The sequence below is a fragment of the Actinophytocola xanthii genome (assembly GCF_001921205.1).
Classification (GTDB): Bacteria; Actinomycetota; Actinomycetes; order Mycobacteriales; family Pseudonocardiaceae; genus Actinophytocola; species Actinophytocola xanthii.
In genome coordinates, this window is the sequence record NZ_MSIE01000056.1 from 1 (window position 1) to 54,984 (window position 54,984).

Here is a 54,984-nt window from a genome sequence, read left to right on the forward strand (position 1 = left end):
CGGCGCCGTGCGCGTCCCGGCTGGCCACGACGCGGCCCGCGGCCGCCAGTGCGGCGTCGGCGGCACCGCGCAGGGTCACGTGCGCCGCCAGCAGCGCGCGGTCGTCGGGGTGGTCGTCGATGTGCCGCTCCCACGCCGCGGCCAGCTCCCGGGCGGTGGCCAGCGCCGCGTCGGCGAGGTCGCGCTCGCCGGTCAACCGGTCCACCTCGGCCACCAGCTCGCCGATGCGCCGGTGCCGGGCCGCCTCCCGGGCGCCCGCGCCGACGAACTCGGCGGCCGGCTTGGCCGAGGCACCGGCGAGCACCCCGGCCCGCCACCGGCCCCCGGTCGACACGGTGAGCCCGCTTCCGTCGGTGCGCTCGTCCAGGCCGACGCGGGCCAGGAGCCGGGCGACCACCTCGGGCGGGACCGGTGAGTCCGGCGGCACGGCCGGCACCAGCACGTCGGCGAGGCTCGGGCCGGCGACCGGTTCCCCGGCGACGACCGCCGCCAGGTCGGCGCCGTCCCGCTCGGCGAGCGAGCCGTCCGCGCTCACCCACGCGGCCAGCAGACCGCAGGACTCCAGGGCCGCCTCACAGCCGGCCCGCGCCGCGTAGTCCATGCCGGGGGCGAAGTCGACCAGGCGGTAGAACGCGGCGCCGGTCGCCGGGTCCCGCTCGGCGGTGGCGAAGGCGGGGCGGGCCGGGTGGGTGTCCACCCCGGACCGCAGCGCGGTCAGCTCGGCGCTGGCCGCGGCCAGCTTCTGGTCGATCTCGTCGACGAGGTGCTTGGTACGGCCCACCTCGGAGTGCAGCCCGGGCAGCCGCCCGCGCAGCCACGCATGGGCCCGCTCGGTCGCCCGCCGGGCGGAGTCCTGGTCGGCGGCGAGCTCGGCCGGGGACGGCGGTGCCAGCTCGGGCGCCGGCTCCGGGATGCCCCGCGCCCACTCGGTGACCGCGTCGAACCAGGTCCGTGCGACCTCGTCGAGCCGCTCGGCCGCCTCCTCGCGCCGGCCCGCGGCCTCGGCCGCGGCGAGCTGGGCCGTGTGCGCCTCCTGCTCGCGGCGGCCGACCTCACCCTGCTCCGCGGCGAGCTCCCTGGCCCGCTCGAGCAGTGACAGCGTCACCGCGCACCGCTCGCCGAGCGCGCTCGCGGCCCGGGAGGCCTGCTCGGTCGCGGCGGCGAGCGCGTCGCGCAGGGCCTCGGTGTCGACCGGTGGCGGCTCCCGCCGGACGATCTCGACCGGTGCGGCCTCCGGGTCCAGCGTCGCCCGGCCCGTCTCGTGCGCCTCGCGCGGCTCGCCGACGGGCACCGTGGGCACGGCCGGCGCCAGCCGGGGGTCCAGCCCGGCCGCTCGCATCCGCTCGGCGATCGTGGCGGCCAGGTCGGCCGCCTGCGTGGTGTCGTCGGCGAACCGGGCCAGCTCGGCGAGGACGCTGTCGACCAGCTGCTCGGTGTGCTCGCGCTGGGAACGGAGCTGGCGCAGCGAGCTGACCGCGGCCTGGCGGGCGGCCTGCACGACCCGCTTGCGGTCGGTCAGGTCGCGCACGCTGTCGTAGAGCGGGGAGCTCTTGAGGTCGTCGACCCGGCCCTCGAGCGTGGTCTCCCGCTCCTCCAGCTGGGAGACCTCGGCCTCCGACTTCTCCGCCGCCGCCTCCTCGTCGCGCAGCCGGGTCACCAGCTTCGCCACCTCCGCCCGTGCGGAGGTCAGCTCGCGCGTCGCGTCCGCGGCCCGGCGGCCGGCCGTGCGCAGGCAGCCGTAGGCGTAGCCGGCATAGCCGGTGAGGAAGCGGCCAAGCGCCGCGTGCGCCGCGGCCAGCCCGCGAATGTTGTCCCGGATGGACTCGAGGTCCTCGAAGGACCGGGCGAGCTGCTCCACGACCGCCGGGTCCAGCGGCGGCAGCGAGTCGGAGAGGATCTGCTCCAGCTGCCCCTCGAGGACCTTGAGACCCACGTCCGGGTTGCGCAGGGTCCGTTGCAGGTGCAGCAGGTCCGCGTAGCGCGCGGCCGGGATGCCGTAGACCAGCTCGGAGATCCTGGCGCGGAACGGCTCCTCGTCGTGCAGGCAGTCGGCGCCGATGATGTCGCGCAGCTGGGTCGCGCTGACCGGCGTCCCGTCGGCGACCAGGCCGAAGTCGTGCCCGACCCGGCGCTCGGTGACGAACCGCCAGGAGTCGTTGATCTGCTGGGAGGTGGCCGACGCCTTGACCCCGATCCCCGAGGTCAGGTACTCGGCCACGCCGTCGACCTCGCGGCGCAGCTCGATCCACGCGTAGCCGATCCGGTTCGGCCCGCCGGCGTAGTCGTCGAGCATGAGCCGGCGCATGCTGACGGTGTCGTAGCCCTTGGAGCCGATCTGGTGCAGGTCACCGTCCAGGCACAGCGGCAGCAGCAGCTCCAGCGTGCGGGACTTGCCCGACCCGTTGGTGCCCTGGAAGATCGCCCGCCCACCGGACAGGTCGAACTCCTCCACCGAGTACTGCCAGACGTTGACGATGCCGCCCCGGTGCAGCTGCCATCTCACGGCATGTCCCCCTCGTCGAACAGCGACCACCCGGCCACCGGCTCCGGTTCCTCCTCCGGCTCGCCGGCCTGGCGCGGGGTGGCGTCGGGTTCGGGCTGCCAGCGGTGTCCCGCCGGGCTCAGCAGCCACCCGTCCTCGTCCCGGCGGGCCAGCCGCAGCGCCGCGAGCAGCCGCAGCACGTCCTCCACCAGCCGGGCCGGGTTGGTCTGCCGCGACCAGGCCGCCGGGTAGGCCTCGAGCAGCCCGCCGCACACCTCCGCCACCCGCTCTGCGGTGACCGGCACCCAGCCACCCTCGACGGCCGGCGCGTCGAGCAGCTCCGGCAGGGCGAGCAGCGCGATCCTGGCCACCGTCGACTGGCCGGGGAAGGTGATGTCGGTGAGGTAGTCCTCGGGGTCGGTGACCGCCACCCCCTCCAGCCGGGTCTCGGTCACCAGCCCGAAGCAGCGCTCGAGCAGCCGTGCCTCCGACCGCGCCCGGCGCCGCAGCCAGGCGGCCTCCTCCTCGGACAGGTCGGTGTAGTGGGTCACCGGGTGCTCGACGAGCCGCCGGCGCACGGTGTGCTCGACGCCGCGGGGACCGGGCCGCGCGGCCAGCCGGACCAGCTCGCTCGCCGAGCCCGCGGCCCCGACCGGCCCGGTGACCAGCTGGCCGAGCAGGGAGGTGTCCACGGTCAACAGCGCCTCGGCGGGGGAGTCGGACAGCGCGGTCACGGTGCCCTCGGTCTCGGTGAGCACGCCGAGCGCGACCAGGTGCCGCAGGGCGGCGGCGATCGCCCGGAGGTCGCCGAGGTCGTCGCTGACGCTGATCCCCGCATGCGCTGCAGCCGTCCGCATGTCGGTGACCAGGCGCGAGAGCAGCGTCTGCTGGCCGACGGTGGTGAGCGCGGCGATGGCGAGCGCGAGGTAGGCGTAGCCGCGTGGACCCAGCGAGGGTTCACCGCGCGTGGGGTCCTCACCAGGACCGCTCTTGTAGAGCCGGGCGAAGCGGCGCTCGACGACGAGCCGGTACCCGAGCAGCCCGGCGAACAGCTCGGTCAGCGCCGCGCGGTGCCGGTGGACCAGCGGCAGCAGCTCGGCCTCCGGCCCACCCGCCCGCAGCAGGGGCCGGCGCAGCAGCACCCGTGCGCACCGCACCACGTCGGCCTGGTCGATCTCGCCGAGTCGGTCGAGACTGTCGACGGTCACGCGCCGGCCTCGAGGGGGGTTACGACGACGGCGGTGTCCTGGAGCTGGAGGACGCCGGCGTGGGTGCGGATGGTCTGGGTGTGGCCGGGCTCGGGGCGGACGACCAGGCGCAGGCCGCCCAGCGGGTCGCCGGACTCGCCGGGGTCGGTGGTGCGCTCGCGTTGGGCCATGGCGTCGGTGAGCAGGCCGCACAGCGTGTCGAGCGCGTCGGGGGAGAGCGTGACCCGGTCCAGCCGCCCGCGGGCGTCGGCCAGCTCGGCGAGGGCGTCGGCGTGCCGGGCGTCGTTGCGGCGGGCCTCGGCGAGGAGCTGCTCGCGGCCCAGCGGGTCGTCGAGGATGCGCGAGGTGCGCCCGCGCGCGCCGCGGTCGCCCCGGCCGCGGACGCTGACCGTCACGTCGAGCACCGGGCCGTCCGCCCACGGGGTGCGCTCGTCGTCGGCGTCGTGCTCGGGGGCGGGTAGCAGGTTGCGAGCGGAGTAGAGCCCGAAGGCCGCCGCGGCCAGGACGTGTGCCTGGTCGGGGGTGGCCTGGTCGAACCAGGTGGCGAGCGTGAGCAGCTCGGCGCGGCGGCCCGGCTCCGGCCCGCCGCCCGAGGTGGCCCGCTTGACGGTGGCGAGCAGCGTGCCGATGGCCCGCGCCGTTGCCTCGCGCAGGGCGGTGACCTGGCTCGGCCGACCCGGCCGGTCGACGAACCAGTCGGTCAGCTCGGTCCAGTCCTCCAGCCGGCGGCCGCGGGCCCGCTCGATGTCCGCGCCGAGGGAGCCGGCGGGGGTGAGCAGCCTCAGCAGCTCCCGCACCGCGCTCGCGAACTCGACCCGGGTGAGCACCTCGGCGATCGTCGGCGTGTGCCGCAGGACGTCCTCGACGACCATCTGGATGTACTCGACGAGCAGGTTGCGGAACCCGGAGATCTCCTCGGTGACCAGGTGGTAGCGGGTGACCACCTGGCCCAGGTAGGCGTAGAAGTCGCGCACGGTCGCGGCGAGCTCGCCGTGCTGCAGGAACAGCGTGGTGACCTGCTCGGCCAGCCGCTCGATGGCGCGCTGGGCGGCCGGTGAGCGGGGGTCGCGCGCGTGCTCGAGGCTGGCCCTCGCCAGCCGGACGAGCACCTCGTCGAGGCCGGCGACGATGGCCGGCAGCAGCTCCCGGGAGACCTCCCGCGCCCCCTCGGCGGTGCGCAGCAGCTCGTCGGCGGCGCGCTGGACGCGCACCCCGAGCTTGCTCACCTGGTAGCGGACGCTGCCGTGCTGGAACTCGGCGATGCTCGACGCCACGACCTCGCGGCGTCCCGCGACCAGGTTCCCCCAGTCGACCAGCTGCTTGAGCCGCACGATCACGGTCTCCACCCGTGCCTCCCCGGGCGGGACCTCCCCGCGTCGCTCGGCCCGGGCCAGCGCCGCCGACACCTCTCCCGCGGACAGGTCGGCGAGCAGCGTCGAGGCGAACAGTCGCATGATCGCCAGGTAGGTCCGCCGGTGCTCCCGCGCGTCGAGGTAGGCGTACAGCTTGAGCCGGCGCGCCTCGTCCCCGGAGTGGTCGCGCACGGAGCGGTCCCCCTCGGGCACATCCGTGGACATGGGACGCCACCCTACCCGCGCCCGCGGAGCCCGGCCGACCCTCAGGTCGGCTCCCGGCGCGGCCCCTCGTCGACCTCCGCCAGGACCGCCTCGAGCGCGCCGAGCGCCCCACCGAAGGCGTTGCCCGGGGAGGCGCCGTAGCCGATGACCAGCCCACCCCGGTCCGCCACCTCGCCCATCCACATCGGGCTCAGCCGGCCGAGCCGCAGCGAGTGCCGCCCGGCCGCGGCCACCGCCCGCTGTTCGTGGTCCAGGGGCATGCGCAGGACCAGGTGCAGGCCGGCGGCGATGCCCTCCGGCGTCCAGCCGGCCGGGAGAGCGGCGACCAGCCGGTCGCGGCGGGCCCGGTACTCGAGCCGGCGCCGCCTGATGTGCCGGTCGTAGGCACCGGAGGCGATCAGGCCGGCGAGCACGAGCTGGGGCAGCATCGGGGGGTGGGCACCGCTCGCGGTCACCGCCGCGAGGACCGGGTCGACCAGGAAGCGGGGCAGCACCAGCCAGGCCAGGCGCAGCGACGGGGCGAGGGTCTTGCTCACCGTGCCGGCGTGCACGACCCGCTCCGGCGCGAGGGCCTGGAGGGCACCGACCGGGTTGCGGTCGTAGCGGAACTCGCCGTCGTAGTCGTCCTCGACCACCAGCGCGCCCGAGGCCGCCAGGGCCGCCCGCCGCTCCGGGGCCATCGTGACCCCGAGCGGGAACTGGTGGGCCGGGGTCACCACGACCGCCGGGCTCGCCAGCTCGGCGACCCGCAGGCCGGCGCCGTCCACCGGCACCCCGACGACGCGCTGCCCGGCGGCGGCCATGATGTCGCGGAAGCGGTCGACCGAGGGGTCCTCGAACGCGGTCTCGGTCCGGCCGACCTCGCGCAGCGCCCGCCCCAGCAGGCTGATCCCGTGGTTGAACCCGGCGCAGACCACGATCCGCGCCGGGTCGGCGAGCACGCCCCTGGCGCGGCCGAGGTAGGCGCTCAGCGCGGCCCGCAGTTCCGGCGACCCCCGCGGGTCGGCGTAGTCGAACACCTCGTTCGGCGCCTGCTGGAGCACCCGCCGCGTGGCAGCGAGCCAGGCCGCGCGGGGGAAGGTCCCCGGGTCGGGCCGGCCGGGCTGGAGTGTCCAGCGCGACAAGGGTGGGCGCGGCGGCGTCGGCCACGCCGCGAGCGGCGCGGCCCCGGCGGTGGCGACCCTGGTCGGCGCGCCCTGGCTGGTCGACAGGTAGCCCTCGGCGGTGAGGTCGGCGTAGACCCTGGTGACGGTGCCGCGGGCGAGGCCAAGGTCGTGGGCGAGGGCCCGCGTCGACGGCACGACCGACCCCGGCGGCCAGCGGCCGTCGCGGATCGCCGCGCGCATGGCGGCGGCCAGCCCGGCGCGGCCGGAGCCCGGCGTCCAGTCCAGGTGCGCGTCCACCGAACTGGACCATGATCTCGCCACGGAACTGGACCATACGCGTGGTCAGGTCGGCACTAGCGTCGACGGTATGACCCAGCGAACCCAGATCGGCAAGGCCGTCCCGAGCGCTTACCGCGCGATGCTCGCGCTGTCCAACGAGGTCGAGAAGGCCGCGGCCGACGCCGGGCTGGACCGGCTCCTGGTCGAGCTGGTGAAGATCAGGGCATCGCAGCTCAACGGCTGCGCCTTCTGCCTGGACATGCACACCGCCGACGCGGTCAAGGCCGGCGAGGACGCCCGGCGCCTGTTCGTGCTGGACGCCTGGCGGGAGACCGAGCTGTACAGCGAGCAGGAACGCGCCGCGCTCGAGTTCACCGAGGTGGTGACCCGGCTCGCCCAGACCCAGGACGTGCCGGACGAGGTCTACGCCAGGGCCCGGGAGGCGTTCACCGAGGACCAGTACGCGGTGGTGCTGTGGATGATCATCGTGATCAACTCCTGGAACCGGGTGGCCGTGCCCGGTCGTCAGCCGCTGCCCCGGCGCTCGGCGTGAGCGCCGCCCGGCTGCGTGCCCTGCACGTTCCCGGTGAGCCCGTGCTGCTGCCCAACGCCTGGGACGCCGCGTCGGCACGGGCGGTCGTCTCGGCCGGCTTCCCCGTGGTGGCCACGGCGTCGGCCGCCGTGGCGGCTGCGCTCGGTTACCCGGACGGGCAGGGGACGCCGCCGGCGGAGATGTTCGCCGCCGTCCGCCGGATCGCCGCGGCGGTGGACGTCCCGGTGACCGCGGACGTCGAGGCAGGCTACGACCTGCCACCCGCCGAGCTCGCGGAGCGCCTCGCCGAGGCGGGGGCGGTGGGCTGCAACCTGGAGGACACCCGGCATCCCGGCGGAGGGCTGGTGGACGCCGGCTGGCAGGCCGAGCGGATCGCGGCCCTGTGCGCGGCGGGGGACCTGGTCGTGAACGCCCGGGTGGACGTGGCGGTGAGCGGGCCGGAGGACACCGCCGCGCTCGCCGAGACCGTCGACCGCGCCCGCCGGTACCTCGCCGCCGGTGCGCACTGCGTGTACCCGATCAAGCTGCGCGACGCGGCGGTGCTCGGGGCGTTCGTCGAGGCCGTCCGCCCGGCGCCGGTGAACGCCCTGTACCTGCCGGGCTCCTCGACCCTGGTCGCGCTGGCGGAGCTGGGGGTGGCCCGGATCTCCTTCGGTCCGGGCCTCTTCCGCAGCGCGATGTCCCATGTGGACGGTTTGCTGCGCGGCCTGGCCGAGGGCGTCGCCCCCTACTGAGGCGGTCGGTGGTGGTCAGGGCACCAGGATGAGCCGGATCGGATCGCCCTGCTTGCCCTGCAGCCGCGCGACTGCCTCGCCGGCCTCGGCGAGCGGTATCGTGGCGGAGATCGAGCGGGCGAGGTCGAGCCGGCCGAACCTGGTCAGCGCGACCAGTTGCTCGACCGCGTCCTGGCTGGACCCGTAGTGGCCGAGGACCTGCTGTTCCCGGAAGCTCAGGGCGATGCTGTTCTGGATGGTGAGCGGCTGCGGGGTGAGCCCGACCAGCACCAGTCGCCCGCCCGGCGCCAGACACCCCAGGGCCTGCTCGCGCACCGCCGCCACGCCGGCCATGTCGTAGGCGACGTCCAGCCCGCCGCCGCAGAGCGCCGTCACCTCGGCCCGCAGCGAGGGGTCGGCCGGGTCGAACGCGGCGTCCGCGCCGAACTCCAGCGCGCGTTCCCGTGCCGCCGGCAGCGGGTCGACGGCGATGACCGGCGCCGCGCCGACCAGGCGCAGCAGCTGCACCGCGTGGGCGCCGAGCCCGCCGACACCCCAGACGCCGGCCGGGCGACCCGGTGTCGCGCGTCCGGTGTCGGTCACCGCGCCCCAGGGCGTGGACACCGCGTCGGGCACGATCGCCGCCTGCTCGAACGACAGCGTGTCCGGTATGGCGACCAAGGTGTGCTGGCTGGCCAGCGCGTACTCCGCCCAGCCGCCGTCGTAGTCGACACCGCGGGTGCGCACGGCGAGGCAGGGGTCGCGAAACCGCCGGCAGTTCGGGCAGGCCTCGCACCGCTGCCCGGCCTGCAGCACCACCCGGTCCCCGACCGACCACTGGGTGACGTCGGGTCCGAGCGCGTCGATCTCTCCCGCCACCTCGTGGCCGAGCGTCACCTCGGGTGCGCCGAGGAACATGGGCGTGAGGCTGCCGTCGATCAGGTGCACGTCCGACAGGCAGACCCCCGCGGCCCGGACCCGGACCCGCACCTCGCCCGGTCCCGGCTCCGGTTCGGGCACCTCGCGCACCGAGAACGTGCGGCTCGCGATCTCCAACCGTCCGGCCAGCATCTGGGGTCCTCCCGGGGTCGCGGACAAGGCTCCACCCACCCTGTCACGCTCGCCGTGCGGTTTCTGTCGGTCCCCCCTGCTTGGCTGTGAGCCATGACTGTCGAGCTGCTCAACCCGCCGGACCTCCCCGTACCGACGGCCTTCTACCAGGTGGGTGTCGCCACCGGCACCACCACCGTGTACGTGTCGGGCCAGGTGGCCAGGACGGCGGACGGCACCCCCGTCGGCGCGGGCGACCTGGCCGCCCAGACCGAACAGGTCTACCGCAACCTCGACGCGGCGTTACGCGGCGCCGGGGCGAGCTTCGCGGATGTGGTCAAGCTGACCGCGTACGTCGTCGACTGGACCCCGGAGAAGATGGCCGAGCTCGGTGCCGGCGCGGCCAGGGCCGCGGAGGCGCTCGGCATCGACATCGTCAAGCCGATCACGCTGCTGGGGGTGGCCGCGCTCGCCGAGCCGGACCTGCTCATCGAGGTGGAGGCGATCGCCGTGCGGTGAGCGTGAGGGCGGTCAGCCCGGGGGAAGGTGCCGGTGGACCAGCTCGTAGTGCTGGGAGTGTTCGTCGTGGCGGGCAAGCAGCGCCCGGGCCGCCGGCGGCACGACCGAAGCACCCGGGTCACGGCCGGCGAACGCGGTGACGGCGGACCAGTCGTCGAAGGTCATCAGCGTGAGGTGCTCGGCCGGGCCCTCGGCCGGGATCCGCCGGAGCACGGCCAGCTCCTGTAGCCCGGCGATGCCACGCGCCATGATGCCCGGCGCGATCGTGCCGTTCAGCAGCCGCTCGTAGGCGGCTGTCGCGTCCGGTTCGGCGGTCCACCCACGCCAGGCGCGAACGATCATTGGTCCTCCTTTGACAGTGTGCTGTTACTTTAACAGTATGCTGTCGTTATGTCCGAGAGCCTGGAGGCCTACCGCCTGCTGATCGCCGACGTGTACGAGCTGGCGGGGCTGTCCCGCCGGACGAGCGAGGACCTGGCCAGGGCGTCCGGCCAGACCGCCGCCCGGTGGCACGTGCTGAGCGTGCTGTCCGACGGCGCGCGGACCGTGCCGTCGGCCGCCCGTCGTCTGGGGCTGGCGCCGCAGAGCGTGCAACGCGTGGTCAACGACCTGCTGGCCGACGGCCAGGTCGAAACCCGCTCCAACCCCGACCACGCCCGCTCCCCGCTGATCGCCCTGACCGATCAGGGCCGCCACACCCTCGACGAGCTGTTCGCCCGCTCGGACCGCGACCGCACCGAGCTCCTGCACCACGCGGCGGTCGACGCCCCGAGCCTGCGCCAGGCGGGGGAGGTGATCCGAGCCCTCCTCCACGCCCTGCGTGACCGGGACTACTGATCCTCGCCGGTACTCCGCGGGCCGACGACAGCTCCGCAACTCGTCTCGACCGCCGTCACCGGTGGTGGTCAGCGTGCTCGCGGCGACCTTCGAGCTTCGCCCGGACGGTCGAGCCCTCGGGATGCTGTAAGGCCTCGAAGGCGGCCGCCGCTTCCTGCCAGGTCGCCAGTGCCTCGTCGTGCCTTCCGCAGAGGTGGTGCAGGTCGCCCAGCTGGTCCAGCGTATGTGCTTCCCAGTAGCGAGACTGGATCTCGCGGTCTATGCCGAGCGACCGTTCGAAGCAGTCGACAGCGTGTTGGTACTGGCCGAGACAGCGGTGCGCGTATCCCTGGCTCTCCAGGGCGAAGGCCTCACCCTCGCGATGTCCGATCCGGCGGTACAGCGCAAGAGCTCGCTCGGTCAGCGCCAGCGCCTCCTCCGGCGAGCCGAGCCAGGTGCGCTGCCGAGCGATCGCGGTCAGGGCGTCGGCCTTCGGCTGCAGGCTCGGTTGGGCCCGCGCCAGCTCCCAGGCTTGCTCGGCGTAGTGCAGGGCGTCCAGATGGCGGTCCTGCAGTTCGAAGACCATTGTGTGGGTCAGTTGGATACAGATGGCTCGGTTGGTCTCAGCGCACTGGTTCGCCAACTCGTTGGCTTCGTCGAGCAGTTGCGTGGTTTGGTCGAACCGCCCCAGTCGCGCCAGCGCGCGGGCGAGTTCGGGGAGCGCGACCAGGCGCGAGTCGCTGTCCCGAGCCGCTGCCAGCGTGGTGCGCCACAGTGCGGCGCGTTCGTGGCGCAGCCCGATGCGGGTGATGAAGGTGCTGAACGGCCGGGCGAGGCGGCCCAGCTGATCGCCGAGCCCGTTCTGAGCAGCGAAGTCCACGACCGCGAGGAGCGTCGCGTTCTCGCGGTCGAACCACGCCACGGCGTCCTGGTAGCCGGACAGGTGTGGTGGCACCGCGGACGACGGCGGTGTCCGGACCTGGCCGTTCCAGCAGGGTTGGATGTGGTGGTGCGCCACCGTCGCGGCGTCGATGTAGAAGTCGACGATCCGTGTCTTCGCTGCGGCGAGGTCGGGCTCGTCGCGTTCGGCACATTCCTCCGCGTAGGTGCGGAGTAGGTCGTGGAAGCGGTAGCGCCCCGGCTCGTGCTCCTCGAGGAGATGTGCGGCGGTGAGCTCGGTCAGCAGCGGCCCCACCCTGCCGGGGCCGAGCAGCGCCCGGCACGCGAGCGCGTCGATGTCGGGACCAGGGTGGACTCCGATCAGTCGGAACAGGTGCGCTGCGGGGGCGGACAGTACCTGGTACGACCAGGAGAGGACCGCTCGGACATCGAGGTCTCGTTCACCCAGGTCGAGGACATCGAGGCGATGGCGTTCGTCGCGTAGCTGGTCGGCCAGCCGGCTCAGGGACAGGTTCGGCTGGTTCACCGCGCGCGCCGCCGCGATGCTGAGCGCGAGTGGGAGGCGAGCGCACCGCTCGATCAACTGCGCAACGGCTTGTGGCTCTGCCGACAGCCGGGCGGGACCGATACGAGCGGCGAGGACGCCCACGGCGTCCTCGTGTGGCAGGACGTCCAGTTCGATCCGAAGCACGCCTTCGCGGACGACGAGGCCGTCCATGCGATTGCGACTGGTGACCACGACCAGGCAGGTGGATGAGTTGGGCAGCAGCGGCCTGACCTGGTCGGCGGACCGCGCGTTGTCGAGCACGACCAACATTCGCCGCTCGGCGACCAGACTCCGGTACAACGCCGACCGTCCGTGCACGTCGTCGGGAATGGCCGACGACGCGATCCCGAGTGCTTCGAGAAAGCCGCGCAACGCGTGAGCCGGGTCGAGCTGCACCCGTTGGTCGAACCCACGCAGGTCGACGTGCAGTTGCCCGTCGGGGAACAGGTGCTGCACGAGGTGCGCCCACCGGATGGCGAGCGCGGTTTTCCCGATGCCCGCCGTGCCCGTCAACGCGGTGATCAACACCATCGGGGCGTCCTCGGGATGGAGGAAGCTGGCGAGGCGGTCCAACTCGTCTTCGCGACCGACGAAACTCCGACTGGCAGGCGGAAGCTGGCGAGGAACCGAGGGGTCGACCACCAGGCCCGCCCCCGAACGGTCGGGAACACGCATCCATGCCGTCGCCGTGGTCTCCTTCGAGACGACGTCGACACGCTGGTACTCCGCGGCGATTCCCCCGTCCACGTGCCGCACCACCTCGTCGAAGAACCACGTCGAGACGATCATGCCCAGCTGTGCGCCCGAGTGGGCGAATGCCGTCCTGAACGCCGCCGCGTCCAGCAACCGGAACGCGTGGTTCACCGACGTGCCGACCACACCGTGCTCGTCGTAGTGCACCTCGCCGGCGTGCACTGCCACCCGCAGCCGGATCTGTTGCCTGATGTCGTGTGTGTCGTTGTGAACGCGCAGCTCGGCGATCATCCGATCCGGTAGGAACCGCACGAGCACGCTCTTCGGAATCGTGGGCGGAATGATGACCAGCACACCGTCGCCACGATCCTCGTGATCGCAGTCCGCCCACGGCACCGAGGCGGCCGCGAACGCGTTCTCGAGGGCACCGTAGAGCCCAGAGCGCACTGCGACCCGGTCGCCGTCGGTCCGGACCGGCGAGCCGAACCGCTCGACGTCCACGACGAGAATCGAGCGGTGCACCGCGAATGGCGGATCGACCATGACAACCTCTGCCCGGGCCAGGCGCCTCCGACCCAACCAGGATGCGCACCCTGTACCGGTACCGCAAGGCCGCGCCGCCTTCGGCCCTACCTCCGGCCGTAACGGACGTCGAGCCGGCCGTCGTGGCTGGTAATCCTCAGCGACCGGACGGCCGCGGCGATCATCAGCAGCACGCCGAGGTTCTCGCCGAGTTCCTCGGTGTGCAGGACCAGCACGTACAGCGGGCCGCTCTCGCCCTCGGCGACCAGCAGCCCCTGCACCAGCTCCATCCCCATGGCCGAGCCGAGGAGCAGGCCAAGGCCGCCGATCATGCACCAGCGGGTCACGCCGCTGAGCCGCCAGGCGAGCAGTCCGAGCGCCACCGCGACGACCAGCCCGGCGATCATCCCGGGTACGAGCCAGTATCCGGGGAAGCGGTCGAACGTGATCCAGTCCCGGCCGATCCGCTCGAGCCGTTCGTGCAGTGAGGTGTGGTCGTCCAGCGACAGCCCGGCCAGCACCGCGGCGCTGACGAACCAGGCCCATGCCCCACGGATCCCTGCCGCGCTAGCCAGGGCGCCGGTCACCGCGTGGCTCACCGCGGCGAGCACGAGCAGTGCCACGCTCCACCAGGTCGGTAGGTTGCCCTCGGAGAAGACGTCGAAGTAGACCCGGATCTCGCCGCGCTCGGTCGTGAGCGGGTGGTCGATCACCGCGGGGATCGCCATGCTGAGCACGTTCAGCGTGACGGTGACCCCCAGCACCCACCACGCCAGCGTGTGCAGGCGCACCACCCGGGTTACAGATTCGACCTGTTCGTCTTCCACACCCGTCGTCATTCCGCCCCCATTCACCCTGTGGTGGCGGACACATTAGGGCATGGTGAACGGAAGGTGACCGGGGAGTGGATTGGCTCAGTGAACCCGGGTGAGCCCCTCAGATCAGCTGCAGGTCGGGGGCCGGGGCGTACTGGTTGAGCCGTTCGAGCAGGTCGTCGTCGGCCTCCGCGCTGCGGAAGGCGGGCGGCTCGGCCTGGCCCGGTCCCATTCCGGCGATCAGCTCCTCGGCGAACTTCGCCACGACGCGCGGCGGCGGGACGACGTCCACGCCCAGGTAGGAGAGCACGATGAGGTCCTCACCGGACGCGGTCTCGATCGCACCGCACCAGCCGTGCCGTTCGTCCCACAGCAGGGCGAGGTCGCGGTCGGGGAAGGCGGGGGCGCGACCGTCCAGCGGAACGTAGCCCGTCGCTGGTGAGTCGACATGCACCCAGAACGCGTCCCCGGACTGTCCGAGCGCTTCGCTGACGAGGCGGACGTAGCGGCGAAGTCCACGCGCCGTGCGGCTCCGAGGCTCGAGCTCCATGGGTGTTCTCCTCCATGTGCAGTTGTGCCGCGGGTGAGCGGCACGTCCGGGATACCCCCCTTTGACACTTCGACACCCGGCCCGGGTACATACCCCGGCCGGGTGTCGAAGATCACGGGCTCAGGCGTCGATCTGCTTGCGGTCGCTGGTTCCGGAGATCGAGATCTTGCGCGGCTTGGCGGCCTCCAGGACGGGGATCCGCAGCGTCAGCACGCCGCCCTCGTACGCGGCGTCGATGCGGCTGCTGTCGAGGGTCTCGCCGAGGAACAGCTGGCGGGAGAACACACCGAGGGGCCGCTCGGAGACCTGCATCTCGACGTGCTGGTCGGTGCTCGGCCGACGCTCCGCCTTGACGGTGAGCACGTTGCGCTCCACGGTCAGCTCGACGGCGTCCAGGTCGACGCCCGGCAGGTCGAACACGACGACGAACTCGTCGCCCGTGCGGTAGGCGTCCATCGGCATCGCGGTCGGGCGCGACCAGGTGCCGGTGGTGCCGAAGACCTGCTGGGCGAACCGGTCCAGCTCCCGGAAGGGGTCGGTGCGCATCAACATCTGGCTCTACCTCCTCGTGGTCTTGGTTATGTCAACGCGCTTGACTCCGTTGTAGCATGTCATCCAGATGACGACAAGTACACAGTCATCGGAAGGATGACGTGATGAGTGACACAGCCGACGACCTGTCGGCCGCACGGGCGTTCGCCCTGGTCGAGGCGGTTCTGGACGAGGTGCGTGGCAGCGGCGCAGGCTCGGGGGAGGAGGTGCTGACCGGTCTGGAGGTCCTCCGGCGCCTGCGCGAGGAGCTGGCGGCCTGGGAACCCGAGCTGATCACCGCGGCGCGGGAGCAGGGGGTGAGCTGGGCTCGGATCGCCCCCGCCCTCGGGGTCACCAGCCGTCAGGCCGCGGAGCGCCGCTACCTTCGCCTGCGCCCGTCGTCAACGGGTGAGGCCACCGGCGAGGAGCGGGTGCGAGCCGAGCGCGACAAACGGGCCGGCGACCGGGCAGTCGCCGTGTGGGCGCGCGAGAACTCGGCGTCGTTGCGCAGCCTGGCCGGCCAGGTGACCGCGGTGGAGGGGCTGGGTGCCGCCGCCCAGGCCCATGTCGAGCGCGTCCAGCAGGCCCTGGGCGAGGACGACGCGGCCGCGCTGCTCGCCCCGCTGGCCGGTGCGCATGCTCACCTGCGCGAGGACCACGCCGCCCTTGCCGACCAGATCAGCTCCCTGACCAGGGAGACCGACCAGCTCCGCCGGCGCCCCCGCGACCGCCACGTCTCACCGGCCGAGGGCGCCTGAGGCTCGGCGGGGAGGCGTCAGCGGGAAGCGTCGAGCAGGGTGGCGGCGGCGGCCCGGGCGCGCAGGGCAGGCGCCTCGGAGCCAGTGATCGCGGCCATCGTGATCGCGCCCTCGACCAGCAGGAGCAGCTGGTCGGCCAGCTCGGTCGGGCGCCCCGCCGCGGCCGCCAGCTCGCGCAGGTACCCGAGCATCGCGTCCTTGTGCAGCCGCGCCTCCTCGGCCACGGCGGGCGAGGTCGCGCCCAGTTCCCCGAACAGGTTCACCCACGCGCACCCGCGGTAGGACGGCTCGGCGAACCACTTCCGCAGCCAGTCGAAGACCGCGAGGATCCGCTGGTCCGGGTCCTGTCGGCGGTCCACGTGAGCGGCCAGGCTGGCGCGCAGTGAGCCGTCGCGGCGGCGGAGGAACGCGGTGACGAGCTGCTCCTTGCTGGGGAACAGCTGGTAGAGGCGCTTGAGCGACACCCCGGCGGCATCACGGATGTCCGCCATGCCCACCGCGTGGACCCCGCGCCGGTAGAACAGGTCTTCGGCGGCGTCCAGCGCCCGGGTCTCGGCCGTCCCGACGTCCATGCCCACCTCCTGTCGACACGGAGAACCAGCGTTCTCTAGGCTAGTGGAGAACCGTGATTCTCTCCAGGAGGACCCGTATGGACCGCCCACCGCTGCCCCCGTTCGACCGCGCGAGCGCCCTGACCAAGGTGCAGGCCGCCGAGGACGCCTGGAACACCCGTGACCCCGGCCGCGTCGCCCTCGCGTACACAGAGGACACCGTCTGGCGCAACCGGGACGTGTTCCTCACCGGCCGGGCGGAGGTGGTCGCCTTCCTCACCGCGAAGTGGGAACGAGAGCTGGACTACGCGCTCCGCAAGAACCTCTGGGCCTTCGACGGCAACCGCATCGCGGTCCGCTTCCAGTACGAGTCCCGCGACGCCGGCGGCCAGTGGTACCGCAGCTACGGAAACGAGCTGTGGGAGTTCGACGAGCACGGGCTGATGGCCCGGCGCGAGGCCAGCATCAACGACGTCCCCATCACCGAGGCGGAGCGGCGGATCCTCGGTCCCCGGCCGGAGCACGAGCGCGGCCTGGACCTACCCCTCCGTTAGGGCGCGGCCGCACAGCCCAGCGACCGGGACTGTGCGGCCGCGCCTCTCAGTGCGACTCACGGGCGACCGCGTGCCCGCTCGAGCCGACCAGGAAGTCCAGGTCGGCTCCGGTGTCGGCGCCGTTGACCGTGGTGACGTAGAGCTGCTCCCACCCGCGTCGCGGTCGCGCGAGGGCCTCGGCCATCGCGGGGGACGGGTCGCGGGCGGCGAGCTCGTCGGCGGGGACGTCGACATCCAGCCGGCGGGCGGCGACGTCCAGCGTCACCACGTCACCGGTGCGGATCCGCCCGAGCGGCCCGCCGGCTGCCGCCTCCGGCGCGACGTGCAGCACGACCGTGCCGTACGCGGTGCCGCTCATCCGCCCGTCGCAGATCCGCACCATGTCCCGCACCCCGGCGCGGAGCAGCTTCGCCGGCAGCGGCAGGTTCGCGACCTCGGGCATGCCCGGGTAGCCCTTGGGGCCGCAACCGCGCAGCACCAGCACCGAGTCGGCGTCGACGTCGAGGTCCTCGTCGTCGATGCGGGCGTGCAGGTCCTCGACCGAGTCGAACACCACGGCGCGGCCGCGGTGGGTGAGCAGGTGCGCCGACGCGGCCGCGGGCTTGATGATCGCCCCGTTCGGAGCGAGGTTCCCGCGCAGCACGGCGATCCCGGCCGCGGGCAGCAGTGGCTCACCGCGGGTGCGGATCACCTCCGGGTCCCAGATCGGCGCGTTGTCGAGCCCCGCGACGAGTGGTTGTCCGGTGACCGTGCTGGCGTCGGGGTCGAGCAGGTCGACGATCTGGCCGAGCACGGCACGCAGCCCGCCGGCCCGGTACAGGTCCTCCATCAGGAAGCGCCCGGCCGGCTGCAGGTCAACCAGCAGCGGCACGTCCCCGCCGATCCGGTCGAAGTCCTCCAGGGTCAGCGGGATCCCCAAGCGGCCGGCGATGGCGAGCAGGTGGACGACGGCGTTGGTCGATCCGCCGAGCGCGGCGAGGGCGACGATCGCGTTGCGGAACGAGCCGCGAGTGATCACCTGGCTCGGCCGCCGGTCCTCGGCGACCATCTCGACGACCAGCCGGCCGGTCTCGTGCGCCTGGGCGAGCAGCCGGCTGTCGGCCGCGGGGATGCCGGCGGTGCCGGGCAGTGTCGTGCCGAGCGCCTCCGCGAGCAGGCCCATCGTCGACGCGGTGCCCATCGTGTTGCAGTGGCCCCGGCTGCGGATCATGGAGGACTCCGACTCGAGGAACGCCTCCCTGGACAGGGTGCCGGCCCGGACCTCCTCGGACAGGCGCCAGACGTCGGTTCCGCAGCCCAGGGGGGTGCCGCGGAAGGTGCCGGTGAGCATGGGGCCGCCGGGGACGACCACGGCCGGCAGGTCCACCGACGCCGCGGCCATCAGCAGCGACGGGATTGTCTTGTCGCAGCCGCCGAGCAGGACGACCCCGTCGATGGGGTTGGCCCGCAGCATCTCCTCCGTGGCCATCGCGGCCATGTTGCGCCACAGCATGGCGGTGGGGCGGACGTTGGTCTCACCGAGGGAGACGACCGGGAGGTTCAGCGGCACACCGCCGGCCTCCCAGATGCCGTGCCGCACGCTCTCCGCGACCTCGTCGAGGTGGGCGTTGCACGGGGTGAGGTCGGAGGCCGTGTTGGCTATGGCGATCTGCGGCCGTCCGGAGAAGCTGTCGTTGGGTACGCCGCGGCGCATCCAGGCGCGGTGCATGTATGCGTTGCGATCCTCGCCCGAGTACCAGGCCGAACTGCGCATCGGAGGTCCTTCCGCCCTAGGATTCGGAAGATCATGGACAACGCTACCCCCGCGGGTGCGATGCGCGCCTTCGTCGTGACTGCGCCGGGCCGGGCCTCGGTGCGGACGGTGCCGGTCCCCGTCCCCGGGCCCGGCGAGGTCCTGGTCGAGGTCGAGCGGGCCGGCGTCTGCGGGACCGACGCGGAGTTCTTCTCGGGCGAGATGTCCTACCTGCACACCGGGCAGGCCGAGTACCCGATGCGGCTGGGCCACGAGTGGGCCGGCGTGGTCGCGACCCTGGGCCCCGACGTGGACCCGTCGTGGTTGGGTCGCCACGTCACCGGCGACACGATGCTCGGTTGCGGCCGCTGCGCCCGGTGCGTCGACGGCAGGCAGCACCTGTGCGCCGACCGGTACGAGATCGGCATCCGTCGGGGTTGGCCGGGTGCACTGGCCGAGTACCTCCCGGTTCCGGTCCGCTTCCTGCACCCGCTGCCGTCCACAGTGGATGCGATAGCTGGCGCGCTCGTCGAGCCCGGCGGCAACGCCCTGCGCGCGGTCCAGGCGGCGCAGGTCCGGCCGGGCGAACGCCTGCTGGTGCTGGGTCCGGGGACGATAGGCCTGCTGTGTGCCCTGCTGGCCGCGGCGGAGGGTGTCGAGGTGCACGTGCTCGGCCGGGAGGAGCCGTCGCTGGCGTTCGCGCGGCGGTTGGGTTTCGCGTCGTCGTGGACCGCCGAGACGCTTCCGCCGGTGCCGTTCGACGGCGTGATCGACGCGTCCGGGGCGCCGGGGTTGCCGGCCAGGGCGGTGGAGCTGGTGGAGCCGGGCCGCCGGGTCGTGTTCATCGGGATCGCCGGCGAGCCCAGCCCGGTGGACACCCGCGAGCTGGTCTTCAAGGACGTGACGGCGGTAGGGGTGCTCAGCGGTTCCGCGGGCCTGGCCGGCGTGATCGACCGGTTCGCCGCCGGAGTGGTGGACCCCCGCCCCCTGGTGGCGGCGACCGTCGGCCTCGCTGAGGTCGCCCCCGTCCTGGCCGGCACCCGGCGACCCGAGTGGGGCGCGGCACCCAAGCTCCACGTAGATCCGAAGCGCTAGCGCCGACCTCCGGGCTGGTCCGGACGGAAGCGGCGGCCAGGTCCGGAAGCTCTCGCCGGTTGGCCTCCGGCCCCCGGTCACCAGCCTACGAGCGGGTACCGACAGTCCTTGCCAAAGCGGCGGCCATGTCCGGAAAAGCACGTGCCGGTTGGCCTCCGGCCCCCGGTCACCAGCCTACGAGCAGGCACCGACAGTCCCGGGCCTCAGCGCCGGCGGTGCCGGACCACCTCAGCCCACGATCACGCCGCGACCGGCGCCACCGCCATCCCGCCGGGGTCGATCACGGCGGCGGTGGCGTTGTCGGTGGCGCCAGCCGCCTTCGCCGCGGCTGTCAGTGCGGCGGCGGGGTTCACCGACCGCGCCAGGATGTCCGCCATCTCGCCGCTCGTCAGGACGCGGTGTACGCCGTCGCTGGTCAGCAGGAGTCCGGTGGGAGTCCGCAGGGTGGTGTGGCCGAAGCGGGGTGGGTCGGCGGTGCGCATGCTGGTCAGCACCGTGTGCTCCATCCGCCTGGTCACCGGCTCCCCTCGCGCCCGGAAGTACTCCGCCACGGTGTGGTCGGTGGTGAGCTGGTGCAGAACCCCGCCGCTCCAGGCGTAGGCGCGGACGTCGCCCACCCACGCGATGGCGTAGCCGACCGGGAGCGGCTGGGCGACCACGACGACGCAGTCTCCCGCCTCGGGGTCGGCCAGCACCGCCCGGCGGGCCCTGGCCAGCGCGGCCACCGGCCCCTCGACGACCGGAGCGGCTGCCGCCTCGCTCGCCGCGCGCAGGGCGGCCCTGGCCGCGGCGGGGGTGTCGCCCACCCCATCGGCGAGGGCTACCGCCAGTCGGCCGGTCGTCCAGTCGGTGCTCGCGGCGACGGCGTCGGCGTTGGTCTCCCTCGCCCCCAGGAAGCTGGCGGTGTGCCACCCCGGCCGGATCGGCTGGGTCTTCATCTGGCCCTCCTCGGCTCGTCGCTGACCCCAGCGTGCGCCCGCTGCCTGAGCTTTTCCTGTGCGCCGTGTGAACGGAGGCTGTGGGTCGCCGTCACTCGAAGGGGCGCCTTACACCAAGATCGCGTTTGGTGGTCCAATGTGGAGGTACCTCGCGGCTACCGAACGCTTCAAAGGAGAGGCTTGGGTCATGGCTATACAGGACGCGGTGCCGAACATTCGGCCACGAGCCGGGCACGACCTACTGACGGGTATCGACAGCGTCCTGTCGAGACTCGACACCCCCGAGCCCGACGGCGACGGCGCCGCCGAGTTTCTGCTGATCGCTCTGGTCCGCTGCGCCGCCTGCGGGGACATCCCCCAGGTTCGCGCGCAGGCCGACGCCGTCCGGTTCGCCGCCGCACTGCTGCGGGACGGCATGACCGAACGCGCGGTCCTGATGCTCAAGCAGGCCCGGATGGACCTGCTGCCGTAGGAAACGGGTGGGGCCCGCCCGACGCAGGCCCCACCCGGCTCACTCGTCCACCAGCGGCTCGGCCCGCACCCGCCGCAGCGCCGGCGCGCACACCGCCGCCGCGAGCAGCGCCACCAGCGCGCCGAGGACCACCGGAGCCGCGATCCACGGGCTGAACACCGGCGCGCTCTGCGACACCAACCCGAACAGCCCGACCGCGACCGCGGTCCCCAGCGCACCGGCACCGAGCGTCGCCACCAGCGCTGGCAGCGCCGCCTCGGCCCGCAATGCCCGGGCGAGCGTGCGCACCGGCGTCCCCGCCGCCATCAGCGCGCCGAAGGTCCTCCGGCGGTCCATCACCGAGCCGGCCGTGGAGATCGCGGCGCTCACCCCGGCCAGCAGCGACGCCGTCACCAGGCCGATCACGGTCACCCGGCGCAGGTCCGCCAGCTGCGTGTCCTGCTGGCCCAGCATCATCTCCTTGCTGATCACCTGCTCACCCCCGGACGCCCCGAGCAGCGCGGTCCGGACGATCTCCCGGCTCTTCTCGGTGGCCGGCACCGCGACGCTCACCCCCTGCGCGGGCGCCCCGGACGGCCAGAGCACGGGGTCGACGACCACGACGTCGGCTGCGGCCGGCATGGGCGCGACGGGTGCGTCCGCCGGCAGCGGCACCGTGGAACCCGTCGACGGGTCGTGCACGCCGGCCTTGGCCAGGTCCAGCGGCTGGCTCGCGTAGATCGCGGGGGCGTCGCGGCAGGTGAGCCCCTCGGTGCCGGGCAGCAGCCGCTTGGCTTCGGCGCACGTGGCCACGACCGCCATGTGCAGCTCCTGGCCGCTGGTGATGTCCGCGTGGTCCACCCTGGCGGCCCGGACGTCCAGCCCGTAGCCGGCGAGCGCCTCGTCGGCGTCGGCCACGATCGCGGCCGCGCGGTCCTCGCTGGTGGTCAGGTAGAGCACCTCCTCGCGGAACTGGCTGTAGTACCCGGACTCCGCCTCGAGGCTCGGCATCAGCGTCAACGCCATCGACCCCGCGAACGCGGCGAGCACCACGCCCGCCGACGCGCGGTAGGCGGCCTTGGGATCGTCGCGCAGTCGCCGCCCGGCCAGCAGCGCCGCCGGGCGCCGCCACCTCCGGACGAAGACGCCGCCCAGCGCCGAGGTGATCCACGGACCGACGAGGCTCGGCGACCACATCAGCACGCCCAGCGCCACCAGCATCGGCAGCATGGTGCCGTCCTGCCTGCTGGCCTGGGTGAGCGTCCAGAAGAACACCGCGACCGCCGCGGGCACCAGGAGCAGCCGCCACCAGGACAGCGGCTTGCGGGCGTACCCGGTGCCGGTCGCCATCAGCGGGGTGTTCACCACCCGCCGCAGGCCGGCCACCGCCGCCCCCACCACCAGCACGACCACCACCAGCGCGATCGGCACGACCAGCCACACCGGGAGCACGAAGTCGCCGGCGAACCAGGTCCCGCCGGCCCAGGGGACGAAGGCCGCCAGCCGGTGCAGCAGCGGGGACGCCGCCACCCCGAGCACGGCGCCAGCGACCGCGGCGAGCCCGGTCTCCGCGGCGACCATCGCGGTCACCTGCGCCGGCGTCGCGCCCGCCAGCCGCAGTGCGGCCAGCCGCCGCTCCCGCCGGGCGGCGATCAGCCGGGACGCCGAGGCGACCAGCACCAGGCTGGGCACGAGCAGCACCACCACGCCCACCCCGGCCAGCAGCGAGAGCAGCTCGTCGGGTTCGGCGTCGCCGAAGCCGAACGAGGACAGCTCCATCGCGCTGTCCGGCATGGTGTCCCGGCTGTGCCCGACGAGCACGACCAGCTGCTCGGGGAAGCGCAGGGCGTCGTCGCCGAGCAGGCCGACCGGCTCGGCGCCGAAGCGGTCGGCGAGCTCGGCGGGTGGCCGTTCCCTGGCCAGGGTGGCGAGGTCCGGCGACTGGAGCATCTCGCCGGGTCCGGGCAGCCGTTCGATGCCCGGCGGAAGCGTCACGTCGGCCGGGTCGACCAGCGGGGCGACGTCGACACGGGTGATGAGCTCCCCGTCGATCTCGTCCGTGCTCGAGCTCCAGCTGATCGTCGCGCCACCGCCGGTGGACAGCTCGTACTGCGGCTGCTGCCACAGCGCGCGCTCGGCACGGGCCTCGGCGGCCATCGGCAGGCTCGCGAGCAGCAGGACCAGCGCGGTCGCGACGGCGACGCCGACGGCGGTGAGCAGGGTGGCGACGCGGGTGCGGCGGTCGGCGCGCAGCACCCGCAGGGCCAGCTGGACCGGGTTCATGCGGTCGGCACCGCCTGCTCGATCCGGCCGTCCCGGATCGCCACCGTCCGCGGCAGCGACGCGGCGAGCTCGCGGTCGTGGGTCACGATGATCACCGCGGTGTTCGTGGTGCGGGCGGACTCGACCAGCGCCTGGACCGTGTCGTGTCCGGTGCGCGTGTCCAGCGCCCCGGTCGGCTCGTCGGCGAAGATCACCTTCGGCCGGTGGGCGATCGCGCGCGCGATCGCCACCCGCTGCGCCTCGCCGCCGGAGAGCTCGCCCGGGCGCCGGTGCTCCTTGCCCTGCAGGCCGAGCCGGCCGATCCACTCGCGGGCCGCGCCCAGCGCCGTGGTCCGGTCGCGGCCGCCGAGCAGCAGCGGCAGCGCCACGTTCTCCTCGGCGGTGAGCTCGGCGACGAGCATGCCGGACTGGAACACGAACCCGAACTCGGTGCGCCGCAGCTCGCTGCGCCTGGTCTCGTTCAGCTGGTCGATCCGTTGGCCGCCAAGGGTGATCTGTCCCTCGTCGGTGCGCAGGATGCCGGCGAGGACGTGCAGCAGCGAGGTCTTGCCCGAGCCGGACGGCCCGACGATCGCCAGAACCTCGCCGGCGTGGATGTCGATGTCGACGCCGGCCAGCGCGTACTGCTGGCCGTACCGCTTGACCAGCCCGCGGCCGGTCAGCAGTGGTGTCGCCTGGGTGTGCACAACGTCTCCCGTGTACGTGGTGGGTGAACCGTTCGTCGCGCACAGCCTGCGGGAGCGGGCCCCCGCGCCGCCTCGGGCAGACGGCCATGGCCCGGCCGAGGCGGGTCGGCCGATCGGCCGATGGGTCCCGGCCGATCGGCACCCCGCGCTTTCGGTGGTTTCCCTTGTTGCGGGGGCGATTTCTCACCGCGGCGGGGGAACTGGTCTCACGGGGGACCGATATCCGCGGCCATACTTTGGGGCATCGCCGGGAGGTCGACATGGACGTGGACACGCGGGTGCTGCGGTACTTCGTCGCGGTGGCCGAGCAGCTGAGCTTCACCCGGGCCGCCAGGGCGTTGTTCGTCTCCCAGCCCTCGCTCAGCCGCCAGATCCGACAGCTGGAGGACCGGCTCGGCACGGAGCTGTTCGTGCGGACCAAGAGCGAGGTGCGGCTCACCCGCACGGGGGAGGTGCTGCTGGCCGCCGCGCGCCGGCAGCTACTGGAGTGGGAGCAGGCGACCCGGATCGTGCGCACCACCGCCGCCGCGGAGGCCAACATCCTGCGGGTGGGGCTCGTCGCCGGGGCCGGCAACCACCTCGTCCGCCGGGCCCGGCCCACCTTCCAGCTGCGCCATCCCCAGGCAACGGTCGAACCGAGGCGTTTCGAACCCGGCGCCGAAGCCGACGCCCTCCGCCAGGGCACCCTGGACGTGGCACTCCTGTGGCTGCCGCCGCACCCCGAGCCGCCCCCGCACACGGCGGTCGTGGCCGCCGAGCCCCGGCTGGTCGCCCTGTCCACCACCCACCGGTTGGCGACGCGTCCGTCCCTGACACTGGCCGACCTGCGTGACGAACCGGTGCTGTGGACCCGTGCGGCCCCACCCGCCTGGGTCGACGAGTGGCCCACCCGGTCCCAGCCGGAAACCGACACCTTCGAGGACCTGCTCGACCGTGCGGCGGCGACGGCCGCGGTCTGCGTCGCCCCCGCCTCGATCGCCACCACCACCAGCCACCCCGACCTCACCTGGCGCGCGGTCGCCGACCTCGCCCCGCTCCAACTGGCGGTCACCTGGCCCACGAGCACGGCCAACCCGCTCGTACCCCCCTTCGTCCACGCCCTGCGCACCCTCGCCGACTGAGGTGGCGCGGCCTCGGGGGGTGGTGGCGGCCTTCTCCTTGCCAGCAGGCCTTCCTCGCGGCAAGCCACTCCCGCGCGCGGCTGGGCACCCGTCGCTCGAGTGACACTGTCCCCGGCTCGTCGCACCCTTGCCCGATGATGATCTACCGGGCGTGCGCCGCCGCGGTCCTCATCCTGGTCTGCGCCGCGTGCGGCTCCTCGGCGGGACAGACCGCGTCGTCGGTCGCCGGCCGGTTCCTCGCCGCTGCGGAGGATGCGGACGCGGGCGCCGCGTGTGAGCTCCTCGCCCCCAAGACACGCGAGGAGCTGGAGTTCGGCGAGGACGGCCCGTGCACCGCTACACTCGCCTCGCTCGGGCTGCCGGGCGGCACCGTGGACGAGGTCGAGGTCTGGGGGGACCGTGCGCGGGCCACCGGACGGACCGACACGGTGTTCCTCGTCGAGCTCGGCAGTGGGTGGCGGGTGGCCGCCGCCGGTTGTACGCCCCCCGAGGACGAGACCTTCGACTGTCTGCTGGGCTCGTGAGGGAAACAATGCGGCGCACGATCTTCGTGCTCTACCTGGGATCACGCTGGTCGGGCTGCTGTACTTCGTCGTCATCGGCCTGCTGAGGCTCTAGGAACCCATGAAAAGACTTCTCCGTGACAACGGGCTCAGCGTCGCGTTCGGACTGCTGTTCCTCGCGGCTCTTGTGGGGCAGGCGCCGACTTCAACGACCCCCAGGTGATCGAGGGCGGTCAGCAGATCTCGTTCTGGGCCTTCCTGGCCGCCTCGGAGTTCGCGGTCGACGTCGCGGAGAACTGGCAGTCTGAGTACCTGCAGTTCTTCCTGTTCATCGTGGCAACGGTCTGGTTGGTCCAGCGCGGTCGCCGGAGTCCAAACCGGCGCACAAGGTCGGTCGGCGGTCCGATGAGGAACAGCAGGTAGGGCGGTACGCCACCGAGGACTCACCGAAGTGGGCCCGGGTCGGTGGATGGCGTACCGCCCTGTTCTCCCGCTCGCTCGCACACTGCAGAACTGGCAGTCCGAGTTCCTCGCCATCGGCTCGATGGCCGTACTGACTGTCTACTTGCGACATCGCGGCTCGCCGGAGTCCAAACCGGTCGGTGCCGCGCACGGCGTCACCGAGGAGTCTGGTTAGCCGGTCAGGCCAGCCCGCCCGGCGGGATGCTGGCGCCGGAAGTGCCGCCGACGTCGCCGGTCGTGCCCTGCTCACCCTGCTGCGGAGGGCGCTGCACGTCGCCGCGCCACTCGCCGGTCTCCTGACCGCGGTGCTCGATGAACTCCTTGAACCGCTTCAGGTCGCCCTGGATGCGGTTGCCCACGACGCCCAGCGCGGAGCCGGCCTTCTCGACGAGTCCCTCGGGCTCGTAGTCCATCTGCAGGTTGACCCGGGTCGTGCGCTCGTCGATGCGGTGGAAGGTCACTACGCCCGACTGCTGCGGCCCGTCGACCGAGTGCCACGCGATGCGCTCGTCGGGGTGCTGCTCGGTGATCTCGGCGTCAAACTCGCGCCGCACGCCACCGATGCTGGTCTCCCAGTGGGTGCGGGTGGGCGTCTGTTGGACGATTCGTTCGACGCCCTCCATGAACTGGGGGAACGACTCGAACTGCGTCCACTGGTTGTACGCGGTACGCACAGGTGCCTCGACATCGATGTGCTTTTCGATGGTGGTCAAGAAAGACCCCTCCTCGTGTCATTCGGTTACCCCATCCGGCTACCCGGCACGAGTGGATCTGAACCTCCCCAACCAGGTGATTCATTCGACAGGGCGCGGGGACGCTGCCGTCCGGTCCGGACCCGGAGAAGTACCAGGAGACCGTTCAGTCCTATGTAGACATCGGATGTGACCACTGAGGGGGGACCGGCTCAGCGGTGCTGGGCCGAGCGCTCCCGACGCATCCGCTTGCCGGTCCCTGGTTCGAATCCCTGCTTCACCAGGCGCGCCTCGGTCAGCTCGTCGGCGCTGCTCACCGTGAAGTACAGGGTCGTCGCGAGCCCGATCGCCAGCGCGCCGAGCACCAGCCCGGACGGCAGCGGGGTGAGCAGGGTGAGCACGACGAAGCCGACGACCAGCCAAGGCGCGGTCTGCACGAGCACCCGCGCCACGAACCGCCACAGCCAGGTGCGCGAGGTGGCGTCCTGAAGCACCCAGTCGCGGTAGCGGTCCGGAAGCCGGCCGCCGAAGCTGTAGTGGAGCCACTGGAAGGGGTTGGGGCGTGCCACGGCCATACCCATGGCTACCCTGCCCCGCCGCCGGCTATGCGTGCGTCCGCGCCCCGGAGGACGTAGGTGTGCACGAGGGCGTGCCGGGCGAACCCGAGGGACTCGTAGAGCGCCTTCGGCGCGGGGTGGGCCTGGTCGCCGCGGGCGTAGACGAGGCAGCGGGTGGCGCCGGCCGCCGCGAGAGCGTGCAGGACGGCGAGGGACACGGCAGCACCCAGGCCCCGGCGCCGGTGTTCGGGACGGACCCCGAGCGGCTCGATCTCGCCGAGGCGCGTCGCCTCGTCGTACCAGCCCAGGCAGTACGCGACGTACTCGCCCGCGGCGTTCTCGACGACGAGGTCGAGGTCGTCGCGGTACGGGGCGCGCCGGGTCAGCGCGACCTGGCGCTCGGTGCTCATCCGCGCCGAGCCGAAGGCCGCCCGGTGCGCGGCAGCGCGCCGGACCGGGTCGGCCGACGGGCGGATGTGGTAACCCGCCGGGAGCCCGGCCAGCGTCGGCAACCCGCGCAGGGGGCGGTTCATCGCCACCATGAAGGCTCCGGGCTCCGGCTCGAACCCGCGCCGCCTCAGGGCGTCCACCAGGGGTTTCTCCGCGGAACACGCTTCAACCCTGGCCGCGTCGGCCCAGTCGAGGACCTCCTCGGCCAGCGGGGGGTGCTCCGGGTCGACCTGCGCCGCGAGCTCGTCGGTCAGCCACGCCCAGGCCACGGTCCTGGTCCCCGCGCGCCAGACGGCCGTACGGCACTCCTGTCCAAGGGCCGCGGCCCAGGCCAGGTCCCCCGGGTGCCGGAAGCCGGCGACCGCGGCAACCCGGCTGGCGAGGGACTGCATTGCCGCCAGTTCCACGGGTCCCTCGTACTCGCGCAGGGTGAACACGCGCGCAACAGTACGAGTGGCGAGGATGGCTAACGACAGCTGGTCACGGTGCCCGAGACGGCCGCCATCGCGTGCCCCACGGAGCTGAAGGTGGGCAGCTGCCCACGCAGGCCGAGCAGGTCCAGCGGGCGGAGCACCGGTCTGGTGTTGGCCACGACCGCCCAGGTCAGGTGCTCGCGGACGGCGCGCGCCTCGGTGTCGGTCAGAACGGTCAGGCCGGAGGCGGCCAGGAAGTCGACCTCGCTGAGGTCGAGGACCATCCCGTGGTCGTCGGTCACGTTGTCGTCCACGAACAGTCGCAGTGCGGGAGCGGTCAGTAGGTCGATCGGTCCGATGACGTGGGCGACCACCGGCATGTCCGGCTGTCGGGTGACGTCGATGTCGAAGAACGGCGCGGGGAGTGACTGCTGGCCACTCGGTCCGCGTGGGCGCGGTGTGTTGACCTCGCCGCCGGTCCACAAGGAGGTGTTGTACACGACGAACGCCTCTTCTCGGTGGATGACGAGCAGCGGAGAACGCGTGCAGGCTTGAACGCCGCTACCGGCGGGGACACGGGCTGGTCCCCGGCGAACACGGCTGGGTAATCAACCGCGTACCTACCACGGTAGGCCCCTGGGGAGCGCACCACAAGTCTCCAGGGGCCTACCGAAGCCTATTGAGCGACAAGCCCAAATGCTGGGATAGAGCGTCTATTAAGGACAGTTTAGCGGATGTTGCCCGCCCGTCGGTCCGACTCGGACAGCGCGGCGACCACACCGGCCACCACGTCCGGGTGACCCAGCGGCAGGGGAGCGGGGACCCGGTCCACCTCGGGGTCCACCTCCTTGTCGCCCCGCCCGCTCGTGCCCTCGCCCGCGCTGCGGGCGACGACCGTCACCCGGGCCGACTCCGGCGTGTCGTCGGTCGGGTCGACCAGCAGGATCTGGGTCACCAGGGACTCGAACTGCCGAGCCACCTCGATGGCGGTCGAGCAGGCCTCGCCGGCAGCGACCATCGTGACGCTCGGCGCCTGCCGCTCGGCCAGTGACTCCAGCACGTCCTCGATGTCCTCGACCGAGCGCCGGCTGGCCGGCACCCGGCACCAGGCGACCTGGTGGTCCTGGGTCAGCTGCCGCCAGGTGGGCGGCAGCTCCGCGTGCCTGGCGGCACCGCTGGGGTCGATCACGACCAGCGCGGGACCCACCTCGGGTCCGGTCCACACCACCGGCGGCCCGTCGGCACGGGGACCGGAATCGTCGAACTTACGCATGTGGCATCACCTCGGACCCGGGGGTACCCAGCTCTGCCCGCTTTATCGCGACTCACGCACGACCTCACCCGCGGGTTTGTCGACCCGAAGGCCGCCGAAGCGGGGATGGCGCAGCCTGCCCTCCCGCGTCCACTCGCTGAAGCCCACCTGGACCACGAGCTCCGGGCGCACCCAGTGCACGGTCGGCTCACGCACCTCGTCGACGAACGGCGACTCGGACTGGGCCATCGAGTCCATCCTCGCGCGCAGGGCGTGCAGGGTGGCGCGGTCGTACCCGGTCCCGACCTTCCCGGCGTAGCGCAGCAGCCCCTGCTCGTGGTAACCGATGAGCAACGCGCCGAACCCCGCGCGGGAGCCCTGCGGCTCGGTGAACCCCCCGACGACGAACTCCTGGTCCCGGACGCATTTGAACTTCAGCCAGTCGCTGGAATGACCGCCCCGATAGGGTGAGTCGGCCCGTTTGGCGATCAGGCCCTCCCAGCCCTGCGCGCACGCGTGCCGGTAGAACGCCTCCCCGTCCCGGTCCCGGTGCTCGCTGAACCGCAGCGGGTCCCGGAAGCGGAACGCGTCGCGCAGAGCTCGTTTGCGGTCACGCAGCGGCTCCCCGCAGAGGTCGGTGCCGTCCAGGGAGAGCAGGTCGAACAGGTAGTAGTACACGCGGACCGCCGACCTGTTCCTGGTCTGCAGCGAGACGGGCCGGTCCTTGCCGTCGAACGCGACGATCTCGCCGTCCGCCACGAACCGGGGGCCACCCAACTCGGCGAGCGCCTCGACCAGGTCGGGAAAGCTCTCGTCGATGCGCTTCTGGTTCCTCGTCCACAGCTGGGGTCGCCAACCGTCCCGAATGGACAACGTGCGGATCCCGTCCAGCTTGCGCTCGAAGATCCAGTTGTCGTCGGAGAACCGGCGGTCGGTGATGGTGGCGAGCATGGGGTTCGGCCAGCCGTTCATCGCGCCGCCCGCCGACAGCCAGGCGTGGTCGTCGCGTACCCGGTCGTCACATTCTCGAAACGCATGCCCCTCATAACGAGCGCGTGAGGAAGAAGATACGGTGAGTAATTCTTCGGCCTGCGCCCGCCCGCTTCTGGCTCCATAATGGCCGCTTCCCCCGAGCGGAGGAAGTTCATGCGCACCGTTTTTCTGACTGCCCTGGTCGCGGCGGCCGTCGCCGCGCCGCAGCTGCCCGTCCCGGCACCGGGCGGGACGGGGAAGGAAGGCGTGGCGGAGGTCACGGAGGAAGTTCTGCAACAGGTGATGCCGGACGCCGCCGTGCCGGTGGGTGCGGAACTCGCGTCCGGGGTCGGCCTGGTCCTCGCCCGCTTCGGCCCGTACCGCCCGACCGCGACGGCCGTCACCTACCGACCGGACCTGGTGCCAAACCGCGCCCTCGTGGCCGTCGCCCGAGCTTCGGTCGCCGGGCGGACCGGCGTTCTGCTCGTCACGGAGGGCCTGGTGCCCAACCGGCAGTACGGGGCGCACGTGCACGTGCGACCGTGCGGTCCCGCCCCGGCCGACGCCGGCCCGCACTACCAGAACCGGCGCGACCCCCAGCAGCCGTCGACCGACCCCCAGTACGCCAACCCCGAGAACGAGGTCTGGCTCGACTTCACCACCGACGCCCGGGGTCGCGGCCTCACCGCGACGACGGTGGACTGGGTGTTCCGCGACCACCGCCCGCGCTCGGTCGTCCTGCACGAGACCCACACGCAGACCGAGCCCGGCTCGGCCGGCATGGCCGGGGCCCGGCTGGCCTGTGTGACGGTCTGGTTCTGAAGCGGCGCGCCCTATGGCTCAGACCGAGGTGATGCCCGGGATCTGGCCGCCGCGGAACGCGTCGACGAACAGCCGGTGGTCGACGCGCACCTGCTCGGCGTAGGACATGCCGAACTCGGTCAGGGCGCGCACGAACTCGTCCTCGTCGGTGACCACCCCGGCGATGGCCTCCTCCACCTGGAAGTCCACAAGGGACTGTTCGGAGTCGGAGTCGGAGACGCAGTGGGTCTTCGCGGTCGCCTGGCCGAGGTACTCGAGCACCGGCTCCATCTCCGTCGGCTCGGTCAGCTCCGACCAGTCCAGGTCGGCGGTGTAGGGGGACAGCTCGGCGACCACGAAACCGACCCCGCCCAGCTCGGTGTGGCCGAGCCAGGGGTCGGCGTGCGCCTGCAGGGCGCGCTGCGAGACCGCCGTGCGGTGGCCCTCGTGGACGAAGTAGTCCCTGATCCGCTTCTCGTCCACGATTCTGCTCGGCGCCGGCACGTTGCCCTGCTTCATCGACAGGACCACGTCGTTCTCCAGCGCCTGGGTGTGCCCCTCGACCAGCACGTTGTAGGCGGGCAGCCCCGCGGAGCCGATGCCGAACCCGCTGCGGCCGACAATGTCCTTGACGTGGTAGGTGTTCCCGCCGAACCGCTTGCCCTGCGGGATCGTGTCCAGGTAGGCCTCGAACGCGGCGAGGGCGGCCTCCCGCTCGTCCTCGGGCAGCTCGCGCACACCGATGCCCCGGGTGAACCGCCGCTCGTACTCGGCGACGGTCGTCATCGTGTCGAGCAGGTCGATGCGCGTGCGTAGCCGGGCACGCAGCAGGACGTCGTGGACGACGCCCTCGGTCGAGTCGAGATGCAGGCGGACCGTCTCGTCGCCCGGGTTCTCCGCGAACGCCCGGACCTGCCGCACGTAGGAGCGCAGGTAGGTGCCCACCAGCCGGGCGATGTCCGCATCGGAGATGGCCTTGCCCCAGGCCATCAGGGCGACGCTCGCGGCGAGGCGCTTGAGGTCCCAGGTGAAGCAGCCGAGGTAGGCCTCGTCGAAGTCGTTGACGTCGAACACCAGCGTGCCGGACGAGTCCATGAACGTGCCGAAGTTCTCCGCATGCAAGTCGCCCTGGATCCACACCCGGCTCGTCCGCTCGTCGGCCCAGGGGTCCTCGTCACGGGCCATGTCGGCGTAGAACAGGCACGCGCTGCCGCGGTAGAACGGGAACGGGGAGGCGGCCATCTTGCGGAACTTCCGCCGGAAGGCGACCGGGTCGGCCCGCATGAGCTCGTCGAACGCGTCGACGAGCACCTCGACGATCTCCTTCTCCCGTGCCTGCTCCCCGCGGTCGCGGATCCGCTTGACGGCACCTGCCATGGCCCCTCCCGGTGTGGCTCGGCTCCCGGCCTGCCACCGCCCCCCGTCGGGAGGGTGACCCCCTGATCCTATGTGGACGGGTCGGTGCGGCGCAGCTGTCCGAGGTCGTCGATCGCGGCCGCCAGCAGGACGCCCGTCGCCAGGTGGTCCCGCATCACGCGCAGGTCCTGCACCGTGTCGGCGAGGGTGTCACCGGGCCGCCAGGGGTCCCGCTCGTCGCCGAGGTGGCCGGCGTCGAGGGCCGACACCTGCTCGGCCAGCACGCCGCAGAGCGCGGCGAGCGTGCCGGTCTGCTGGACCGCCTCGTCGAGGGCGTTGCGCAGGGTCGTCAGGGGAGTGACGGGCCCGGCGGCCGCCTCGCGCGGCTCGACGAACCCGGCGAGGGCCTCGGGGAGGTCGGCGCACACGCCCAGCCGTGCGCGTTCGCCGGTGGCGTCCAGTACGCGCAGGACGGTGGAGTCGGTGGTCACGACCCGCAGCAGGGCGCCGCGCACGTGGAGCTCGGCCCTGAGCTCGACGAGTGCCGCTATGCCCGTGCAGGCCAGGAACTCGACCCCGGACAGGTCACACACCAGCAACCGCAGGTCGCGGTCGGCGGCGGCGGCGAGGGTCTCGGCGAACCTGGCGTTGTTCGCGAGGTCGATCTCACCGAGAGCTGTGACGATGACGACACCGCGGTTCACCGCGAGCGTGCGCAGAGCGAGCCGTTGGTCGCTCGGACCGGGGCGCAGACGTCTGCGCTCCCTGGACCGAGGGTCGTAACGGGAGCCGCGGAAGGGATCAGCCACGTGGACCTCCTGAAAGGTCAAGAGGGCACGGCTGGCTGCATAACCGTGGTTAGGTGCGCTCTCAACCTTAGTCCTCCGCCGGTCCGGACGGAACCCGGGGCGCCGCTTGCCCCGGCTCGTCCCACGAACCAGACTCCGAGGAATGGCAGCCGACTTCTCGTCCATCGCTCGCGAACTGGCCGAGGTGACCCGCCTGGTGGAGGCGGACCACTTCGGGGCGACCCTCGATCGCTTCGTGCGGCGGATCGTGGCCAGCGTGCCGGCCTGCGACGCCGCCACGATCACCGTTCGCTCCCCGGAGGGTGTGGAGACCGTCGCGGGGGCGGTGGAGTCCCACGACGGCACCGCCGAGCTGCCGATCGACCCGCTGGTGCCCGGCCCGATCGTCGAGGCGCTCACCTTCGTGGAGCCGCGCAGGCTCGAGCACGCCGGTTCCGACCAGCGCTGGCCGGCGTTCTCCGCCCGCCTGCTCACCGCCGGCTACCACGGCTGCCTCGCCCTCCCGCTGCACACCCACCGGGCGGAGACCGCGGTGCTCACGCTCTTCTCGCGGGAGCCCGAGCAGTTCGGCGAGGTTGGCTACGACGTCGTGTTGATGTTGACCCTGCATGCGGGGGTGACCTTCGACAACGCCGCGCTCTACCACGACAGCAACAAGCTGATCGGCCAGCTCCAGACCGCGCTGCGGACGAGGTCGCTGGTCGGCCGCGCCCAGGGGCTGCTGATGCGGCAGTTCGACTACGACTCCGACACCTCCTTCGCCGCCCTGCGCCAGGCCTCGCAGAACAGCAACACCAAGCTGCGCGAGGTGGCCGAGCTGCTGGTCGACGCGCACGAGAACCGGAGCTTCGACAGCGCCGTGGAGAAGCTCGGGTTGAGCCTCGCCGGGCGACCCACCGCCTGAGGTACCCCATCTCCGGGCCCGTGGCCAGCGTGTTCGATCCGTGCTTGAGGCGGGTTGGACCGGCCGTGCCTAGCGTCGTCGGTGTGACCCGCACCACGGAGGCTGCCATGGGACCGTCCCGGCACGTGCTGTTCCTCAGCCGTCCCGACGCCGACCACTTGTACCCCTCGCTGGTGCTGGCAGAGGAACTCGGGCGGCGGGGGCACCGGGTGACCTTCGCCACCGCCGACCCGTTCGCCGACGAGGAGGCCGCTGGGGACGTGGTGCTGCTGCGCTGCGGACGGGACGGGCACGCCGTCGGCGAGCTGCCGGCCCTGGCCGCCCGCGGGCCGGTCGATCTCGTGGTCTGCGAGCCGGCCACCCGCGACGCCGCGCTCGGGCTCGGGGTGGAGTGGGGCGTGCGGGTCGTGGTCGCGCATGCCCAGCTGCCCGCTGGTGGAGCCGTGGCCTGGCCAGCCGAGCGGTTCCTCGGCACCCGCGCCGTCTACGTCCGGCCCGGCGGGCGCGGCACGGTCCACGGCGAGTGGGTGCCGAGCGATCCGCGCCCGGTGCTCCTGGTCGCCCACGACGACCTCCCGGTGGCGACCCTGCTCGCCGCGTTCGACCCGGCCGACTGGCAGGTGGTGCTGGCGGACACCGGGCGGCTCGCCGACCCGCCGCCCGTCGCCGTCCTCACCCCGGGCTTCACCGCCCTGGCACATGCCGACGTGCTGCTCTCCGACGGGGGCTTGCCGGGGATAGCCGCCGCGGTGCACGGGTCGACGCCTACGGTTCTCGTCCCGAACACGCCCGAGGAGCACCGCAACGCGGCACGGGTCGCGGGGCTGGGGCTCGGCGTGCTGCTGCCCAAGGCCGACCTCACGCCGGCGTCGCTGCTGCGTGCGGTGTCCAGGTTGGGGGTGGACGAGGTCGTCCGGGCCGCGCTCCGCCGCGCCCGCTCGCTGGTCGCTCTCGCGGGTGCACCGGAACCGGCCGTCGACGCCCTCGAGGGCGAGCTGGCGGCCGCGGTCAGAGCGGCCTGAGCGACCCCGGCGCCACCGCGCTCTCCCACACCGGCTCGGGTACCTCGCGAACCCGCCCGTCGGCGCCGAAGTGGAGGAACCGGTCGAACTCGGCGGCGAACCACCGGTCGTGGGTGATGGCCAGGACCGTTCCGGCGAAGGTACGCAGGCCGAGCTGCAGGGCGTCGGCGCTGGCCAGGTCCAGGTTGTCGGTCGGCTCGTCCAGCAGGAGCAGGGTCGCGCCGGTGAGCTCCAGGAGCAGGATCTGCAGCCGCGCCTGCTGGCCGCCGGACAGCGTCTCGAACGGCTGGTTCCACGCGGGGGCGATCTCGTAGCGGGCCAGGGCGGACATCCCGTCCTCGCGGTCGAGTCCGAGGCCTTCGACGACGATCTCGGCCGGCGTGCGTCCGTCCAGGTCCGGTCGTGCGTGGGTCTGGACGAAGTACCCCGGCGCCACCCGCGCACCGAGCTCGACGCTGCCCTCGTGCGGCACCGCCTCCCCCGCGAGCAGGGCGAGGAAGCGGGACTTGCCGGTGCCGTTGGCGCCCAGCACGGCCACCCGCTCGCCGAACCAGACCTCCAGGCCGAACGGGGCGGTCAGCCCGGTCAGCGCGAGGTCCGTGCAGACCAGCGCGCGTTTGCCCGTCCGGCCGCCGCGCAGCCGCATCCGCACGTTCTGCTCCTTCGGCGGACGGCGCGGCGGTCCGGCCTGTTCGAACCGGGTCAGCCGTGACCGCGCCGCCCGGTAGGCCGACGCGACCGAGTCGTTGCGGGCCGCGGCCTGGCGCAGCGAGTTGGTCAGGTCGCGGAGCCTGCGGTGCTCCTCCTCCCACTGCCGGCGCCGGGCGTCGATGCGGGCGACGCGCTCCGCTCGTGCCCGGGGGAACGTGCCGAACCCGCCGCCGTGTACCCAGACGTCCCGGTCCTCGACGGCGACGACGCGTGAGGTGGTGTTGGCCAGCAGTGCCCGGTCGTGCGACACCAGCAGCACGGTCTTGGTGCTCGCCGCGAGCTCGCCCTCGAGCCATTCCTTCGCCGGCACGTCGAGGTAGTTGTCCGGCTCGTCGAGCAGCAGCACCTCGTCCGGACCGCGCAGCAGCGCCGCCAGCACGAGGCGCTTCTGCTCGCCCCCGGAGAGCGTCCCCACCGCCCGGGTGGCGACCTCGGCGAAGGGCAGGCCGAGGGCGACCGTCGTGCACGTGTCCCAGACCACCTCGATCTCGTACCCGCCGGCCTCGAGGTGCTCGCTGATAGCGGCGGCGTAGGCAAGCTGGCTCGACTCGTCGTCCCCCAGTGCCGCCTCGGCCGCGAGCAGCGTCGCGGCCGAGGCTCGGATCCGCGCGGGAGCTGCCGAGAGCAGCAGCTCTCGCACGGTGGCCGAGGGCGGCGCGACGAACTGGCGCAGCACCCCCACCCCACCGCTCGTGCTGATCTCGCCCTCGGTCGGAGCGAGGTCGCCGGCGATCAGCCTGAGCAGGGTCGTCTTGCCGGCGCCGTTGGGACCGACGAGCCCCGCGACGACGCCCGCACCGACCCGGAACGAGACGTCGTCGAGCAGCGGCCGGCCGTCGGGGAGCGTCTGGGTGAGGTGTGCGACCTCGACATAACCCACGAACGTTGGTCCTTCACTCGAACGTTGTTCTAGTGCTCGAGCGTCATACTAGTGTTGGGGGTATGGGCACGTCACGGGTCGGTGGGAGAGGGGGCAGGAGCAGCGGCGTCGCCGGCGAAGTCTGGCTCCGGGCGCCACGTCCGCAGCGGGCCGCGCCGCCGCTGACCGGGGAGCGGATCGTCGCCGAGGCCGTCCAGCTGCTCGACGAGGAGGGTGCCGCCGGGTTGACCATGCGCCGCCTCGCCGCCCGCCTCGGCGCCGGCCCCACCACGCTCTACTGGCATGTGCGCACCAAGGACGACGTCCTCGACCTCGCGCTGGACGCCGTCTTCGGCGACGTCGACCTGCCCACCGCCTCAGCGGACTGGGCGGCGGACGTCCGTGCGCTGCTGCACGCCTGGTACGCCGTGATGCTGCGCCACCCGTGGGCGCCCGGGCTGCTCGGCCGTCCCATGCTCGGGCCCAACGTGCTGACCCGTACCGAGTTCCTCCAGGCCGCGCTCGTGCGCGGCGGCTTCGCCGGTGTCGAGCTCGCCGCGGCCACCCACGGCCTGGCCAACCTCGTCATCGGCTCGGCGCTGACCAGGGTCGCCGGCGGCTCGGTGGACGCGGCCGACCAGCTCGTCCGGGCGCAGGCGGCGCGGTACCCGACTTTGGCGGCCACCGGACACCTCGGCGAGCAGGACTGGGACGACCTGTTCCGACGCGGGGTGGACGGCATGCTGGCCGGCCTGCGGGCGGGGCGCGGATGAGGCAGCTCCTGCACTGGACGGTCGCCGTACCCCTGCTCGCGCTGGTCGCGCTCGCCCTGACCTGGGGCCGTGAGCTCGATGTCGTGCCGGTCGTCCTGGTCGCGCTGCTGCTCGCCGGGGCCGTGCTGGCCGCGGTGCACCACGCCGAGGTGGTCGCCCACCGGGTGGGGGAGCCGTTCGGCTCGCTGGTGCTGGCCGTCGCGGTGACGGTGATCGAGGTCGGCCTGATCGTCATGCTCACGGTGTCCGGGGGAGAGGAGACGGCCACGCTCGCGCGGGACACGGTGTTCGCCGCCTTCATGCTCACCACGACCGGGATCGTCGGGATCTCGCTGCTGGTCGGCGCCCGGCGCTACGGCGTCACGCTGTTCAACGCCGAGGGCTCCGGCGCCGCGCTCGCCACCGTGGCCACGCTCGCGACGCTGAGCCTGGTCCTGCCCACGTTCACCACGAGCCAGCCGGGCCCGGAGTTCTCGCCGGGGCAGCTGGCTTTCGCCGCGCTGGCCTCGCTCGCGCTCTACGTCGCGTTCGTGCTCACCCAGACCGTCCGACACCGCGACTTCTTCCTGCCGGTCGCCCAGCACGGTCAGCAGGACGGCGAGGACGAGCACGCCGCGCCGCCCAGCGCCCGCGCCGCCCTGACCAGCCTCGGCCTGCTCGTCGTCGGGCTGCTCGCGGTCGTCGGGCTGGCGAAGGTGGAGTCGCCCGCGATCGAGTCGGCGGTCGCCGCGGCCGGGTTCCCGCACTCGTTCGTCGGCGTCGTGATCGCCGTGCTCGTCCTGGCCCCGGAGACGCTGGCCGCGGTGCGCGCGGCCCGCCGCGGCCGCATCCAGACCAGCCTGAACCTCGCCTACGGTTCCGCGATCGCCAGCATCGGGCTGACCATCCCAGCGATCGCGCTCTCCTCGGTCTGGCTGGACGGGCCGCTGCTGCTCGGGCTCGGTCCGACGCAGATGGTGCTGCTCGTGCTCACCGTCGTGGTCAGCGTGCTGACCGTGGTGCCGGGACGGGCCACCCGGTTGCAGGGCAGCGTGCACCTGGTGCTGCTCGCCGCGTTCGTCTTCCTCGCGATCAACCCCTGACCGGCCATTAGGGTGGCTCCGTGACCAGCTGTGCCGCCCTGCTGCGGGGCATCAACCTTGGCTCCCGCCGTCGGGTGGCGATGGCGGACCTGCGGACGTGGCTGGCCGAGCTCGGCCACGCCGAGGTCCGCACGCTGCTCCAGAGCGGCAACGCGGTCTTCCGCACCGAACGGGAGCTGGACGAGGTCCGCGCCGAGCTCTCCGCACACCTCACCGAACGCGCCGGCTTCCCGGTCGCGTGCGTCCTGCGAACCGCTGCCGAGCTGGCCGAGGTCGTCGCGGCCGACCCGCTCGGCGCGGTGGCGACCAACCCGTCCCGGTACTTCGTGGTGTTCCTGGACCGCCCGGTCACCTCGCCCGACCTCGAACCGGACGCCTTCGCCCCGGAGCTGTTCCACCTGGGTGAGCGCGAGGTCTACTTCTGGGTCCCCGAGGGTGTGCGGGACTCGAAGGTGCTGGCCGCGTTCCCGGCCAGGGCGGACGAGGTCGCCACCATGCGCAACTGGAACACGGTGACCAAGCTGCTCGCGATGGCTCAGGCCGTTCCCGACCTCCGTACACGCTGAGTGACCGAACTGCGCGGTGAGTCGCCACCGGTCGCCGGGGTGGCCCGCGATCACCTCTACGATCTCGCCCATGTCCGGTCTCAGCCTGATGACCTTCAACATCGGCAGCCCGTCGGCGGAGCGTGCGCACCGCCAGCTGGCCTGGCTCGCCACCCGGCACGAGGACGTCTTCGTGCTCACCGAGACCAGGCAGTCCGAGGGCTGCCGGCACCTGGCCGACGCGTTCCGCACGGCCGGGTACTCGGTGGTCTACCCGAAGCCCGGACCGACCGAGTACGGCGTGATGATCGTCAGCCGGCTGCCCGTCCAGCTCGACCCGATCGCGGGGAACGTGACGTTCCTGCCAGAGCGGGTCAGCGGCGTGCTCGTCTCCACCGCGCTCGGGCTGGTCCGCGTGGTCGGGGCCTACGCGCCGACCCGGGATGCCACCGCCGAACGCACCGAGCGCAAGCGCCGCTGGCTGTCCGAGCTCTCCGCCGCGCTGGGCACCGGTGGGCTCACCGACTCCGGCGCGGAGACCGTGCTGCTGGGTGACCTCAACATCATCGAGCCCGACCACGAGCCGAGCTACACCACGTTCCGCTGGTTCGAGTACGACTTCTATCGCGGCCTCACCGACCGGCACGGCCTGGTCGACGCGTTCCGGCAGGCGGAGCCGAACCTGGTGGAGCACAGCTGGATCGGTCGGACCGGCGACGGCTACCGCTACGACCACGCCCACTGCACGAAGAAGCTCGCCGCGGAGATCGAGGAGTGCGAGTACGTGCACGAGCCGAGGACGACTCGGCTGTCCGACCACTCCGCGCTGTCGCTCACGTTCTCCTGCCTGCCGACGGCGGAGCTGAACACCATGGACCCGTTCGAGGCCGCGAGCCCGCCCACCCTGTTCTGAGGCCTTCTGGCATACCGTGCGGGGGTATAGTAACCTGGAGGAAGATTCGGTCGACACCTGCGTTGGGAGACGTCGTGACCACCTCCACCTTCACCGTCACGGGGATGACCTGCCAGCACTGCGTTGGCGCGGTTCGCGAGGAGGTGAGCCGCATCCCGGGGGTCACCGGTGTCGACGTCGACCTCGCCTCCGGCCGGGTCACCGTGACCAGCGAGGGTCCCGTCGCGACGGAGGACGTGCGGGCCTCGGTCGACGAGGCCGGCTACGAGTTGGCGAGCTGAGATGACGCTCTCGGCGGGAGCCAGGCTCGGCGTTGTCGCGGTGACCGCGGCGGCGGTGTTCGTCGCCGCCTTCGGGGTCGGCCGGTTGACCGGGCCGGCCGGCGGCGCGGACGCGGAGGCCGACGCCCGCACCGGGGCTGCCGACCACGGTCACCCGGCCGAGCCCGAGCGCTCCGACGAGGCCGCTCACGAGGAGATCGTGCCCGCGGGCCTGCAGGTCTCGGCGGACGGGTACACCCTCGAGGTGGTCGACCCCCAGGGGTTCTCCTTCCGCATCCTCGACACCCGAGGCCGCCCGGTGACCCGCTTCGTCCCGGACCACGACAAGCTCATGCACCTCATCGTCGCCCGCCGGGACCTGTCCGGCTTCCGGCACGTCCACCCGGAGATGTCCGCCGACGGCACCTGGCGCGTCCCGCTTCCCTTCGCCGCGGCCGGGGACTACCGGGTGTTCGCCGACTTCCTCCCGGAGGGGCGGTCCGAGGGCGTCACGCTCGGCGTGGACGTGCCGGTTCCCGGCGCGTTCCAGCCAGTGCCACTGCCCGCGTCTGCCACGGCGACCACCGTCGACGGCTACCGGGTGACCCTGCGCGGTCACCTGGAGGCTGGAACGACCAGCAAGCTGACCCTGTCCGTGGAGCGGGCCGGCCGCCCGGTCAGCGACCTACAGCCCTACCTCGGCGCCTACGGCCACCTCGTCGCCCTCCGGCAGGGCGATCTCGCCTACCTCCACGTCCACCCGGACGACGAGAACGCCGCCCCGGGCCCGGACATCACCTTCTATGCCGAGGTCCCCAGCGTGGGCACCTACCGCCTCTACCTCGACTTCAAACACGACGACGTCGTCCGCACCGCGGAGATCACCGCCGTGGCCGAGTCCCACGAGGAGTGACAGGCGTGCCAGAGAAAACTCTCCCGACCTCCAGCCTGGACCTGGTCATCGGCGGGATGACGTGTGCCTCGTGCGCGGCGCGTATCGAGAAGAAGCTGAACCGGCTGCCCGGAGTCGAGGCGAGCGTCAACTACGCGACCGAGCGCGCCACCGTCTCCGCGCCCGCCACCGTGTCCACTGAGGACCTCGTTGCCGTGGTGGAGAAGCTGGGCTACACGGCCGCCCCGCCGCGCCCGCCGGCGGCGGAGCCGGCCGAACTCGAGCGGCGTTCGCTGCGGACCCGGCTGCTGGTCAGCCTCGCGCTGTCGGTGCCGGTGGTCGTGCTGGCGATGGTGCCGGCGTGGCAGTTCGAGTACTGGCAGTGGGCCTCGCTCACCCTGGCCGCGCCGGTCGTGGTGTGGGGCGGGTTCCCCTTCCACCGCGCCGCCTGGACGAACCTGCGCCACGGCGCGGCCACGATGGACACCCTGATCTCCATGGGCACGCTCGCCGCGTTCGCGTGGTCGCTGTACGCGCTGTTCTTCGGCACCGCGGGCACACCGGGGATGACTCACCCGTTCCGGCTGACCATCGAGCGCTCCGCGGGTGCGGGTGCGATCTACCTCGAGGTCGCGGCCGGCGTGGTCACGTTCATCCTCGCCGGCCGGTACTTCGAGGCACGCGCCAAGTCCCGCGCCGGTTCCGCTCTGCGTGCGCTGCTCGAGTTGGGGGCCAAGGACGTCGCCGTGCTGCGGGACGGCCGGGAGACGCGTGTGCCGGCCGAGCGGCTGGTCGTCGGGGACCTGTTCGTCGTCCGGCCGGGGGAGAAGGTCGCCACGGACGGTGTCGTCGAGGACGGGGCGTCCGCGGTGGACGAGAGCATGCTGACCGGGGAGTCGGTCCCGGTCGAGGTCGGCCCCGGCGACCGGGTGGTCGGCGCCACCGTCAACGCGTCCGGACGGCTCGTCGTGCGGGCCACCAGGGTCGGTGCCGACACCCAGCTCGCCCGGATGGCCGAGCTGGTCGAGCAGGCCCAGACCGGCAAGGCGCGGGTACAGCGGCTGGCCGACCGGGTGTCGGCGGTGTTCGTCCCCGTCGTGATCGGGTTGGCGGTGGCGGTACTCGGGTTCTGGCTCGGCACCGGCACACCGGTCGAGTCGGCGTTCACCGCGGCGGTGGCGGTACTCATCATCGCCTGCCCGTGCGCCCTCGGGCTGGCCACGCCCACGGCGCTGCTCGTCGGTACCGGACGGGGTGCGCAGCTTGGCATCCTGATTCGGGGTCCGGAGGTGCTCGAGTCGACCCGCCGGGTGGACACGGTGGTGCTGGACAAGACCGGCACCCTCACCACCGGGCAGATGTCCCTTGTGGACGTCGTGCCGGCGCCGGGCGAGTCACGGGCCCGGCTGCTGCTCCTCGCCGGTGCGCTCGAGGAGGCATCCGAGCACCCGGTGGCCCGGGCTGTCGTGGCCTCGGCTCGCGCCGAGGTGGGCGCGCTGCCCGCGGTCTCCGCGTTCCGCGCGGTACCCGGGCTGGGCGTGCGGGGCGTGGTCGAGGACGGCGTCGACAGCAGCGAGGTCCTCGTCGGCCGAGCGGCCGATGCCCAGGACTGGCTGCCCCGGCCGGACACCGAACTCGAGCGAGCCGCCCGCGCTGCCGAGGAGCGGGGCCACACGGTGGTGAGCGTGGCCTGGGCGGGGGAGGTCCGCGGCCTGCTGGTCGTCGCCGACACGGTCAAGCCGACCAGCCCGGCCGCGGTCCGGCAGCTGCGTGACCTCGGGTTGTCACCGGTCATGCTGACCGGTGACAACGAGACGGTCGCCCGGGCGGTCGCGGAGGAGGTGGGCATCGACGAGGTGATCGCCGGTGTGCTCCCGGCCGACAAGGTCGAGGAGGTCCGTCGGCTGCAGTCCGCGGGTCGGGTCGTCGCCATGGTCGGCGACGGAGTGAACGACGCGGCCGCCCTGGCCCAGGCGGATCTCGGCCTGGCCATGGGAACGGGTACCGACGTGGCGATCGAGGCGAGCGACCTGACCCTCGTACGGGGTGACCTCCGGGCCGCCGCCGACGCCATCCGGCTCTCCCGGCGCACGCTCAACATCATTCGCGGCAACCTGTTCTGGGCGTTCGCCTACAACGTCGCCACGATCCCGGTTGCCGCGGCGGGCCTGCTCAACCCGATGCTCGCCGGTGCGGTGATGGCCTTCAGCTCGGTGTTCGTGGTGACCAACAGCCTGCGGCTGCGTGCCTTCCGGGTTCTCCCCGGCAACGGGACCGCGCCCGCCCTCGATCGTCCGGAGCGGCCGGCGGCCCTCGTCCCCGCTGCCTGAGCACCCGCGCACCCGTAGGGTGCTTTTTGTGACCAGTCAGAAGGATCGGATGCTCGCGGGTGAGCCCTACGTCGCGGACGACCCGGAGCTGGCCGCCGACCTCGCGCGCGCGTCAAGGCTCAGCGCCGTCTTCAACGCCAGTGCCGCCGCCGACGACCTCGCCGAGCTGCTCGGCGAGGTCGGCGAGGGCACCGAGGTCCGGCCGCCGCTGTGGGTGGACTACGGCTACCAGATCTCGATCGGACCCCGGTCGTTCGTGAACTACGGCGCGGTGATGCTCGACGTCGCGAAGATCACCATCGGCGCGGATGTCCAGCTGGGCCCGTACGTCCAGCTGCTGACGCCGACCCACCCCACCGACCCGGAGCTGCGCCGGGCCAAGTGGGAGGCCGCCGAGCCGATCACGATCGGGGACAACGTCTGGCTCGGGGGTGGGGTCATCGTCTGCCCCGGCGTGACCATCGGCGAGAACACCGTCGTCGGCGCCGGCGCCGTGGTCGTCAAGAACCTGCCGCCGAACGTGGTCGCGGTCGGCAACCCCGCCCGCGTGGTTCGGCGGGTGTAGGAGCCTGGGCGTACTGGTCGTGAGGTGGTGACGGCGTACCCGCTCCCTCACGGGAGGGAGAGCGCGGATCGCTCTCGTCGGCGATCCGCTGGCTGGTCGGACGGACCACGATCGACCGCATGAACCTTGCCTTTCTCGCCGCACCACTGCTCGTGTTCGCCTACGGGGTGATCAGGATTCTCGACGGGCTCGACGGCGCCCGCGGACCCGGACTGGCCTGGACCACGGGGCATCTCGCGTTCCTCGGCGCCCTGGCGGCGTTCCTGGTCGTCTTCGTCCACCTGCGGCGGCTCGCCGGCCGTGACGGGTTCTCGACGGTCAGCGTGGCGGTCGCCTCCGCCGGTGCGCTCACCCTGTTCGCACAGTTCGTTGTGGACATCGTCGTCGGCTTCGTGGCCGAGGACCACGCGGCGATGCGCGTGATCGCCTCAGACGTCTCGGACAACCAGGTCGTCTCGCTGGTCCTGTACGAAGTAGGGCCCTACCTGTTCTACGTCGGTCTGCTCGCACTGGTCATCCAGCTGGCCATCGCCCGCCGGGTGGTCTGGTGGGCCTCGGCGCTGGTCGTGGTGAGCCAGGTCCTCCCGGTGTTCGACAAGGACCTCATCCCGGTCGGCGCGCTCGTCCTGCTCGCGCCGTTCGTGGTCATCGGCCGACAGGTCGCCACGCCCAGGAGGGTGTCGGCGTCCGTGTGAGGATGGCGGTCATGCATACCTGGTCACGGCCGCTTCGGGTCGACGTGGGTCTGGTCGTGGTGGTGGTGTGCGTGCAGCTGTGGCCGTTCCTCATCCGCACGAGCGAGTCCGGTGAGCCCTGGGACCCGTGGGGCTACGTCGTCGTGGTGGCCTCGGCCGTGCCGGTGCTGTGGCGCAGGCGAGCGCCGGTAGTCGCGCTGACGACGAGCCTCGTCGCCACCTCGCTGTACGACACCGTCGGGCCGACACCGGAACAGCCGGTCTGGTACGGCGGCCTGGTCGTCGCGTACACCGTGGCCGTCCAGTCCGCGCCGCGGGTGCGCATCACGATGCTGGTACTGACGATCTGCGGGAGTGTCCTGTTGAGTTCGTCCACGACCGCGCTGCGGTTCGCCGTCATGTTCGTCGCCGTGTACGCGATCGGCAGGGCCGCTGCCGAGTCCCGGGCGAGAACGGCTCGGTTGGAGGAGGAACGCGGCCTGGCGGCGGAGCGTGCCGCGGAACGGGAACGGGCGAGGATCGCCCGCGACATGCACGACATCCTGTCGCACGCGGTCAGCCTGATGGTGGTCCAGGCCGAGGCCGGCCCGGTCGTGCTGGCCAGGGCTCCGGCCGACGCCGAGGCCGCGTTCGACGCCATAGCGGCCGCCGGTCGGGACGCGATGGTCCAACTACGCCGGATCCTGACCGTGCTCAGGACCGAGGACGGACCGCACGCGCCACAGCCCACACTGGACGACCTTCCGTCGCTCGTGGCCGGCGTGTCCGGTCTGCCCGTCGCCTACGAGGTCGCGGGCGAGCCCGTCCCGCTGTCCCCCGACGTGGAGCTGGCCGTGTACCGCATCACGCAGGAAGCGCTCACCAACATTGTCCGCCACGCGAACGCGAGCCGTGCCGAGGTCCACCTGGCGTGGTCCGGGATGGCCCTGACGCTGACCGTGACCGACGACGGCACACCGAAACCGGTCGGGGCCGGCGGCAACGGCCTCATCGGCATCCGTGAACGGGCTGCGGCGTGCGGTGGCGGCGCCGAGCTGGGCCCCCGCCAGGACGCCCGCGGCTTCCGGGTCGCCGTCCGGTTCCCCCTCCGGGCGGTGGTGGCACCGTGACGCTGCGGGTGGTGGTGGCCGACGACCAGGAACTGGTCCGAGCCGGGTTCAGCATGATCCTCGCCGCACAACCTGACATCGAGGTGGTCGCCGAGGCGGGCGACGGGGCGGAGGCGGTCGCGGCGGTTCACCAGCACCAGCCGGACGTGGTGCTGCTGGACATCCGGATGCCGGGCATGGACGGCATCGCGGCGGCGCGGGCGGTCTGCGCCGAGAGCGGGTGCCGCGCGATCATGCTGACCACGTTCGACCTGGACGAGTACGTCTTCCAGGCCCTCCAGGCAGGCGCGAGCGGGTTTCTGCTCAAGGACGTGAGACGCGACGACCTCGTCCACGCGGTGCGGGTGGTCGCCGCCGGGGAGGCGTTGCTGTCCCCGTCGGTCACCAGAAAGCTGATCGCGCGGTTCACGGCGCGACCGGGGCAGCCCTCCCCGGCGAGGCTCGCGGCCCTCACCGCCCGCGAGCGGGAAACCTTGCGGATGATGGCGAAGGGCCTGAGCAACGCGGAGATAGCCGCGGTCATGGTGGTCAGCGAACACACGGTGAAGACCCACGTCAGCAATGTGCTGAGCAAACTCGGCCTGCGTGACCGAATCCAGGCCCTGATCGCCGCCTACGAGACCGGCCTGGTGGTTCCCGGCGTGGACTGAACCCACCGCGTCCGGCGGGTGGGGACGAACGCGCTCCGGCGTTCGTCCCCACCCGCGGTTCGGCTGCCTCCTGCGGTGAGCCCGCTTGGCGGGCACGTCCCGCCTACGGGTAGTTGGCCACGTAGCTCACCTGGTGCGCCTGGTTCGCCACCTCCCCGGTGTCGTTGATGACCCGGTTGATCGTGCCGACGCCGCCAAGCGAGACGGTGACCAGCCCGTGGAACCGCACCCCGGCCCGGTTCGGCACCTCGAACCCGCGGCTCGCCACGACCGCGGGGTTGACGTTGAAGTAGCAGTAAACGCCCACACCCCACGCCTCGTGGGTGGTGACGGAGTCGGCGACCTTGTACGCCGCCCAGCCGAGGCTGCCGCCGCCGCTGGTCCACGACGCGTTGTTCGGCGGGTCGTAGGGCATCTCGTTCTGGTAGAAGTAGGTCCGGCCGCCGTTGCCGTTCCAGATGGTGTTGTACTGCTGGTAGTGCTCGACGAACAGGCCGTACATCGTGACGTTGTCGCCGTTGACCACCAGCCCGTTGGCCGCGGTGTTGGTGTTCCAGCCGATGCCCGCGCCGTGGTCACCGCGCCACAGCCACATGTGGTCGCCGATCACGTCGTCGCTGTTGATCCGTAGGGAGACCGTGGCCCGACCCGCGTGCGCGCCGCCGACGCGGAAGAACACGTCGTGCAGCGAGGTCGGGTTCGCCGCGTGGCTCGCTGACGACCCGGACGGCCCGATCTCCACCAGCACGGGGGAGTTCACCGGCCCGGCGTCGACCAGGAACCCGGCCAGCTTCACTCCGTCTACATCGGACACCGTCATTGCCGGCAGTCCGGTGTCCGGCACCAGCGTCGCCACCCCGAGGCCGAGCACGACGGTGTTCGGGTTGGTCACCCGGATCGTGTCGTTCAGGTGGTGCACGCCCGGGGTCAGCAGCAGGTGCTTTCCCTCGGCCAGCGCGGCGTTGATCGTGGCCGCCGGCGTGCCGAGCTGGACGACGAAGAAGTCGGCCAGCGAGATCGAGCTTCCCGCCGGGGTTCCGGCGCCCCACGAGGTGCCGCGGGAGTTGGTCCGCAGCGCCGGCACGAAGACCCGGTACTCGCCGGCCGGGGTGACGTACAGGAACGGCTTCTCGCGGATCGTCGGCGTGGTGTCGACGACGGTGTGCGACGGGTTCGGGAAGTGCTGTGGCGGCGTACCCGTGCTGCCGGTGAACACCATGTTCCAGACCGAGCCCGACCACCCGCCGCGCAGCTCGCTGTTGCGGGTGAAGAACTGCTGCTGCGAGCCGGACTCGACGAGCCCGTCGATCCGCGAGTCGGCGATCAGGCCACCGCTGGCCCAGCCGTCGCCGCCGTTCCACAGCTGCACCTGGCCGCGCAGGTGCATCCGGCGGTAGGGGGCGGCCTGCGAGACCGCCCAGCGTTCGATCTGGCCGGCCGGCAGCGTCACCGAGAGGTTCTCCGCGGAGCGCCAGAAGTTCTGGGTGGCGTTGCCGAGGTTGTTCGGGTTGTCACCCTGCTGGAGCCAGTCGGCCTCGACGCGGATGTGCCCGTTGATGTTCACGTCGTCCGGCGAGAGCCCGAGCCCGGCGACCTGGGTGTAGAAGCGCAGGTTGACATCGGCCTGGTAGCTGCCCGGCTTGAACAGCACGGCGTGGCGTTGGGTGCCGAACTGGTTGGTCTTCATCTGGGCGCTGATCTGGTCGAGCCGGCTCTGGATGGTGCTGGTCGGCGTCGACGGGTCGTAGACGTGGGTGTTGGGCCCGAGGTTGGGGTTGAACGGGTCGGTGTCCGGCACGCCGGGGCCGGTGTCGGTCGTGGTGAACACGCCGAGCTCCCAGAGGGAGTAGCCGTAGCCGGTCGCGCGGGCGGTCCCGTGGACGCGGAGGTAACGGCCGGTCCCGGTGACGTCGAGCGTCTGGTTCCCGCCGGTGCCGGTGGTCGTCTGGTAGACCGTCGTCCACGTGGTGGCGTTTCCGGAGGTCTGGATCTCGAAGGCGCGGCCGTAGGCGGCCTCCCAGCTCAACGTCACGCGGCAGACGGACTGCGCCGTGCCGAGGTCGACCTGGATCCACTGGGGGTCGGCGAACGCGCTGGACCACCGCGTGGTCCCGGTCCCGTCGACGGCGGCGGAGGCCGGGGTGCCGGCGTTCTCCGTGGAGGAGGCCGTGGCGGGGCGGCCCTGGGCGATGTTGGTCGTGCCGCAGGCGGCGGCGGGCGACGTGGTTGGTGCGGTGGTTGGCGCGGTGGTCGGGCCCGCTGAGGCGGGTGTCGTGGCGGCCAGGCTGAGGGCGGTCGCCGCGATCGTGAGCAGGGCGAAGCGGCGCGACGGCCGCCGGCCAGGGTGCAGGGAGAGTCGCATGGGAGGTCCTATGGATCGATCCAGCAGGGGAGGAATCGGTTCCGGAACCGGTTTCGGACGGGATATGTCAACGATCCGCTACGGACAGCTGAACGTCAAGCAACAGTCCGTGGCGCCCCGGGCTCAGGCGGGAGCGGAGTCCCGGACGACGAGTGAGGTGGGGATGACGTGGGGGGCGTCGGGTAGCGGGCTCCCGTCGAGGTGGTCGAGGAGCATCGTCGCGGCGGCCTCACCCATCTCCCGGCAGGGCTGGCGGACGGTGGTGAGCGTGGGCCGGACGTGGGCGGCGATCGCGATGTCGTCGAAGCCGACCACGGCGACGTCGTCGGGGACCACCCGGCCGGCGGCCCGCAGGCCGTCCAGGACGCCCGCTGCCATCAGGTCGTTCTGCGCGAACACCGCGTCGAACGGGACGCCGGTGGCGAGCAGCTCCTCGATCCCGGCCTGGCCGCCGCCGCGGGTGAAGTCGCCCTCGGCCAGGAGGCGGTCGTCGAACGGGAGGCCGGATTCGGCGAGGCGGTCGCAGAAGCCCGTGGTCCGTTCCCGCGTGCAGGCGAAGTCGGCCGGACCGGACACCACCGCGAGCCGGCGCCGGCCGGTGGCGAGCAGGTGGGCGGCGGCGTCCGCCGCGCCCTCGCGGTTGCTCGTGGCCACGAGCGGGAAGCCGGGGTGGTGCCCGCGGTCGTCGATCATCACGACCGGCAGGCCGGAGTCGTGCAGACCCGTGACGTAACCCAGCGTGTCCGGCGGTTCCACGAGCAGCAGGCCGTCGAAGGCGTTGGCGGACACGTGCTTGGCGAACTGCGTCAGCGACTCCTCGCCGCGGTTCATCGTGTTGAGCAGCAGGCCGTAGCCGCGTGCCTCGAGCACGTCGGCCACGCCCTGCAGCACGTCGCCCATCCACGGCCAGGTCAGGCCGGGCACGAGCATCCCCACGGTCTGGGTCCGGCCGCGGGCGAGCCCCACCGCCCGGGCACTGGGGGTGTAGCCGGTAGCCGCGATGACCTCGCGCACCCGGATCGCGGTGCCCGCGTCCACGTCACCCTTGTTGTTGAGCACCCGGGACACGGTGGTCTTGCTGACCCTGGCCCGCCGGGCGACCTCGGCGATCGTGACGCGCATGTTCCCGCCTCTTCGCTGGCTCCGTCCGGCCAGGATACGGTCAGTGGTCCACGGCGAGCACGATCTTCCCGCGAGTCCGGCCGGCCTCGCCCAGGCGGTGTGCCTCGGCGGCGCTCTCCAGCGGCAACACCGTCTCGACCTCGACCCGCAGCCGCCCGGCCTCGATCAGCGCGGTGAGCTCCTCCAGGCCGGCACGGTCCGGCTCGACGAGCAGGCCGGTGGCCGACACCCCGGCTTCCGCCGCCGCCCTGGTCGCCGCCTCGGCCGCCCCGCTCGGGATGGTGAGCAGCAGCCCGCCGGGGCGCAGGGTCGGGATGGAGCGGGTGGAGTAGTCGCCCCCGACCAGGTCGAGCACCACGTCGACGTCGCGCACGGTCTCGGCGAAGTCGGTCGTGCGGTAGTCGATCAGCTCGTCGGCCCCCAGCTCACGGAGGAACTCGTGCTTTCCCGTGCTCGCCGTGCCGATCACGTGGGCGCCGCGGGCCTTGGCGAGCTGCACCGCGACGTGGCCGACCCCGCCTGCGGCCGCGTGCACGAGCACCCGCTGCCCCTCCCGCAGGTCGGCGGTCTCGACCAACGCCTGCCAGGCGGTCAGCCCGACCAGCGGCACGGCCGCGGCGTGCGCGTGGTCGAGGCCGGCCGGCCTGCGGGCGAGGTGGCGCGACGGCGCGGTGACGAAGCCGGCGTAGGTCCGCGCGGGGTGGGGGAAGCGCGGCATGCCGTAGACCTCGTCGCCCTCCCGGAACCGGGTGACGCCGAAGCCCACCTCCTCGACGACCCCGGACACGTCCCACCCGAGCACGAACGGGCCACCGTCGTCGAACCGGGCGGCCATCCCCGATCCGGCCCGGGTCTTCCAGTCGACCGGGTTGACCGAGGTGGCGTGCACCCGCACGAGCACCTCGGTGGGCAACGGCACCGGTCGGTCGATGGTCGTCTCGTACAGCGCCTCCGGCCCGCCGGGGCCGTCCTGGACGATCGCGCGCATGGTCTCTCCCATGGCCCCACTCTCTCCCCGATGGTCACTCTTTGCAACCAGGCACCGAAACGTGCTATAGGTACCCCGTGGAAACCAGCGTTGACGTGCGCAAAGATGTGTACCTCCGCAACTGCCCGTGTCGAGGCGTGCTCGACCTCCTGGCGAACAAGTGGACGGCGCTGGCCATCGGCGCCCTCGAGGACGGGCCTCGCCGTTTCGGCGAGCTGCGCCGCAAGCTCGAGGGGGTGAGCCAGAAGATGCTCACCCAGACGCTGCGCGAGCTGGAACGGGACGGGCTGGTGAGCCGGACCGTGTACCCGGTCGTCCCGCTACGGGTGGACTACGCGCTGACCGAGCTCGGGCGGAGCGTGGCGGAGCCGCTGTCGGCCATCCGCCGGTGGTCGGAGGAGAACATCGGGCACGTGCAGCGTGCCCGTGCCGAGTACGAGCGGCGGGCGGAGGCCGACCCGGTGCCGGCCCGATGACCACCGCGCAGTTCCGGCGGGCACGGCGCCCGGAGCAGGTGGAGGCGCGGCGAGCGGCGATCCTCGACGCGGCCGGCGCCATGCTGGCCGAGCGGCCGGTCGCCGAGATCTCGCTGCGTGAGCTGGCCGACCGGGTCGGCCTCGCGAAGTCCAACGTACTGCGGTACTTCGACAGCCGAGAGGCGATCTTCCTGGCCGTGCTCGAGCGGGCGTGGACGGACTGGCTGGACCGCCTCGAGCTGCCGGTGTCCCGCTCCCGGGCCCGTCACGCCCGGGAGGTCGCGGTCGCTCGGGCGATCGCCGAGGCCCTGGTCGCGAGCCCGCTGGTGTGCGAGCTGCTCAGCGTGATGGGCGGGGTGCTGGAGCGCAACATCTCCCTGGAGTTCGCCCGGGAGTTCAAGCGCCGTGCCACGGCGAGCACGCAACGCCTGGCCGCGATGGTGCGAACGAGGATCCCCGAGCTCTCCGAGGACGGCGCGACCCACTTCGCCGGCGTGGCCGTGGTCCTGGTCGCCGGGCTGTGGCCCTACGCCAACCCCACCCCCGCCGTTGCCAGGGCCGCCGAGGAGCTCGGCGCCCCCTGTGCCGCCGACCTGTTCTCCCAGGGCCTGACCGATGCGCTGGTCAACCAGTTGGTGGGGCTGGTGGCCCGCTCCTGAACGGAGGTTCTCAGAAGGTGATCAGCAGCAGCCCGAGGACGCCGACGAGGCCGACCGACAGGGTCAGCAGCAGCGCCGACAGGGCGGTGTCGGCGGGCCGGTGCGAGACGGGGGCCCGCGCGGCACGCCGGTAGCGGTCGTGGGACCAGCCGAGCACGCCGCAGGCCAGCAGGGCCGCGGCCAGTGCGGCGGCGACCGCCCACGGGGCGTGCCGTACCTCGGCGAGCCGGCCGGCGAGCAGAGCGCATCCGACAAGCCCCAGCGCGGTCCGAACCCAGGCGAGCGACGTCCGCTCGTTCTGCACGCCGGGCGGTGTCACAGGTTGGCCACCAGCACCAGCACGAACACCGCGAGGGCGGTGGCGGCCACCCCGTAGGACAGCCACGGGGCAAGGCGCGGCGGCGGAAGGGGGCGCCGCTCGCGCATGGCCACCTCGTTGCGCAGCCAGCGGCGGAACGCGAGCGCGCTGGTGAGCACGCCGGCGAGTACCAGCAGCGCCGCGAGCGCCTGCCGAAGGCCGGGCAGAGCGAGCGGGGGCGCGAACGCCTCCAGTCCGATCCCGGCGGCGAGCAGGGCCAGGGCCGTGCGGATCCACGCGAGGAACGTGCGTTCGTTCGCGAAGCTGAACCGAGGGTCCGGGTCCTCCCCGGTCTCGCGCAGCCTGACCGGCCAGCTCATCCCGCCCACTCACCGGGCGCCTGCCCGGACACCCCGGGCTTCGCCGAGAAGAGGGCGCCGGCCAGTGGTTGGCCGTCGAGGTCGCGCAGACCCGTCCTGGCCGACGTGATGTACAAAGTAGACAGTTCGGGTCCGCCGAAGGCGCAGCTGGTCACCCGCTGCGCGGGTAGCTCGACCAGCTCCTCCCGGCGGCCGTCCGGCGCGAAGCGGCACAGCCCCCAGCCGTCCCACAGCGCGACCCACACCCCGCCCTCGGCGTCCACGGTCAGTCCGTCCGGCCACCCGCGCTCCACCTCGGCGAACCGGCGCCGGTTGGTGATCGACCCCGTCTCGGGGTCGTGGTCGAACGCGTCCACGCCGCGGGTCTGGGTGTCGACGTAGTACATCGTGGTCCCGTCCGGTGACCAGCCGAGGCCGTTGGACACCGAGACGCCGGTGACCACCGGTCGGGGCGGCCCCTCCCGGTCCAGGCGGTAGAGCGCCGCCGCACCGTCCGTTCCCTCGAGCATGGTCCCCGCCCAGAACCGGCCCCACGGGTCGGCCTTGCCGTCGTTGAACCGGCCGCCGGGCGGGTCGGTGTCGATCGCGTGCAGCAGCCGGCGGTCCGCGCCGTCGGCCCGGCAGGCCCAGATGCCGCTCGCGGTGGCGAGCACGAGCCCGCCCCCTGCCCTGGCCGCGACCGTGCCCACCGGCTCGCCCACCGCGAACGCGGTGTCCTCACCGCTGGCCGGGTCGAACCGGTGCACCTCGCCGGGCTCGATGTCGACCCACCGCAGGACGTTCTCCCGCGGGTCCCAGACCGGCCCCTCGCCCAGGGTGGCGTGTGCCTCGAGCACCACCTCAACGTTCACCCGCCGAACCTACCCCCGCCGGTCGGCGGCGCACAGGGTGATGACAAGCTGGGCTGGAAACGTTCCCACAACCCGTGACCAGCGGGAAACACCCGTCCGGCCCAGTCGCGCCTAGGACGAACGCACGCCAGGTCTGGGTTGCTTGGCCCACAAGGGGATCCGCCGCACTGTCCACAGTAGAGGTACACGTTCGCATGCCGTTGAATTCCGGACGCCGAGGGTGAAGCCCTGATCACCCATCGCTAACATGTGCTGGTGGCAGCTATAGGCGCGGGCAACGCGGCGACGCCGCAACGACCTGTCAGACGCGGCGACAAGGTGTCCGAGGCGATCGCCCGGGACATCGTCCGGCGGATCGGCGCCGAGGGGATGGCGCCCGGCACGCAGCTACCGCCCGAGGCCAAGATGCTCGAGGAGTACCGGGTCGGCCGGGGCTCCTTACGTGAGGCGCTGCGCATCCTCGAGGTGCACGGCCTGATCTCGATCAAGCCGGGCCCTCGCGGCGGTCCGACCGTGGACCAGGTCCACACCCGCAACTTCGGGCGCATGGCGTCGTTGTACTTCCAGATGGACGGGATGACCTTCCGCGAGCTGATCGAGGCGCGGCTGCTCATGGAGCCGATGCTCGCCCGGGCGGCGGCGGAGCGGCGTGACCCGCAGCTCACCGACGAGCTCGCCAGGTTCGAGGGCGCCACGCGCGGCGGTGAGGACGAGTACCTGCGCCTGGCCGGCGACTTCCACCAGCTCGTCGCCGTGATGTCGGGCAACCGAATCATGAGCCTGTTCGGACAGTCGCTCGCGGACGTGCTGCGCGACCGGCTCCAGGACTCCCTGTTCCCGAAGTCCCGGCGGCGCGAGATCCTCGCGGTCCACAGTGACATCGGCCGGGCCATCGCGGCGGGGGAGAGCGATCTCGCCGAGCGCCTGATGCGAGAGCACATGACCGACTACGCAGCGCAGGCGAAACGTCGTCATCCTGGGCTGATGCAGGAAGTTGTCGACTGGCGCTGAAAAAGGCGTATCGTCTTTGCCGGTGGTTCGTTCATGGTACATCGGGGGGCAGAGTATTGTCTCTTTCCTCAGGATTCCATGACGAGGTGGGACGTGCGCAGAAATGCGTGTGGTCCGAAAGGGAGTTCGGTGACGGAGACTCTCGATCAGGTGCCGGATGCAAGATTAATCGCAGCGGTCCGAGAAGGCGACTCGACTGCTTTTGCAACGCTGTACGAAAGACATCTCCC

Annotated in this window: 57 protein-coding genes and 2 pseudogenes (1 of these 59 only partly in view); 29 read left to right on the forward strand and 30 right to left on the reverse strand. The window is 72.5% G+C overall.

Going from position 1 to position 54,984, the window contains the following annotated elements:
* From BU204_RS42020 to pdxR, 4 genes and pseudogenes are all read right to left on the reverse strand, one after another.
* Positions 1-2,503: pseudogene (locus tag BU204_RS42020) on the reverse strand (TIGR02680 family protein); the annotation flags it as partial.
* Complete coding sequence (locus BU204_RS27255) at positions 2,500-3,690, reverse strand: TIGR02678 family protein (RefSeq protein ID WP_075128623.1); 1,191 nt, start codon at positions 3,688-3,690, stop codon at positions 2,500-2,502. The gene BU204_RS27255 and the pseudogene BU204_RS42020, both read right to left, overlap by 4 nt.
* A complete protein-coding gene (locus BU204_RS27260) occupies positions 3,687-5,267 on the reverse strand; it encodes a TIGR02677 family protein (protein ID WP_083661680.1) in 1,581 nt (526 codons plus the stop codon). Before BU204_RS27260 ends, BU204_RS27255 begins: the two co-directional genes overlap by 4 nt.
* Before the next feature lie 41 nt (positions 5,268-5,308).
* On the reverse strand, positions 5,309-6,694 hold the full coding sequence (gene pdxR / locus BU204_RS27265; RefSeq protein WP_143229790.1) for a MocR-like pyridoxine biosynthesis transcription factor PdxR: 1,386 nt from the start codon (positions 6,692-6,694) through the stop codon (positions 5,309-5,311).
* A 46-nt stretch (positions 6,695-6,740) separates the two neighbouring features.
* Here pdxR and BU204_RS27270 point away from each other — a divergent pair, with 46 nt between their 5' ends.
* Together BU204_RS27270 and BU204_RS27275 are read left to right on the forward strand one after the other, a co-directional pair.
* Positions 6,741-7,205: a carboxymuconolactone decarboxylase family protein gene (locus tag BU204_RS27270; protein WP_075128625.1), complete on the forward strand. Its 465-nt coding sequence runs from the start codon at positions 6,741-6,743 to the stop codon at positions 7,203-7,205.
* Positions 7,202-7,939: an isocitrate lyase/PEP mutase family protein gene (locus tag BU204_RS27275; RefSeq protein WP_075128626.1), complete on the forward strand. Its 738-nt coding sequence runs from the start codon at positions 7,202-7,204 to the stop codon at positions 7,937-7,939. Before BU204_RS27270 ends, BU204_RS27275 begins: the two co-directional genes overlap by 4 nt.
* Positions 7,940-7,954: 15 nt before the next feature.
* On the opposite strand, the gene BU204_RS27280 is transcribed toward BU204_RS27275, so the two are convergent.
* Positions 7,955-8,989, reverse strand: coding sequence for a zinc-binding dehydrogenase (locus tag BU204_RS27280; protein WP_075128627.1), 1,035 nt, complete (start codon positions 8,987-8,989; stop codon positions 7,955-7,957).
* A gap of 93 nt (positions 8,990-9,082) precedes the next feature.
* Between BU204_RS27280 and BU204_RS27285 the strand changes: the two genes are divergently transcribed.
* A complete protein-coding gene (locus tag BU204_RS27285) occupies positions 9,083-9,487 on the forward strand; it encodes a RidA family protein (RefSeq protein WP_075128628.1) in 405 nt (134 codons plus the stop codon).
* Positions 9,488-9,499: 12 nt separating this feature from the next.
* Here the strand turns inward: BU204_RS27285 and BU204_RS27290 are convergent, their stop codons facing one another.
* Positions 9,500-9,829, reverse strand: a complete 330-nt coding sequence (locus tag BU204_RS27290) for an antibiotic biosynthesis monooxygenase (RefSeq protein WP_075128629.1) — start codon at positions 9,827-9,829, stop codon at positions 9,500-9,502.
* Between the two features lie 48 nt (positions 9,830-9,877).
* On the opposite strand from BU204_RS27290, the gene BU204_RS27295 reads away from it, so the two are divergent.
* Positions 9,878-10,324: a MarR family winged helix-turn-helix transcriptional regulator gene (locus BU204_RS27295; RefSeq protein WP_075128630.1), complete on the forward strand. Its 447-nt coding sequence runs from the start codon at positions 9,878-9,880 to the stop codon at positions 10,322-10,324.
* Positions 10,325-10,379: 55 nt separating this feature from the next.
* Here the strand turns inward: BU204_RS27295 and BU204_RS27300 are convergent, their stop codons facing one another.
* From BU204_RS27300 to BU204_RS27315, 4 genes are all read right to left on the reverse strand, one after another.
* Positions 10,380-12,986 (reverse strand): ATP-binding protein, encoded by a 2,607-nt coding sequence (locus BU204_RS27300; protein WP_075128631.1) that lies wholly within the window; start codon positions 12,984-12,986, stop codon positions 10,380-10,382.
* Between the two features lie 86 nt (positions 12,987-13,072).
* The gene (locus BU204_RS27305) at positions 13,073-13,804 is read right to left on the reverse strand and encodes a hypothetical protein (RefSeq protein WP_075128632.1); all 732 of its coding nucleotides are present in this window, start codon (positions 13,802-13,804) and stop codon (positions 13,073-13,075) included.
* A gap of 97 nt (positions 13,805-13,901) precedes the next feature.
* On the reverse strand, positions 13,902-14,330 hold the full coding sequence (locus BU204_RS27310; protein WP_075128633.1) for a DUF6292 family protein: 429 nt from the start codon (positions 14,328-14,330) through the stop codon (positions 13,902-13,904).
* A 120-nt stretch (positions 14,331-14,450) separates the two neighbouring features.
* Positions 14,451-14,882: an Hsp20/alpha crystallin family protein gene (locus BU204_RS27315; protein WP_075128634.1), complete on the reverse strand. Its 432-nt coding sequence runs from the start codon at positions 14,880-14,882 to the stop codon at positions 14,451-14,453.
* 104 nt (positions 14,883-14,986) lie between these two features.
* On the opposite strand from BU204_RS27315, the gene BU204_RS27320 reads away from it, so the two are divergent.
* Positions 14,987-15,619, forward strand: a complete 633-nt coding sequence (locus tag BU204_RS27320; RefSeq protein ID WP_075128635.1) for an HSP18 transcriptional regulator — start codon at positions 14,987-14,989, stop codon at positions 15,617-15,619.
* Positions 15,620-15,636: 17 nt separating this feature from the next.
* On the opposite strand, the gene BU204_RS27325 is transcribed toward BU204_RS27320, so the two are convergent.
* Complete coding sequence (locus BU204_RS27325; RefSeq protein ID WP_075128636.1) at positions 15,637-16,191, reverse strand: TetR/AcrR family transcriptional regulator; 555 nt, start codon at positions 16,189-16,191, stop codon at positions 15,637-15,639.
* A gap of 77 nt (positions 16,192-16,268) precedes the next feature.
* Here BU204_RS27325 and BU204_RS27330 point away from each other — a divergent pair, with 77 nt between their 5' ends.
* A complete protein-coding gene (locus tag BU204_RS27330) occupies positions 16,269-16,724 on the forward strand; it encodes a nuclear transport factor 2 family protein (protein WP_075128637.1) in 456 nt (151 codons plus the stop codon).
* Between the two features lie 46 nt (positions 16,725-16,770).
* On the opposite strand, the gene BU204_RS27335 is transcribed toward BU204_RS27330, so the two are convergent.
* Complete coding sequence (locus tag BU204_RS27335; protein ID WP_075128638.1) at positions 16,771-18,477, reverse strand: IlvD/Edd family dehydratase; 1,707 nt, start codon at positions 18,475-18,477, stop codon at positions 16,771-16,773.
* Positions 18,478-18,510: 33 nt separating this feature from the next.
* Here BU204_RS27335 and BU204_RS27340 point away from each other — a divergent pair, with 33 nt between their 5' ends.
* The gene (locus BU204_RS27340; RefSeq protein ID WP_233160663.1) at positions 18,511-19,551 is read left to right on the forward strand and encodes a zinc-dependent alcohol dehydrogenase; all 1,041 of its coding nucleotides are present in this window, start codon (positions 18,511-18,513) and stop codon (positions 19,549-19,551) included.
* 239 nt (positions 19,552-19,790) lie between these two features.
* Here the strand turns inward: BU204_RS27340 and BU204_RS27345 are convergent, their stop codons facing one another.
* Positions 19,791-20,489 carry a PP2C family protein-serine/threonine phosphatase gene (locus BU204_RS27345; protein WP_143229791.1) on the reverse strand — a complete coding sequence of 233 codons (699 nt, stop codon included), beginning with the start codon at positions 20,487-20,489 and terminating at the stop codon, positions 19,791-19,793.
* Between the two features lie 187 nt (positions 20,490-20,676).
* On the opposite strand from BU204_RS27345, the gene BU204_RS27350 reads away from it, so the two are divergent.
* Positions 20,677-20,961, forward strand: a complete 285-nt coding sequence (locus BU204_RS27350; protein ID WP_143229792.1) for a hypothetical protein — start codon at positions 20,677-20,679, stop codon at positions 20,959-20,961.
* A gap of 39 nt (positions 20,962-21,000) precedes the next feature.
* On the opposite strand, the gene BU204_RS27355 is transcribed toward BU204_RS27350, so the two are convergent.
* Entirely contained in the window at positions 21,001-23,223 is a 2,223-nt protein-coding gene (locus tag BU204_RS27355) for an FtsX-like permease family protein (protein ID WP_075128641.1), read from the reverse strand.
* On the reverse strand, positions 23,220-23,909 hold the full coding sequence (locus BU204_RS27360; RefSeq protein ID WP_408608051.1) for an ABC transporter ATP-binding protein: 690 nt from the start codon (positions 23,907-23,909) through the stop codon (positions 23,220-23,222). Before BU204_RS27360 ends, BU204_RS27355 begins: the two co-directional genes overlap by 4 nt.
* A 260-nt stretch (positions 23,910-24,169) precedes the next feature.
* Here BU204_RS27360 and BU204_RS27365 point away from each other — a divergent pair, with 260 nt between their 5' ends.
* The 3 genes and pseudogenes from BU204_RS27365 to BU204_RS42180 all read left to right on the forward strand — a co-directional run bounded on the left by BU204_RS27365 (position 24,170) and on the right by BU204_RS42180 (position 26,170).
* Positions 24,170-25,030 carry a LysR family transcriptional regulator gene (locus BU204_RS27365; RefSeq protein WP_075128642.1) on the forward strand — a complete coding sequence of 287 codons (861 nt, stop codon included), beginning with the start codon at positions 24,170-24,172 and terminating at the stop codon, positions 25,028-25,030.
* 134 nt (positions 25,031-25,164) lie between these two features.
* Entirely contained in the window at positions 25,165-25,554 is a 390-nt protein-coding gene (locus BU204_RS27370; RefSeq protein ID WP_083661682.1) for a hypothetical protein, read from the forward strand.
* Positions 25,555-25,752: 198 nt separating this feature from the next.
* A pseudogene (locus BU204_RS42180) lies at positions 25,753-26,170 on the forward strand (DUF6766 family protein).
* Between the two features lie 4 nt (positions 26,171-26,174).
* Here the strand turns inward: BU204_RS42180 and BU204_RS27380 are convergent.
* The 6 genes from BU204_RS27380 to ligD all read right to left on the reverse strand — a co-directional run bounded on the left by BU204_RS27380 (position 26,175) and on the right by ligD (position 30,331).
* Entirely contained in the window at positions 26,175-26,708 is a 534-nt protein-coding gene (locus BU204_RS27380) for an SRPBCC family protein (RefSeq protein ID WP_075128643.1), read from the reverse strand.
* A 191-nt stretch (positions 26,709-26,899) separates the two neighbouring features.
* Positions 26,900-27,268 carry a DUF5313 family protein gene (locus BU204_RS27385; protein WP_075128644.1) on the reverse strand — a complete coding sequence of 123 codons (369 nt, stop codon included), beginning with the start codon at positions 27,266-27,268 and terminating at the stop codon, positions 26,900-26,902.
* 2 nt (positions 27,269-27,270) lie between these two features.
* The gene (locus tag BU204_RS27390; RefSeq protein ID WP_198943013.1) at positions 27,271-28,131 is read right to left on the reverse strand and encodes a GNAT family N-acetyltransferase; all 861 of its coding nucleotides are present in this window, start codon (positions 28,129-28,131) and stop codon (positions 27,271-27,273) included.
* A 29-nt stretch (positions 28,132-28,160) separates the two neighbouring features.
* Positions 28,161-28,607 (reverse strand): STAS domain-containing protein, encoded by a 447-nt coding sequence (locus BU204_RS27395; RefSeq protein ID WP_083661683.1) that lies wholly within the window; start codon positions 28,605-28,607, stop codon positions 28,161-28,163.
* Positions 28,608-28,834: 227 nt separating this feature from the next.
* Positions 28,835-29,380: a hypothetical protein gene (locus BU204_RS27400; protein WP_075128645.1), complete on the reverse strand. Its 546-nt coding sequence runs from the start codon at positions 29,378-29,380 to the stop codon at positions 28,835-28,837.
* A gap of 42 nt (positions 29,381-29,422) precedes the next feature.
* A complete protein-coding gene (gene ligD / locus BU204_RS27405; RefSeq protein WP_075128646.1) occupies positions 29,423-30,331 on the reverse strand; it encodes a non-homologous end-joining DNA ligase in 909 nt (302 codons plus the stop codon).
* Between the two features lie 174 nt (positions 30,332-30,505).
* Here ligD and BU204_RS27410 point away from each other — a divergent pair, with 174 nt between their 5' ends.
* Entirely contained in the window at positions 30,506-31,153 is a 648-nt protein-coding gene (locus BU204_RS27410; RefSeq protein ID WP_233160667.1) for a superoxide dismutase family protein, read from the forward strand.
* Between the two features lie 18 nt (positions 31,154-31,171).
* Here BU204_RS27410 and BU204_RS27415 read toward each other — a convergent pair whose 3' ends face one another.
* Both BU204_RS27415 and BU204_RS27420 read right to left on the reverse strand, forming a co-directional pair.
* Positions 31,172-32,509, reverse strand: a complete 1,338-nt coding sequence (locus BU204_RS27415; protein WP_075128647.1) for a DUF2252 domain-containing protein — start codon at positions 32,507-32,509, stop codon at positions 31,172-31,174.
* Positions 32,510-32,577: 68 nt separating this feature from the next.
* Positions 32,578-33,297: an STAS domain-containing protein gene (locus BU204_RS27420; protein WP_075128648.1), complete on the reverse strand. Its 720-nt coding sequence runs from the start codon at positions 33,295-33,297 to the stop codon at positions 32,578-32,580.
* A 142-nt stretch (positions 33,298-33,439) separates the two neighbouring features.
* On the opposite strand from BU204_RS27420, the gene BU204_RS27425 reads away from it, so the two are divergent.
* A complete protein-coding gene (locus BU204_RS27425; protein ID WP_075128649.1) occupies positions 33,440-34,201 on the forward strand; it encodes an ANTAR domain-containing protein in 762 nt (253 codons plus the stop codon).
* Positions 34,202-34,284: 83 nt separating this feature from the next.
* Positions 34,285-35,223: a glycosyltransferase gene (locus tag BU204_RS27430; protein WP_143229793.1), complete on the forward strand. Its 939-nt coding sequence runs from the start codon at positions 34,285-34,287 to the stop codon at positions 35,221-35,223.
* Here the strand turns inward: BU204_RS27430 and BU204_RS27435 are convergent.
* Positions 35,210-36,814: an ABC-F family ATP-binding cassette domain-containing protein gene (locus BU204_RS27435; protein WP_075128651.1), complete on the reverse strand. Its 1,605-nt coding sequence runs from the start codon at positions 36,812-36,814 to the stop codon at positions 35,210-35,212. The two genes, BU204_RS27430 and BU204_RS27435, sit on opposite strands and share 14 nt — an antisense overlap.
* 62 nt (positions 36,815-36,876) lie before the next feature.
* On the opposite strand from BU204_RS27435, the gene BU204_RS27440 reads away from it, so the two are divergent.
* From BU204_RS27440 to BU204_RS27490, 11 genes are all read left to right on the forward strand, one after another.
* Positions 36,877-37,566 (forward strand): TetR/AcrR family transcriptional regulator, encoded by a 690-nt coding sequence (locus BU204_RS27440; protein WP_075128652.1) that lies wholly within the window; start codon positions 36,877-36,879, stop codon positions 37,564-37,566.
* The gene (locus BU204_RS27445) at positions 37,563-38,648 is read left to right on the forward strand and encodes a calcium:proton antiporter (RefSeq protein ID WP_075128653.1); all 1,086 of its coding nucleotides are present in this window, start codon (positions 37,563-37,565) and stop codon (positions 38,646-38,648) included. Before BU204_RS27440 ends, BU204_RS27445 begins: the two co-directional genes overlap by 4 nt.
* Positions 38,649-38,668: 20 nt before the next feature.
* Positions 38,669-39,214, forward strand: coding sequence for a DUF1697 domain-containing protein (locus BU204_RS27450; RefSeq protein WP_075128654.1), 546 nt, complete (start codon positions 38,669-38,671; stop codon positions 39,212-39,214).
* 70 nt (positions 39,215-39,284) lie between these two features.
* Positions 39,285-40,106, forward strand: coding sequence for an endonuclease/exonuclease/phosphatase family protein (locus BU204_RS27455; RefSeq protein WP_075128655.1), 822 nt, complete (start codon positions 39,285-39,287; stop codon positions 40,104-40,106).
* Positions 40,107-40,180: 74 nt separating this feature from the next.
* Positions 40,181-40,387, forward strand: coding sequence for a heavy-metal-associated domain-containing protein (locus BU204_RS27460; protein WP_075128656.1), 207 nt, complete (start codon positions 40,181-40,183; stop codon positions 40,385-40,387).
* 1 nt (position 40,388) lies between these two features.
* Positions 40,389-41,279, forward strand: a complete 891-nt coding sequence (locus tag BU204_RS27465; RefSeq protein ID WP_075128657.1) for a hypothetical protein — start codon at positions 40,389-40,391, stop codon at positions 41,277-41,279.
* Positions 41,280-41,335: 56 nt separating this feature from the next.
* Positions 41,336-43,588 (forward strand): heavy metal translocating P-type ATPase, encoded by a 2,253-nt coding sequence (locus BU204_RS27470; protein ID WP_075128691.1) that lies wholly within the window; start codon positions 41,336-41,338, stop codon positions 43,586-43,588.
* A gap of 28 nt (positions 43,589-43,616) precedes the next feature.
* Positions 43,617-44,153, forward strand: a complete 537-nt coding sequence (locus BU204_RS27475; protein ID WP_269844667.1) for a sugar O-acetyltransferase — start codon at positions 43,617-43,619, stop codon at positions 44,151-44,153.
* A gap of 119 nt (positions 44,154-44,272) precedes the next feature.
* A complete protein-coding gene (locus BU204_RS27480) occupies positions 44,273-44,848 on the forward strand; it encodes a hypothetical protein (RefSeq protein WP_075128659.1) in 576 nt (191 codons plus the stop codon).
* Positions 44,849-44,859: 11 nt separating this feature from the next.
* The gene (locus tag BU204_RS27485) at positions 44,860-45,957 is read left to right on the forward strand and encodes a sensor histidine kinase (protein ID WP_075128692.1); all 1,098 of its coding nucleotides are present in this window, start codon (positions 44,860-44,862) and stop codon (positions 45,955-45,957) included.
* Positions 45,954-46,607 (forward strand): response regulator, encoded by a 654-nt coding sequence (locus BU204_RS27490; protein WP_075128660.1) that lies wholly within the window; start codon positions 45,954-45,956, stop codon positions 46,605-46,607. The genes BU204_RS27485 and BU204_RS27490 overlap by 4 nt, the downstream gene beginning before the upstream one ends.
* 103 nt (positions 46,608-46,710) lie before the next feature.
* Here BU204_RS27490 and BU204_RS27495 read toward each other — a convergent pair whose 3' ends face one another.
* The 3 genes from BU204_RS27495 to BU204_RS27505 all read right to left on the reverse strand — a co-directional run bounded on the left by BU204_RS27495 (position 46,711) and on the right by BU204_RS27505 (position 51,091).
* A complete protein-coding gene (locus BU204_RS27495; RefSeq protein ID WP_075128661.1) occupies positions 46,711-48,969 on the reverse strand; it encodes a discoidin domain-containing protein in 2,259 nt (752 codons plus the stop codon).
* 123 nt (positions 48,970-49,092) lie between these two features.
* On the reverse strand, positions 49,093-50,091 hold the full coding sequence (locus tag BU204_RS27500; protein WP_075128662.1) for a LacI family DNA-binding transcriptional regulator: 999 nt from the start codon (positions 50,089-50,091) through the stop codon (positions 49,093-49,095).
* 40 nt (positions 50,092-50,131) lie between these two features.
* Positions 50,132-51,091: an NADP-dependent oxidoreductase gene (locus tag BU204_RS27505; protein ID WP_408608052.1), complete on the reverse strand. Its 960-nt coding sequence runs from the start codon at positions 51,089-51,091 to the stop codon at positions 50,132-50,134.
* Between the two features lie 65 nt (positions 51,092-51,156).
* On the opposite strand from BU204_RS27505, the gene BU204_RS27510 reads away from it, so the two are divergent.
* Positions 51,157-51,555 carry a winged helix-turn-helix transcriptional regulator gene (locus BU204_RS27510; protein ID WP_075128663.1) on the forward strand — a complete coding sequence of 133 codons (399 nt, stop codon included), beginning with the start codon at positions 51,157-51,159 and terminating at the stop codon, positions 51,553-51,555.
* Entirely contained in the window at positions 51,552-52,214 is a 663-nt protein-coding gene (locus BU204_RS27515; RefSeq protein WP_075128664.1) for a TetR/AcrR family transcriptional regulator, read from the forward strand. The genes BU204_RS27510 and BU204_RS27515 overlap by 4 nt, the downstream gene beginning before the upstream one ends.
* A 10-nt stretch (positions 52,215-52,224) precedes the next feature.
* On the opposite strand, the gene BU204_RS27520 is transcribed toward BU204_RS27515, so the two are convergent.
* The 3 genes from BU204_RS27520 to BU204_RS27530 are packed head-to-tail and all read right to left on the reverse strand — an operon-like array spanning position 52,225 to position 53,743.
* Complete coding sequence (locus BU204_RS27520) at positions 52,225-52,518, reverse strand: DUF202 domain-containing protein (RefSeq protein ID WP_198943014.1); 294 nt, start codon at positions 52,516-52,518, stop codon at positions 52,225-52,227.
* Between the two features lie 11 nt (positions 52,519-52,529).
* Positions 52,530-52,892: a YidH family protein gene (locus BU204_RS27525; RefSeq protein WP_075128694.1), complete on the reverse strand. Its 363-nt coding sequence runs from the start codon at positions 52,890-52,892 to the stop codon at positions 52,530-52,532.
* Positions 52,889-53,743 carry an SMP-30/gluconolactonase/LRE family protein gene (locus tag BU204_RS27530; protein WP_075128666.1) on the reverse strand — a complete coding sequence of 285 codons (855 nt, stop codon included), beginning with the start codon at positions 53,741-53,743 and terminating at the stop codon, positions 52,889-52,891. Before BU204_RS27530 ends, BU204_RS27525 begins: the two co-directional genes overlap by 4 nt.
* Positions 53,744-53,998: 255 nt before the next feature.
* On the opposite strand from BU204_RS27530, the gene BU204_RS27535 reads away from it, so the two are divergent.
* On the forward strand, positions 53,999-54,754 hold the full coding sequence (locus BU204_RS27535) for a FadR/GntR family transcriptional regulator (RefSeq protein WP_158073523.1): 756 nt from the start codon (positions 53,999-54,001) through the stop codon (positions 54,752-54,754).
* Between the two features lie 129 nt (positions 54,755-54,883).
* Positions 54,884-54,984, forward strand: the 5' end (the start) of a protein-coding gene (locus BU204_RS27540) for a sigma-70 family RNA polymerase sigma factor (RefSeq protein ID WP_158073524.1). It continues 1,246 nt past the right edge of the window; 101 of the gene's 1,347 nt are visible here — the first part of the coding sequence; the start codon lies at positions 54,884-54,886; the stop codon falls past the right edge of the window.

Excerpts from the sequence above, each read along its gene's own strand:
- BU204_RS27445 (WP_075128653.1), top strand. The coding sequence starts at position 37,563 with ATGAGGCAGCTCCTGCACTGGACGGTCGCCGTACCCCTGCTCGCGCTG.
- BU204_RS27495 (WP_075128661.1), bottom strand. The coding sequence starts at position 48,969 with ATGCGACTCTCCCTGCACCCTGGCCGGCGGCCGTCGCGCCGCTTCGCC.
- BU204_RS27310 (WP_075128633.1), bottom strand. The coding sequence starts at position 14,330 with ATGGAGCTCGAGCCTCGGAGCCGCACGGCGCGTGGACTTCGCCGCTAC.
- BU204_RS27290 (WP_075128629.1), bottom strand. The coding sequence starts at position 9,829 with ATGATCGTTCGCGCCTGGCGTGGGTGGACCGCCGAACCGGACGCGACA.
- BU204_RS27270 (WP_075128625.1), top strand. The coding sequence starts at position 6,741 with ATGACCCAGCGAACCCAGATCGGCAAGGCCGTCCCGAGCGCTTACCGC.
- BU204_RS27515 (WP_075128664.1), top strand. The coding sequence starts at position 51,552 with ATGACCACCGCGCAGTTCCGGCGGGCACGGCGCCCGGAGCAGGTGGAG.
- ligD (WP_075128646.1), bottom strand. The coding sequence starts at position 30,331 with ATGAACGGCTGGCCGAACCCCATGCTCGCCACCATCACCGACCGCCGG.
- BU204_RS27280 (WP_075128627.1), bottom strand. The coding sequence starts at position 8,989 with ATGCTGGCCGGACGGTTGGAGATCGCGAGCCGCACGTTCTCGGTGCGC.
- BU204_RS27305 (WP_075128632.1), bottom strand. The coding sequence starts at position 13,804 with ATGACGACGGGTGTGGAAGACGAACAGGTCGAATCTGTAACCCGGGTG.
- BU204_RS27410 (WP_233160667.1), top strand. The coding sequence starts at position 30,506 with ATGCGCACCGTTTTTCTGACTGCCCTGGTCGCGGCGGCCGTCGCCGCG.
- BU204_RS27285 (WP_075128628.1), top strand. The coding sequence starts at position 9,083 with ATGACTGTCGAGCTGCTCAACCCGCCGGACCTCCCCGTACCGACGGCC.
- BU204_RS27330 (WP_075128637.1), top strand. The coding sequence starts at position 16,269 with ATGGACCGCCCACCGCTGCCCCCGTTCGACCGCGCGAGCGCCCTGACC.
- BU204_RS27295 (WP_075128630.1), top strand. The coding sequence starts at position 9,878 with ATGTCCGAGAGCCTGGAGGCCTACCGCCTGCTGATCGCCGACGTGTAC.
- BU204_RS27400 (WP_075128645.1), bottom strand. The coding sequence starts at position 29,380 with ATGCGTAAGTTCGACGATTCCGGTCCCCGTGCCGACGGGCCGCCGGTG.
- BU204_RS27440 (WP_075128652.1), top strand. The coding sequence starts at position 36,877 with ATGGGCACGTCACGGGTCGGTGGGAGAGGGGGCAGGAGCAGCGGCGTC.
- BU204_RS27335 (WP_075128638.1), bottom strand. The coding sequence starts at position 18,477 with ATGCGCAGTTCGGCCTGGTACTCGGGCGAGGATCGCAACGCATACATG.
- BU204_RS27320 (WP_075128635.1), top strand. The coding sequence starts at position 14,987 with ATGAGTGACACAGCCGACGACCTGTCGGCCGCACGGGCGTTCGCCCTG.
- BU204_RS27260 (WP_083661680.1), bottom strand. The coding sequence starts at position 5,267 with ATGTCCACGGATGTGCCCGAGGGGGACCGCTCCGTGCGCGACCACTCC.
- BU204_RS27385 (WP_075128644.1), bottom strand. The coding sequence starts at position 27,268 with ATGGGTATGGCCGTGGCACGCCCCAACCCCTTCCAGTGGCTCCACTAC.
- BU204_RS27315 (WP_075128634.1), bottom strand. The coding sequence starts at position 14,882 with ATGTTGATGCGCACCGACCCCTTCCGGGAGCTGGACCGGTTCGCCCAG.
- BU204_RS27500 (WP_075128662.1), bottom strand. The coding sequence starts at position 50,091 with ATGCGCGTCACGATCGCCGAGGTCGCCCGGCGGGCCAGGGTCAGCAAG.
- BU204_RS27365 (WP_075128642.1), top strand. The coding sequence starts at position 24,170 with ATGGACGTGGACACGCGGGTGCTGCGGTACTTCGTCGCGGTGGCCGAG.
- BU204_RS27340 (WP_233160663.1), top strand. The coding sequence starts at position 18,511 with ATGGACAACGCTACCCCCGCGGGTGCGATGCGCGCCTTCGTCGTGACT.
- BU204_RS27355 (WP_075128641.1), bottom strand. The coding sequence starts at position 23,223 with ATGAACCCGGTCCAGCTGGCCCTGCGGGTGCTGCGCGCCGACCGCCGC.
- BU204_RS27415 (WP_075128647.1), bottom strand. The coding sequence starts at position 32,509 with ATGGCAGGTGCCGTCAAGCGGATCCGCGACCGCGGGGAGCAGGCACGG.
- BU204_RS27470 (WP_075128691.1), top strand. The coding sequence starts at position 41,336 with ATGACGTGTGCCTCGTGCGCGGCGCGTATCGAGAAGAAGCTGAACCGG.
- BU204_RS27425 (WP_075128649.1), top strand. The coding sequence starts at position 33,440 with ATGGCAGCCGACTTCTCGTCCATCGCTCGCGAACTGGCCGAGGTGACC.
- BU204_RS27350 (WP_143229792.1), top strand. The coding sequence starts at position 20,677 with ATGGCTATACAGGACGCGGTGCCGAACATTCGGCCACGAGCCGGGCAC.
- BU204_RS27455 (WP_075128655.1), top strand. The coding sequence starts at position 39,285 with ATGTCCGGTCTCAGCCTGATGACCTTCAACATCGGCAGCCCGTCGGCG.
- BU204_RS27370 (WP_083661682.1), top strand. The coding sequence starts at position 25,165 with ATGATGATCTACCGGGCGTGCGCCGCCGCGGTCCTCATCCTGGTCTGC.
- BU204_RS27300 (WP_075128631.1), bottom strand. The coding sequence starts at position 12,986 with ATGGTCGATCCGCCATTCGCGGTGCACCGCTCGATTCTCGTCGTGGAC.
- BU204_RS27480 (WP_075128659.1), top strand. The coding sequence starts at position 44,273 with ATGAACCTTGCCTTTCTCGCCGCACCACTGCTCGTGTTCGCCTACGGG.
- BU204_RS27525 (WP_075128694.1), bottom strand. The coding sequence starts at position 52,892 with ATGAGCTGGCCGGTCAGGCTGCGCGAGACCGGGGAGGACCCGGACCCT.
- BU204_RS27345 (WP_143229791.1), bottom strand. The coding sequence starts at position 20,489 with ATGAAGACCCAGCCGATCCGGCCGGGGTGGCACACCGCCAGCTTCCTG.
- BU204_RS27505 (WP_408608052.1), bottom strand. The coding sequence starts at position 51,091 with ATGGGAGAGACCATGCGCGCGATCGTCCAGGACGGCCCCGGCGGGCCG.
- BU204_RS27465 (WP_075128657.1), top strand. The coding sequence starts at position 40,389 with ATGACGCTCTCGGCGGGAGCCAGGCTCGGCGTTGTCGCGGTGACCGCG.
- BU204_RS27485 (WP_075128692.1), top strand. The coding sequence starts at position 44,860 with ATGCATACCTGGTCACGGCCGCTTCGGGTCGACGTGGGTCTGGTCGTG.
- BU204_RS27325 (WP_075128636.1), bottom strand. The coding sequence starts at position 16,191 with ATGGACGTCGGGACGGCCGAGACCCGGGCGCTGGACGCCGCCGAAGAC.